Genomic DNA, 57,671 nt, shown 5'->3' with positions numbered 1-57,671 from the left:
ACTATAGGGCTGACCGTCCTTGCGCAACGGCGCGCCGCGCTGGTGGTGATCAAAGGCTCCCTTTGCTGCGTCATAAGCGCCGCCGACGTCGTAGACGATGCGATCTGCGCCGGGTGCGATCCATTCGGGCGCCCTGCTGCGGATCAGGCGTGCCTGTGGGAAAAGCCGCGTCAGCACAACGCTCGACAGCAGTTCGTCGGCATGGAAGCCACCGGAATGGGTGACGAGGAAGTCCGGTATCATGTCAGGATGCGCCTTGTTGTTTGCGGAAGGTCCGCCTGAGAGTGGCACCTGATACCCTTTGCCGGAGGTCATCTCAACCCGCTATTCGCCATGGAGGCTAAAAGCAATGACATGCTGGATGTGGTGATGTGTGGGAAGGGTGGTTTGCGAAAGCGCCAAAGAATTTGCCGGGTCGTGCGCCCTGCTCGCCATCTTCGACGCCAACGCGGCGATTTCATTTAACACAAAGGGAGCGGAATCGCGCGGTGACTTCTATATTCAGGGGCGTTTCTGGACGATGGAGGCTCTTCTGGACAATACACTGGGGCACGTAACGGCCATGAGGCGTCATGCCCAGCCCTTCAGCGCCCGCCCGGAATAATAGCTGGGCGTGATGGCGCGGTAGATCGGTATGCTGGCGGCGCCCAGGTGAGGCAAGTCGCTCATGATCGATTTGCGTATCTCCGGCGGCTCGACGAAAAAATCCTCGCCGAGTATATCCAGAGAGCCGATACGCCGCACGATATGTTCGACAATCCAGTCCGGCAGCGATCCACCGAAAATGATGGCTGCCGGATCCATCGTGCGGGCGACTGTCAAAGAAAGCAGGCGAAGCTGATCCGTTGCCCGTTCAAGCCAGGACGCCACGGCGGGATGGTCGGCATAACTCTCGTCAATATCCTTCAGACGTCGAATGGCGACGCCCTGAGCAGCCAGAGTGTCGCACAAGTCCTGTCCCGAGGGGCGGGGATGGGATTTTGGAAACAGTCCGCCGAACTCGCCGGCATTGCCATTGGTGCCGCGATAGAGATGGCGCTGCACCACCAGCGCACCACCGATGCCATATGTCAGCCAGATCATCGCGAAGTTTCGGATATTGCGGCCTGCACCATAATAGAGTTCGGAAAGAATGACGGTATTGCCGTCATTTTCGTGAAAGACCGGGAAATCGAAATAGGGCTGAAAGTCCTTGTCGACGTCGATATCGCGCCAGCTTTCGAACTGCTTGATGCGGAAGACATGGCCGCGATCCCGCTTGAAATGGCCGGGAAAGCTGATGCCGCAGCCTAGCACATCTTTTTTTCTTATCTTCGCTTTTTCAAGCACTTGCCGGGCGGCCGCCTCGGCCATCTCCATAATGTGCTCGAAACTGTGCCCCTCCAGTTCCGATCTGATTTCCTGTCTTATCGTGCCATTGAGATCGGCCACGCAGACACGCAGATCGTCAGGATTGAAGTAGACCCCCAGCGTGAAAAGCCCGTTCGGGTTGATTTCGATGGCTGTGGACGGTTTCCCCCGTTTGCCGTCATTGCGGGCTTCCTCCGCTTCGATGATGAGGCCGGATTCCAGCAGATTGGCCGTCAGGCGGGTAAGGGTCGGTGCGGAAACATCCATTTCGCGCGCCAGTTCGATGCGCGACATGCTTCCCTTGCCGCGCAGAATCTCGAGCAGACGCCGCTCATTGTAGCCGAGATCGATCAAACAAGTCTCCCGCGAGAAATTATGCCTGATGATTAGCGAAAATTACGCGATTGTATACCGCGTTTCACCGCAAAAACTGGCATTGAAATTGGGCGGCTGTAAGTCAAAAACAGGAAATAATGTGGTTTTTCAATGGGATATTTTATTGTCATAATCGAAATAAATTTCGGCTTGACTAATTAATTTACGTAAAGAAAATAAATAGCAGACAACGGGTAGCGGCAGGCAAAACCAAAAAAAATCATGTCGCAGGGCCGGTCTGTCAGGGAACAAAAAAACGGAGCCCCCTCATGCGTCAATCATGCACTATTTTCGCGCGCCTTTTTGCCGGCGCGACTTTCCTTGCCAGCGCGGCTTTCGCTCATGCCGAAGGCAGCGTCGTGGTCTATTCCGCTGCCCCGCAGCAGCTCATGGACGAATTGCTGCCCATGTTCGAAAAGAAAACCGGCACCAAGGTCGAGCTTGTCAAAGCCGGATCGGGCGAGCTGATGAACCGCATCAAGGCAGAGAGCGGCAAGCCGGCGGGCGACGTGATCTGGAGCGTCGACGGGACGGTTATCGATTTCTCCGCCGACCTTTTCGAGCCATACAAGCCGGTTGAGGCTGCATCGATCAACCCGGCCTTCTCACCGAGCACGAATTGGGTGCCTTTCACGGCTGTCGTCACGGCCTTTATCGTCAATAAGGAGGCCCTGAAAGGTGCTCCCGTTCCGACGTCCTGGGCCGATCTGGCAAAGCCGGAATATAAGGGCCTGATTTCTTCGGCCCGCGCCGATCAGTCCGGCTCGGCTTATATTCAGATGGCAACGGTATTGCAGGATTTCGACAGTGAGGAAAAAGGCTGGGAAATTTATACCGGCATCCTCACCAACTCTGTTCTTTCCACCTCTTCAGGCGCGGTGCCGCGTTTCGTCAACGATGGCGAACAGGCCGTTGGCATTACGCTGGAAGATGCCGCGCTGCGCTACAAGCTCGGCAACGCGCCGGTCGAGATCGTTTATCCGAAAGAGGGTACGGCAATCGCGCCTGACGGCATGGCGCTCGTCAAGGGAGCGCCGAATGCTGACAATGGCAAGGCTTTCATCGATTTCATCGTCTCCAAGGAAGCGCAGGAAATCGTGGTGAAGGCGGGTCGTCGCTCGGTTCGAACCGATGTTCCCGCCAATCCGGCGCTTGTTCCGCTGGCCGATGTTCCCGATGCGAAATACGATTTCAAATGGGCTGCAGACAATCGCGCGCGTCTGATGGAAAAGTGGAACGAGACATTGCTCGACGTTCAGTAAGATAATTGCCGGGGACGGCGCAGCGGCGACCGTCCCCCTTTACTTCATTCACAATTCGCTTTTCGTTTGTCCAGCGTGGTCACGGGCCGTGCAGGATCTGTCATGGAGCAGCACATGGCCGCCGTGGAAATTACCAGCATCAAGAAAAGTTACCGGGATGTCGTCGCTCTCTCCGACATCAATATCTCCATCCCCTCGGGATCGTTCTTTACGCTTCTCGGTCCGAGCGGATGCGGCAAGACGACCCTCCTGCGCACGATTGCGGGGTTTCACCAGCAGGATAGCGGCAGTATCAGCATCGAAAGACAGGCGATCGAACATGTGCCCGCACACAAGCGCGATGTCGGCATGGTTTTTCAGGATTATGCGGTCTTCCCGCATATTTCCGTCTTCGACAACATCGCCTTCGGTTTGAAGCAGCGCAAGGCGTCTTCCCCCGAGATTCGCGAACGGGTCGGCAAGATTCTCGACATCGTGCAGCTCGCTCCCTACGCCAAGCGCATGCCGCATGAATTATCCGGCGGTCAGCAGCAGCGTGTCGGCCTTGCGCGTGCGCTCGTCATCAATCCCAAAGTGCTGCTGATGGACGAGCCGCTATCCAACCTCGATGCGAAACTGCGTGTGGATCTGCGGCGCGAGCTGCGCGAAATCCAGCAAGCCATGAACATTACCACGGTTTATGTGACCCATGATCAGGAGGAGGCGCTTGCCATGTCCGATCTCGTCTGTGTGATGTATGGCGGCGTCATCCAGCAGGCCGCAGCGCCCTGGGAGGTTTACAACAACCCCGCCAATCGTTTCGTCGCCTCCTTTGTGGGGGCAAACAATTTCCTGACGCTGGATCGTGCGGGTGGGCGGACCTCCATTTCCGGGCACGGCGTAGGGTTGCCGCAGGCCGACGCCATTGCGCCGCAACGAACGGTCGTTGCCGCCATCCGTCCCGAAGCCATTACCGTCGGTTCGCCTGCGACAGATGGTGAAGGCCGCATCGAACTGCCTGTCACCATAAGGCAGGTCAGCTTCACCGGCCGCGAGATGAATGTCGCCGCGGTGCTGTCGTCGGGAGAGGAAATCGAGGCGATCACCAAGCCGTCGCCTGACATCATCGCCCTTCAGCCCGGCCAGAAAACGGTTTTCTCCTGGTCTGCCGGTGATACCAAGCTCTTCGGTGAAGGCGTTACCGGGGAGCGCCTGTCATGACGGATATGACCGCGACTTCAATGCCCGGAGGTTTTCGTTTGCGGCTGCCGGGTTTCTGGACAAGCGTGACGGTGCTTGCCGTTATCCTTTTGGCTGTCTTCCTGGTCCTGCCGATCTTTAGCGTATTCTTCATCAGTTTCTTCGACGCCAAGACGGGTGCTTTCGGTTTCGGCAACTATGTGCAGGTGCTGACGCGGCGTTTTTATACCGTGGCATTGTGGAATACGTTGGTCATCGGCGTGCTCGGCATGTTGGGGGCCTGCCTGCTCGGTATTCCGCTTGCCTTCTGCACCTCGCGTTACCGCATTAAGGGCCGTACATTCATTGCCACCTTCGCGGTGCTGGTTCTATGTGCACCGCCCTTCATCGGCGCCTATGCCTGGATCATGCTGTTCGGCGCCAACGGCGCAGTCACCAATCTCCTGTCTTTCGCCGGTATTTCCTTGCCGACCATTTACGGGATACCCGGCATCGTGATGGTCTTCAGCCTGAAGTTTTTTCCCTATATTTTCCTGATGACGGAAAATGCGCTGAACACCATCAACAAATCTTATGAGGATGCGGCGGAAAACCTCGGTTGCACGGCGTTCCAACGGTTCCGCAAGATCACCTTGCCGCTGGTCTTTCCGGCAGTCAGCACCGGCGCGATCATCTGCTTCGTCTTGTCCATCGCAGACTTCGGAACGCCGGCAATCCTCGGCAAGGGCATCAGGACGCTCTCGACCATAGCCTATGCGCAATATACCTCCGAAATGGCGGGCACGCCGACCATGGCAGTCACGATTTCCATGGTGATGATCGCTATTTCCATGGCCGCACTTCTGTTGCAGCGGCACATTCTCGCCAAACGCCGTTACGCCAGTTCTCTGACGAACCGGCCGGTTAAACAGCCCATGCGCCCGTTGAAATCGTTCATCGTGCATGGCTTCTGCTATCTGGTCGTCTTTGTCGCCATGCTACCGTCCCTTACGGTCATCTACACATCGTTCCTTGCGACGAACGGCCCTGTCTTCACAGGCGGTTTCGGGTTGGACAGCTATGCCCGCATTCTTCGCGATTCACCGCAGGCGATTGCCAACAGCTTCACCTTTGCGATTGCAGCCGTGGTGTTGATCGCCATCGTTTCCGGCCTGCTCTCATTCATCGTGGTCAGGCGGGACAATGCAGTATCGGGTTCGCTCGATCTTCTGCTGATGGTACCCTATCTGATACCTGGCGTCGTCATGGCAATCGGCTACGTCACGACGTTCCGTTATCCGCCTTTCGACATCACTGGCACGGCGCTCATCATCATCCTGTTGGTGTTTATCCGCCGCCTGCCTTACGGCGTCCGCTCCACGACCTCGATCCTGCGGCAGATCAAACCCTCCATCGAGGAGGCTGCGGTCAATCTCGGCGCTTCTCCGGCAAAGACGTTCATATCGGTGACGGTGCCGCTGATGTTGCCAGGTCTCATCATCGGTTCCTTGATGAGCTTCATCACTGCCATCAACGAATTGTCCTCGACGCTGATCCTCTACACGGCGCGGACGATTACGATGCCCGTGCTGATCTATATTCAGGTGATTGACGGCGAGTTCGGCACGGCCGCGGCTCTTTCCACCTTGCTTCTCGTCAGCACCGGACTTTGCGTCTTCGTCGTCTTCCGGCTTTCGGAGGACAAGGAAGCCTCTTTCGTCTGAAGCCATCAAACATCATTCAAAACTGCAGCAGCGGCGACCATGTGTCGCCGCCAGCCTCCCTCTGCAAGGACACCGGAAAGATGAATATCGCGAGCTTTTCGCAATCGAAATACAAGAACGCCGCAAAGCCGGGGGACGATGTGGCGCTTCTCATTCCCGGACGGGTTCTGGCCGTTTTCGACGGCGCGACCGACCCGACCGGAGCAAATTACGGCGGGCTGACTTCCGGCCGCATTGCGGCTCTCGCCGCCGCCAATGCCGTGGCTGAGATGAGCCTTGACGGCAGGCTGGAAACGCTTGCCGCGCCCGCGCTTTTTCAGAATATCAGCGATATCCTGAAAAAGGAGGCGCAGCGCATCAATGCCGGCCATCCGCCATCGACCACCCTGGCGATCGTGGCGGATATGGGCGACAGCTTCCGCCTGCTGCTTGCCGGCGATTCCGGCGTAAGGATCAACGGCACCCGTCTGTTTCAGCACACGAAGCTGATCGATACGGTAAGTACTTCGGCGCGTATATTCGTATTCAAACAGCTTCTCGCCGTCATCGGTGACGGTGATGCGGCCGAAGCAAGAACGCGCGCGACGATCTTCTCCGGCCTGCGTTCGGCGGTCGCAAACGGTATCATGACGGCGCGGGATGCGGAAAATGCCGTCACTGCCGCAGCCGGGATGAGCGGTCTTGAGAACGACGTTGAAACGGTCGAGGAATTCCTGATGGGCGGCATCCGTGTCCAGCCGCAATTCGCAAACCGGCATGGGCATGTGCTGGGTTACGCCTCGGTGAATGGCGGAACGGTCATGCAGGAGGGGACGGTTGACCTCCGCATTGCCAAAGACGGGCTCTCGAGCGTTGAAATATTCTCCGACGGCTATTTGTCCTTGCCGGCGGGGACGGATGTGGCGGCCTGGGAAGCGGAATTCGCGCGTGTCGAGGCGGCGGATTTTCACAAGCTGGGCGAGTATCCGTCCGTCAAAGGTTCGACAACGGCGGAGTTCAGTGATGACAGGACCGTCATTTGCCTCAACCTGGCTCAAGGGTAGTCCAGTTGTGCCGACGGCGGGCATCTGATGTCTCCAATTTAAACAACAGGCGACAAAGGCGCCAGAATTTGATAAATTACAAAACAGCCGGTTGCGGTTTTACGCCTCGATAGAAGTCACCGAGCGTTCCTGTACCGCCAGCCGGATCATGGCGCAGGAGGAGAAGTGCTATGACGGCATTCCATGTCATGTCCGGTGCGAGTGGTGAATTTGCCCGCCCGGAAGTCCGCAAGATTGGCATCCCGGATATCGTGGATGCGTTGAAGCTGGGACTTGAGGACTTTAAAGAAAAGCCGTCCCACTATGTTTTTCTCTGTCTTATGTATCCGATCGCCGGTGTTTTTCTGGTAATGTGGAGTTCCGGCGCCAATTTGCTGCCGGTTATTTATCCGCTGATGTCGGGTTTTGCACTGATTGGTCCGATCGCGGCCATCGGGCTTTATGAAATCAGTCGGCGGCGCGAAAAGGGGCTGGATAGCTCCTGGCGGCATGCACTGGAGGTTCGTCACTCTCCGGCCCTGCCGTCTATCATCGCGGTCGCCGTCATGCTGTTGGTGCTTTTCGTCGTCTGGCTGATTGTTGCGCAGAGCATCTACACTGCGACTTTCGATGCGACCGGTCCGGTTTCGCTCTCTACCTTTCTGTCGGACGTATTGACGACCTCGCAAGGTCTCTCCCTCATCATCTGGGGCAATCTCGCGGGTTTCGTTTTCGCGGTCGTCGTGCTGGCGACAACGGTGGTGGCGTTCCCGCTGCTGCTCGACCGGGATGTCGGCGCAGTCGCGGCGGTGGATGCGAGCATCCGCGCCACGCTTGCCAACCCGGTTCCCGTGGCGCTTTGGGGATTGATCGTCGCGGCCTTGCTCGTTGTCGGCACGATCCCGGTTTTTATCGGCCTCGCGGTCGTCATGCCCATCCTCGGCCACTCGACCTGGCACCTCTATCGGAAACTGATCGTGTCCGATTATCCGAGCCGTACGCCTTGAATTGATAGAGGAAATATATCCGTAGATCATCCTTCCTGCCGTTGCGGCCCCGCTGAGGGGAGCCGCGGCGGTTGGAATGGCCACGCAGAGTGCGGGGACGCCATGTGGTATCGTTTTCTTCCGATCCGTCTGCTTTTCGCGATTGCCTTCCCGATTGATGCAGGCGCACAGGAAGGAGCCGCTACCATAATTGCTCGCCCGACTCATTTATGAGATAATGCTAATATATTTTGCGATGGGTTTTGGAAGCAGTCGTGGCCGGGTCACGGGAGGAGACGATGGCTGTCGTTGTGGTTCTCGTTCTGCTGGTAGTGGGATCGATCGTGTTCCACCTGCTGAGCCCGTGGTGGTGGACGCCGATAGCGTCGAACTGGAGCTATATCGACAATACGATCATCATCACTTTCTGGATCACCGGCTTCGTTTTCTCCGCCATCGTGCTGTTCGTCGCCTATTGCGTGTTCCGCTTCAGGCACCGCGCCGGAAACCGGGCGGCATATGAGCCTGAAAACAAGCGCCTGGAATGGTGGCTGGCGGGCGGGACCGGGGTTGGGGTGGCGGCGATGCTTTTGCCGGGCCTCTTCGTATGGAACCAGTTCGTAACCGTCCCTGACGGTGCGAGCGAGGTGGAGGTCGTCGGTCAGCAATGGCAATGGAGTTTCCGGCTGCCGGGAGCGGACGGACGGCTCGGGCGGGCGGATACGCGCGCTATTGGACCCAACAATCCGCTCGGCCTGAACAGGAACGACCCCGCCGGAATGGACGATGTCATCGTTGAAGGCGGCGAGTTGCATCTGCCCGCCGGCAGGCCGGTGAAAATGCTGCTGCGCGCGGTCGATGTCGTGCATGATTTTTACGTGCCGGAGTTCCGGGCAAAGATGGACATGATCCCCGGTTCGGTCACCTATTACTGGTTCACGCCGACCCGGACGGGGACATTCGAGGTTCTCTGCGCGGAACTGTGCGGTGTGGGCCATCCGCAGATGCGCGGCACCGTCGTCGTTGATACCGACACCGATTATCAAGCCTGGCTGCAGCAGCAGCCGACTTTCTCGAAATTGCTGGCCTCGGCGGAAACGTCGGCGGCCAGATGAGCGTCGTGCATATTGAGAGGGGAAGACCGCATCGGGGGAACAGGGAGGATGGAACATGGTCGAGATTGGATCCGGCGCCGGGCAGGTCATTCAGCCCGCTGAAGTCGAGGACGTCGAGCTTTATCACCCGAAAAGCTGGTGGACGAAATATGTTTTCAGCCAGGACGCCAAGATCATCGCCATTCAATATTTCCTGACAGCCATCGCAATCGGCATGCTGGCGCTGGTGCTTTCCTGGCTGATGCGCCTGCAGCTCGGTTTTCCCGGCTATTTCTCCTTCATCGACGCGGAACATTATTATCAGTTCATCACCATGCATGGCATGATCATGGTGATTTACCTGCTCACCGCGCTGTTTCTTGGCGGTTTCGGCAACTATCTGATCCCGCTGATGCTCGGCGCGCGCGACATGGTGTTTCCCTATGCCAATATGCTGAGCTACTGGCTCTACCTCTCCGCCGTCCTTGTGCTGGTGGCCGGTTTCTTCGCACCCGGCGGGCCGACGGGCGCCGGCTGGACGCTCTATCCGCCGCAGGCGCTTCTTTCTGGAACGCCGGGCGGGCGCGACTGGGGCATCATCCTGATGCTGTCATCGCTGATCCTGTTCATCATCGGCTTTACTTTGGGCGGGCTGAATTACGTCGTCACCGTGTTGCAGGGACGCACGCGGGGCATGACGCTGATGCGCATGCCATTGACGATATGGGGCATATTCACGGCGACCGCCATGGCGCTGCTCGCTTTCCCGGCGCTCTTCGTCGCCGCCGTCATGATGCTGTTCGACCGGCTGCTCGGCACGAGCTTCTTCATGCCGGCCATCGTGGAGATGGGCGAACAATTGAAGCAGGAGGGCGGCAGTCCCATCCTGTTCCAGCACCTGTTCTGGTTCTTCGGCCATCCGGAAGTCTATATCGTCGCACTTCCCGCCTTCGGCATCGTCTCGGATCTGATCAGCACCCATGCGCGCAAGAATATCTTCGGCTACCGCATGATGGTTTGGGCGATCGTCATCATCGCGGCGCTGAGCTTCGTCGTCTGGGCGCATCACATGTATGTCAGCGGCATGAACCCGAATTTCGGGTTCTTTTTTGCAACCACGACGCTGATCATCGCGGTGCCGACGGCGATCAAGGTCTATAATTGGGTGCTGACGCTCTGGCGCGGCGATATTCATCTCACCCTGCCGATGCTATTTGCGCTCGCCTTCATCGTCACCTTCATCAATGGCGGATTGACCGGCCTATTCCTTGGCAATGTCGTCGTCGATGTGCCGCTTTCGGATACGATGTTCGTGGTCGCCCATTTCCATATGGTGATGGGGGTCGCGCCGATCATGGTGATCTTCGGTGCGATTCACCACTGGTATCCGAAAGTCACGGGCCGGATGCTGAACGAGGCGATGGGGCACGTCCATTTCTGGATCACCTTCCTTGGTGCCTATGCCATCTTCTTCCCGATGCATTATCTCGGGCTGATGGGCGTGCCGCGCCGCTATTACGAGCTGGGCGAAACCGCCTTCATTCCAGATTCGGCGCACACGTTGAACATATTCATCACCGTGGCCGCGCTCATCGTCGGTGCGGCGCAATTGCTGTTCCTGTTCAATCTCGAGTGGAGCCTGCGGTGGGGCAAAAAGGCCGTCGGCAATCCGTGGCGGGCCACGACACTGGAATGGCAGACGCCGCAGACGCCGCCGGTTCATGGCAACTGGGGCAAGGAACTGCCGGTCGTTTATCGCTGGCCGTATGATTACAGCGTGCCCGGCGCGGCTGAGGACTTCCTGCCGCAAAACCAGCCGGCTTCGGCGGGGTCGTCCGAGAGGGCCTTGTCATGAGCGCCATCCTTGTCTTCATGGCCGGTATCGCCGGCATCATCGGCTGGTGGATGGCGCGGCAGCGGCTGGCCTCGAAGCCCTGGCTGGAAGTTGGTCTGGCAGGCGATGCGCCGGAGATGCAGGGATCGTCGGTGACAATTGCGAAACTCGGACTTGGGATATTTCTGGCGGTGGTCGGTGCATTGTTCACCTTGCTCATCAGCGCCTATCTCGGCCGCATGGGCGGCGCCGACTGGTGGGGCATTCCGCTCCCCGGACTGTTATGGGTGAACACCGCGGCGCTCGCCGCCAGCAGTCTGGCGCTGCAATGGGCGAAAACCGAAACCCGTCCGGATCATCGTGACAGGCTGAATGCGGCTCTTGTGACAGCCTTTGCGACGGCTGTTTTCTTTGTGGCCGGTCAATTCCTGGCGTGGAGGCAACTTATCTCCGCAGGCTATATTCTGGCGGATAACCCATCGAACAGCTTCTTCTACATGATTACCGGCCTGCATGGCCTGCATATATTGGGCGGGCTCCTCGTACTTGGGCGCACCGCAATCCGTGCCCGGAGAGAGCCCTTGTCGGCAAGAATGCGCCTGAGTGTGGAGCTGTGCGCGATCTACTGGCATTTCATGCTGGTCGTCTGGCTCATCCTTTTTGCGCTTTTCGCCGGCTGGGCGAATAGTTTTGCCGATCTCTGCCGTCAATTGGTCACCTGAGGAGTGTCGATCATGGCCGCATCCATGGAGGAAAGACCGATAAGTGATCCGCATCTGCGGCCGGCTGGACTGCGCGGCGTCGCCGCCGATCTGTCATCGGACCAGCGGGCGTTCAAGAACGTCTCCTGGGGCAAGGCAATGATGTGGATATTCATTCTGAGCGATATCTTCATTTTCGGCTGTTTCCTGCTGGCCTATATGGCGGCGCGCATGTCGGCCACCGCGGCCTGGCCCAATCCCAGCGAGGTTTTCGCGCTCACGATTGCCGGCAGGCACATTCCGCTGATCCTGATTGCCATCATGACCTTTGTTCTTATCAGCAGCAGCGGCACGATGGCCATGGCCGTCAACTTCGCATATCGCCGCGACCGTCGCAAAACCGCCGCGCTGATGGTGGCGACGGCAGCGCTTGGCGCCACATTCGTGGGAATGCAGGCATTCGAATGGAGCAAGCTGATCGCAGAGGGCGTTCGTCCCTGGGGCAACCCGTGGGGTGCAGCGCAGTTCGGTTCGGTTTTCTTCATGATCACGGGCTTTCACGGCACCCATGTTTCCATCGGCGTCCTGTTTCTTCTCATCGTCGCGCGCAAGGTGTGGCGGGGAGATTTCGATGAGGAAAGGCGGGGGTTCTTCACCAGCCGCAAGGGGCAATACGAGATCGTCGAGATAACGGGGCTTTATTGGCACTTCGTGGATCTGGTGTGGGTCTTTATCTTCGCATTCTTTTATCTGTGGTGAGTGAGGATGGCATCATGGCGCAGCAACAGTCACAACAGGGACAGCAGCATCCGATAAGACTTTACATGGTGGTCTGGGGGCTGCTTTTCGTTCTCAGCGCCTTCTCCTATATGATCGATTATCTCGGTATCCAGAGCTATCCGAGATGGTCTCTCATCATCCTGTTCATGATCCTGAAGGCGGGGTTGATCATGGCGATTTTCATGCACATGGCCTGGGAACGGCTGGTCCTGATCTACGCAATCCTGTTACCGCCGGTTCTCGTGCTCGTCTTTGCAGCCTTGATGGCCTCGGAATCCAGCTATACGGCTCTTACCCGGCTGACCTTCATGGGGGCGGGTTCCTAGAACCGACGCAAGATTTTCAGGATTGTGGAAGCAGCACGCCGACGGCGAATTCCTCGTCGGTCGCGACGTGGCCGACCTGAGTCTTGCGGTATTCGCTGGGGGTGAAACCGCGCTCGGCTCTGAGCGTGCGGGAAAGGTGCGGCGCATCGCAAAAACCGGTGGCGAGCGCAATCTGGGTGATGCTGTCACGCGTCGTGCGCAGGAGCGACAAAGCGCGATCAAGCCGCAGTTCGAGATAGACCTTTGAAGGCGTTGCGCCCAGGTCGGTGAGGAAACGCCGTTCGAGGCTGCGGCGGCCAAGGCCGAGATCACTCGCCAGTTCCTGCACGGTTCTCGGAACCTCGATATTCTGCTGCATCCGCAGGATCGCTTTTTTGATGAGGGGATCGTTGGCCTTGCGCGCGCTCTGCTGGCCGGGTTGAGGTTTTTCGCCGCTCAGCGCACTGTCGATCATCATGATGTTGAGGCTCTTGATGGCGGCGGACTGGCCGACATGGCGCTCGACAAGGAACGCCGCCAGATGCGCTGCTCCATGGCCGCCGGAACAGGTCAGCCGGTCGCGGTCGATGACGAAGATCTGGTCGGAAATCATCTGGACGGTATCGAAACGGTCGAGAAAGTCCTGGCGGTGGAACCAGCTCACGCAGCAGCGATAGCCATCGAGCAGGCCGGCCTCATGCAGGATGAAAACGCCGGTGCAGAGCCCGACGATGGGAACGCCGGCCGCTGCCCGCTCTTTCAGGAAGCGCAGCGCTTCATGCGGCAGGGCGCTGTGATCGCTGATCAAACCGCCGACAACGACGATATAGTCGTAATGCGCAGCGTCCATCAGCCGCGTGTCCGGCTGCACCTTCACGCCGCAGCTCGACTGCACGCTACTCAAACTTGCCGAGAGCACCGACCATTCGCACAGGATAGGCCGTGAACGGTCCGCCTCATCGGCCGCAAGGCGCAGCACATCGACGAAATTCGCGAAGGCCGACAGCGTGAAGCGGTCGGCAAGCAGGAAGGCGACGCTGAGGCGTTTTCTGGCGCGGTGTGAGGTCATGACGCAAATATTCATGCAAACAGACGCGATTGTCCAGCCGGGGCGCGGCAAATGCTCCTAGCTTTTGCGACACGAGATTTTCCAACCATCGGGTCCCGCTCATGACGCGTTTTAATGCCTTCAATCTTTTGCGGAATGCTCTGACCGGCCACAAGAACTGGGACGAGCAATGGCCCGACAGTCAGCCGAAAGCCGAATATGACGTGGTCATCGTCGGTGCCGGCGGCCATGGTCTGGGCGCTGCCTATTATCTGGCCAGCCAGCACGGCATCACCAATGTCGCCGTCATCGACAAGGGCTGGCTCGGCGGCGGCAATACCGGCCGCAACACCACGATCATCCGCTCGAACTATCTCTATGACGAGAGCGCCCGTCTTTACGATCACGCCGTCGATCTGTGGGAGAACCTGAGCCAGGAATTGAACTACAACGTCATGTATTCAAGGCGCGGCGTGTTGATGCTGGCGCATAATGTGCACGATGTGCAGAGCTTCAAGCGCCACATCCATTCCAACCGTTTGAACGGCGTCGACAATCGCTGGCTCAGCCCGGAAGAGTGCAAGGATTATTGCCCGCCGCTCAGCATTGCGCCGAATGCGCGTTACCCCGTCATGGGCGGCGCGCTTCAGGAACGGGCCGGCACGGCGCGACACGATGCGGTCGCCTGGGGTTATGCGCGCGGCGCCGCAGCCCGTGGTGTCGATATCATCCAGAACTGTCCGGTCACCGCCATTCGCCGTAACGCCGATGGCTCCGTTGCGGGCGTCGAGACGGCGAGGGGCTTCATCAAGGCGAAGAAAGTTGCGGTCTCGGCCGCCGGTCACACCTCGGTCGTCATGGACACGGCCGGCGTGCGTCTGCCGCTTGAAAGCTATCCATTGCAGGCGCTGGTGTCGGAGCCGATCAAGCCGATTTTCCCCTGCGTGGTCATGTCGAACGCCGTCCACGCCTATATCAGCCAGTCCGACAAGGGCGAGCTGGTCATCGGCTCGGGCACGGACCAGTATACCTCCTATTCGCAGCGCGGCGGCCTGCCGCTGATCGAACATACGATCGCGGCCATCGTCGAAATCTTCCCGATCTTCAACCGCATGCGGATGCTGCGCAAATGGGGCGGCATTGTCGATGTGACGCCGGATCGCTCGGCCATTCTCGGCAAGACGCCGGTCGACGGGCTCTACGTCAATTGCGGCTGGGGCACCGGTGGCTTCAAAGCAACACCGGGCGCCGCCCACACCTTCGCCTGGACTATCGCCAAAAACGAACCGCACCCGATCAACGCGCCTTTCACGCTGGAACGCTTCCGCTCCGGCCGCCTGATCGACGAGGCCGCCGCCGCCGCCGTGGCGCATTAATTTCCACGCATTTTCCGGAAATGCTCCGAGGATTTGAACCATGCTTTTGATCCGCTGCCCCTATTGCAACGAAACGCTGCCCGAAGCCGAATTCACCTATGCCGGCCAGGCCCATGTCGTCCGCGCCGCCGATCCTTCGTCGCAGACCGATGAACAATGGGAAGATTTCCTGTTCATCCGCGAAAACGTGAAGGGTCCGCATTTCGAGCGCTGGCGGCACATGCACGGCTGCGGCCGCTTCTTCAACGCCGTGCGTGACACGGTGAGCGACCGTTTCCTGACGACCTATCGAGCGGGTGAGCCGCGTCCTGAACTTTCTTCCCTGACCCGCTTGACCACAAGTTCCGAGGTGTCGAAATGAACTCCTATCGCGTTTCCGGCCGTGGCCGTGTGGATGCCGCCCGCTCGGTCAGCTTTACTTTCGACGGCAAGGCCTATCGCGGCGTGAAGGGCGATACGGTCGCCTCGGCACTTCTGGCCAATGGCGTGCACCTGATGGGCCGCTCGTTCAAATACCACCGCCCGCGCGGCCCGGTGGCGGCGGGTTCCGAGGAGCCCAATGCGCTGATCGGCACTCGCCGCAGCGCCGGACGTTTCGAGCCGAATACCCGCGCCACGGTGCAGGAGATCTGGAACGGGCTCGAAACCACCTCGCAGAACAAATTTCCGAGCCTGAAATTCGATATCGGCGCCGTCAACGACATGGCCTATATGCTGTTTTCGGCGGGCTTCTACTACAAGACCTTCATGTGGCCGAAGAGCTTCTGGAACAAGGTCTATGAGCCTTTCATCCGCGCGGCCGCCGGTCTTGGCGTTTCGCCGACGGAAGAAGATCCCGATACCTACGCCTCGCGCAACCTGCATTGCGACGTGCTGATCGTCGGCGCCGGTCCTGCCGGTCTTGCAGCGGCGCGCGCGGCGGCGGTCGATGGTCTCAAGGTGGTGCTGGTCGATGAAAATGCCGAAGCCGGCGGCACGCTTTTGTCCGAACCCCAGGCGAAGATCGACGGCAAGCCAGCGTGGACCTGGCTTGCGGATGAATTGACGGCCCTGAAGGATCGGGGCGTCAAGGTCATGACGCGCACGACGGCGATTGCCTATTACCACCAGAACATGATCGGCCTTTGCGAAAAGCTGACCGATCATCTGGAAACCGTGCCGAAGGATACGCCGCGCGAGCGCCTGTGGCGCGTTCGGGCGCGTCAGGTGGTGCTGGCGCAGGGCGCGCTGGAAAAGCCGCTGGTTTTCCACGGCAACGACCGGCCGGGCGTGATGCTGGCGGGTGCTGCCCAGACCTATCTCAACCGCTATGGCGTCAAGGTCGGCAACCGGCCGGTGGTCGTGACGAGCCATGACAGCGCCTGGTATGCGGCTTTCGATCTACACGGCGCCGGCGCGCGCGTCCAGGCGATTGTCGATACCCGCGCCAAGGTGCGCGAGGAGCTGGTGAACGAGGCGCGTGCGCTCGGCATTCCCGTCAAGCTGTCGCATACGGTCACGGCGACGTCGGGGCGGCTGCGCGTCAAGTCGGTCCGCGTCAATGCGGTTAGTGGCGCGTCGGTCAGTGCGGGGCAGGAGATTGCCTGCGACGCGGTGCTGATGTCGGGCGGCTGGACGCCGTCGTTGCATCTCTTCTCCCACACGCAGGGTAAGCTTGCCTGGGACGATGAGCGCACGACCTTCCTGCCCGCCTTCACCAACGAGGATTGTGTGATTGCCGGTGCCGGTCGCGGGCTGTGGGGCATCGAGGCCGCGCTGAAGGACGGCGAAGAAAGGGGCCGCGACGTCGTCGCAGCGCTTGGCAAGACCACTAACGTTTCCAGCCATGCGGTGGATCATGATCGTACCGGCAGCGGCGTTTCCCACACCGAACTGCCGAGCGACCGCGACGCCGGCAAGGCCAAGGCTTTCGTTGATTACCAGAACGACGTGACCGCCAAGGATCTGAGGCTCGCCGTGCGCGAGGGCATGCGCTCCATCGAGCATGTCAAGCGCTACACCACCAATGGCATGGCCACCGATCAGGGCAAGATGTCCAACATCAACGGCCTGAACATCGCGGCGGAAGCGCTTGGCAAGCGCCAGCCGCAGGTGGGGCTGACCACCTTCCGTCCGCCATACACGCCGACAACCTTCGGGGCCTTTGCGGGTTATCACCGCGGCGCGCATTTCGAAGTGACGCGCAAGACGCAGATCGACGGGTGGGCTGAGGAGCATGGCGCGGTCTATGAGCCGGTCGGGCAATGGCGTCGCGCCTGGTATTTCCCGAAGCCGGGAGAAGACATGGATGCGGCCGTCGGCCGCGAATGTCGGGCAGTGCGCCAGAGTGTGGGCATTTTCGACGCCTCGACGCTCGGCAAGATCGAGGTGGTCGGTCCCGATGCGGTCGAGTTCATGAACCGCATGTATACCAATCCCTGGACGAAGCTTGCCGCCGGCCGCTGCCGTTATGGCCTGCTGCTCGGCGATGACGGCTTCATTCGTGATGACGGCGTCATCGGCCGCATGACCGAAGACCGTTTCCACGTCACCACCACGACAGGCGGTGCCGCCCGCGTGCTGAACATGATGGAGGATTACCTCCAGACGGAATGGCCCGATCTCAATGTCTGGCTGACCTCGACCACCGAACAATGGTCCACAATTGCGCTCAACGGTCCGAATGCGGCCAAGCTGCTTGCGCCGCTGGTGGAAGGCGTCGAGCTGACGGAGGGGGCCTTCCCGCATATGTCCTGCGTGGAATGCACGGTGGCCGGCATGCCGGCGCGGCTGTTCCGCGTCAGCTTCACCGGCGAGATCGGCTTTGAGGTCAACGTGCCGGCACCTCTCGGCCGCAAGCTCTGGGAAATCCTGTGGGAAGCCGGCCGTCAATATGACATCACGCCTTACGGCACCGAGACCATGCATGTGCTGCGTGCTGAAAAGGGTTACATCATCGTCGGCCAGGACACCGACGGTACGGTGACGCCCTATGACGCCGCGATGGGATGGGCGGTCGGCAAATCAAAGCCCGATTTCGTCGGCAAGCGCGGCCTTGCCCGCCCTGATCTCGTCGCCAAGGACCGCCGCCACCTCGTCGGCCTTCTCACCGAAGACCGCTCCAAGCTGGAAGAGGGCGCGCAGATCGTTTTCGATGCGAAACAGCCTATCCCGATGAAGATGGTGGGGCATGTGACCTCTTCCTATCATTCGGACGCGGCCGGCCAGCCGATCGCGCTGGCCCTGGTGGAAGGCGGCCATGAGCGGATGGGTGAGACCGTCTATATTCCGATGCTGGAGCGCACCATTGCCGCAAAAATCACCGGGATGGTCTTCGTCGATCCCGAAAATACCCGCCTGAAGATTTGACCTGGAGATGACAATGAATATGCGCGTTTCCTCCCCTGTTCCCGGCACGCTGGCCGAGAGCAAAGCTGCCCGGGTCAGCGTTCTGGCCGCGCAGGCGCGGCTGTCGCTGCGCGCGCGCGGCGATCTCGCCCCGCTCAACGCCGCCCTTGGCCTGACCTTGCCCGACCGGATCGGCCTCCGCGCCGCTTCGGGCGAGATTGAGGTTCTGCGCCTCGGCCCCGACGAATGGACCGTGCTTGCACCTGTCAGCGCGGTTGACGGGCTGATTGCCGCCTGCGCAGGCGTTTACGCCAGCCATCCGCATAGTCTCGTCGATATTTCCGGACGGGAAGTGACGCTGCTGATCGAAGGTGCGCAGGCCGCCGAGTTGCTGACGCTGGGCTGCGCCCGCGACATCGACACCATTGCGGTGGGCGAGGGACGCCGGACGATTTTTGACGGCGTCAGCGTGGTGCTCTGGCGCGATGCGGAAAACCGTTTCCGTATGGATATCTGGAACAGTTTCGTATCGCATCTTGGCCATCTGCTTGAAACCGGCTGCAAGGAACTTGCGGCGGACATCGCCTGATCTGGAGGAGAAAAAATGCTCAACCGACTGTCACATAATACCGTTTCGGACACGGTGATCGCCGACGCCATCGCCGAGGAACTCGATCGCCAGAAGACGCAGATCGAGCTGATCGCTTCGGAAAACATCGTCTCCGCCGATGTTCTGGCGGCGCAAGGCTCGGTGCTGACCAACAAATATGCCGAGGGTTACCCCGGCAAGCGTTATTACGGCGGCTGCGAATTCGTCGACAAGGTCGAACAGGTCGCCATCGACCGGTTGAAGCAACTCTTCGGCGCGGAATTCGCCAATGTGCAGCCGCATTCCGGCGCGCAGGCCAATCAGGCGGTGTTCCTGGCGTTGCTGCAGCCGGGCGACCGGATCATGGGCATGTCGCTCGCCCATGGCGGTCATCTGACCCACGGTTCGCCGGTGACGATGTCTGGCAAGTGGTTCGATGTCGTTTCTTATGAGGTCGATGCCGAGACGCACCTGATCGACATGGAGAAGGTGCGCGCGCGAGCGTTGGAAACGAGGCCGAAGCTGATCGTGGCGGGCGCATCTGCCTATCCACGCCAGATCGATTTTGCCGGCTTCCGTAAAATAGCCGACGAAGTCGGCGCCTACCTTATGGTCGATATGGCCCATTATGCCGGTCTGATCGCTGGCGGCAAATATCCGAACCCCGTGCCGCACGCCCATGTCGTCACCTCCACCACCCACAAGACGTTGCGCGGCCCACGCGGCGGCGTGATCCTCACCAACGATGCCGATCTCGCCAAGAAGCTGAATTCGGCGGTCTTCCCCGGCAATCAGGGTGGCCCGCTGATGCATGTCATCGCCGCCAAGGCCGTGGCTTTCGGCGAGGCACTGCGCCCGGAATTTTCCGATTACGCCCGTCAGGTCATCGCCAACGCACAGGCGCTGGCGAAGGTACTGACCGATGGTGGGCTGGGGATCGTCTCTGGCGGAACCGACAGCCATATGGTGCTGGTCGATCTGCGCCCGAAGGGCGTTACCGGAAAGGTTGCCGAAATCGCGCTGGAGCGGGCGGGTCTCACCTGCAACAAGAACGCCATTCCCAACGATCCGGAGAAGCCCTTCGTCACCTCCGGTATCCGGCTCGGCAGCTCCGCCGGCACCACACGCGGCTTTGGTATCGCCGAATTCGAACAGATCGGTGCGCTGATCCTGCGTGTCATCGATGCCCTGTCCAAAAATGCCGAGGGTGACGCCGCAATCGAGGCCGAGGTGCGGGCAGAGGTTGCTGCACTTTGCGAGGCCTTTCCGATCTACGGTTCGTAAGCCGCCTCGCCGGGCTTCGGCAAGTCTCAATCGCCGTCCTGACCATGGCCGGCGGTTCATCGGCAATCGGCGGGAAAGCGTAGGCGATCCGTCCGTGCGGCAAAGACCCAGGGAGCAGAATTTGACAACCTATATCATGACAGTCGCGTGCCCGGCGCGCCGTGGCATCGTCGCCGCCGTATCCGGTTACCTCGCCCGGTCCGGCTGCAACATCAATGACAGTTCGCAATTCACCGACCAGGAGACGGACCGCTTCTTCATGCGGTTGAGTTCGTTTCCGAACAGGGATCGGGACGCGATGGGCTGCTCGACGGCTTCGGTCCCATCGCGGCCGATTTCGATATGGATTATGACATTCACGACCTCTCGCGAAAGACGAAAGTCGTGATCATGGTCTCGCGTTTCGGCCATTGCCTCAACGATCTGCTCTATCGCTCCCGCATCGGTGCGCTGCCGGTCGAGATCGTCGCGGTGATTTCCAATCATCTGGATTACCAGAAGCAGGTGGTGAACGAGGATATTCCCTTTCACCACATTCGTGTCACGCCGGAAACGAAGCCCGAGGCGGAAGCCGCGATCTTGCAGGTGGTGCGGGATACCGGAGCGGAGCTTGTGGTGCTGGCGCGTTACATGCAGGTCCTGTCGGACCGGCTGTGTCAGGAAATGTCCGGCCGTATCATCAATATCCACCATTCCTTCCTGCCGTCTTTCAAGGGTGCCAACCCTTACAAGCAGGCCTATGAGCGTGGCGTGAGGCTGATCGGCGCGACCGCCCACTACGTCACTGCCGATCTTGATGAAGGGCCGATCATCGAGCAGGATACGATCCGCGTGACCCATGCCCAGAGCGCGATGGATTATGTCAGCCTTGGCCGGGATGTGGAAAGCCAGGTTCTTGCGCGGGCCATCCACGCCCATATTCATCACCGGGTCTTTCTGAACGGAAACCGAACTGTCGTTTTTCCCGCGTCCCCCGGAGAACATGTGTCCGAGCGCATGGGCTGAGCGCAGAGCCCCAGCCCATGCAATTCAGGTCTATCCCGAGCGGCTTTTCGCCCGGGATGACCTAGATCCTCTGTTCTTACTCCGCAGGTTGCTGCATTGCGGCCGCAGGGCCGGATCGTTCGCGATTTCCGGAAAGGGCGCGCTGGCCGAGCCCAATGATGACGACGGTCGAAAGGCTGGCGGCGACGGACACCCAGAAACCGTTATCCGGGCCGAAATTATCGATCACCCAGCCGGAGACGAAGGCGCCGAGCGCCATGCCGATACCGATGCCGGTCATCACCCAGGTTACACCTTCCGTCAGCATCGATTCCGGCACGCGGCGCTCGATCAGGCCGAATGAGGTGATGAAGATCGGCGAGATTGCAACGCCGCTGAGGAAAACGGCAAAAGCGAGAAGCGCAACGGAGGTGTTGGCGACAAGCAGCGGCAGGGCGGTGAGCGCAAGCACGCTGACGGCAATCAGCAATTGTCGTTGCAGGGGCATTTTGGGATTGAGCGCGCCAAGGATGAGGCCGACCACGAAGGAGCCGATTGCGTAAACGCCGATGACGAGGCTGGCGGCTTCCGGTTGACCAAGCGCCTTGGTGATTGCGACGGCGCTCACCTCGGCCGTGGCGAAAGTCGAGCCGACGAAGATCAGGGCAAGCGTGATGATCTGGACCGGCCGCAGGAAGATAGCCGAACGCTGCCGGCGGCCGCTTTCAACCGGCCGCACCTTGGGCTCGGTCGAGCGTTGCAGAAGGAAAGCAAAGGTGCCAAACGCCAGGAAGGTGGTGCTGATCATCATGCCCGCTTCCGGAAAGAGCGAAACCGCAAGTCCAACGGAAAGCGAGGCGCCGGAGATGTAGACGAGTTCATCTGCGGCGGATTCAAAGGCGAAGGCGGTGTTCAGTTCAGGCCGGTCGCGGAAGATTTCCGTCCAGCGGGCGCGCATCATGGCGGGAATGCTTGGCATGGCGGCGGCGAGGAAGGCGGAAAGGAACAGCGTCCAGGCAGGCCATTTCTGATTTGTCGCAATAATCAGTACCGCAAAGGCGATGACCGAGACGATGGTGGCGGGGATGAGGACCTTGCTCTGCCCTTTGCGGTCCACCAGCCGGGAAATTTGCGGGGAGAGGGCGGCATTGGTCAATGCGAAGGTTGCCGAGACGGAGCCGGCCAGCCAATATTCGCCATGGGTCTGGGAAAGCATGGCGACGATGCCGATCGGGGCCATGGCAATGGGGAGGCGGGCGAAGAAGCCGGCGGCGGAAAAGCCTTTTGCGCCTGGAGCCCGGAAAATTTCTCTGTATGGATTAGACATCGGGATGCACCTTGTTCGAAGGGTGTCCACCACATATATACGTGGCGTATGTTAATGAGATAATTGCATACGGCGCGTATGTCAACTAATATACGCGACGTATGAGAAAAATGGAGAAGAAATGCGCAAACCTCGCAGTGAAATGATTGCCGAGACGCGGGCGAAGCTTCTGGCTACGGGCCGCAAGGCCTTTGGCAGCATCGGTTATGCTGAAGCGTCTATGGACGACTTCACCGCCGAAGCCGGTCTCACCCGTGGCGCGCTCTACCATCATTTCGGCGATAAAAAAGGCCTGCTTTCGGCCGTTGTGGCCGAAATCGATGCGGAAATGACCGCAAGGCTTTGTGATATTTCTTCGAGGGCCGATTCCCGGTGGGAGGGTTTTGTCGAGGAGAATCTCGGTTATGTGCGCATGGCTCTCGAACCGGAAATCCAGCGGATCATGTTTCGCGACGGACCGGCGGTGCTGGGTGATCCATCGCGCTGGCCAAATGCCAATGGCTGTATTTCCGCTGTCGCCCGAAGTCTGGAGGCGCTCCGGGAGGAAGGCACCATCGGTGACATTGATCCGGAGGCATGCGCCCGCTTCATCAATGCAGCAAGCAGCAGCGCCGCCCAATGGATCGCCAATTCCGACGATCCCGAAGCCACCTCGAAGCGGGCGGTTGAGAGTTTCCGGGCCTTTCTGGAAGGACTACGGATCAGGAAAGGTTGATCGATCCGGGCTATCGTTTGGTCTCGCGGGTGTCGATTGCTCCAGCGAATCGGAGGCTTGTTGAACGCGTCCGACGGCCTGTTCCGGCGGCGGATGATGAGAAACTCGAGACATCTCGATACAGTTTTTCCGACGCAAAGAAAAACCGTCCGATCCAGCCGATTTCTGTTTACTTTTGCCGAAATTGCACGCCATCACGCTTGCTGAATTCGCTGCCAGGCGTATCGCAAAACCACGGAGGATGAGATGAAGGCACTGGTGCTGGAAGAAAAGGGCAAGCTCTCGCTCAGGGATTTTGATATTCCCGGTGGAGCGGGTTCAGGTGAGCTCGGACCGAAGGATGTGCGCATCCGCACCCATACGGTTGGCATCTGCGGCTCGGACGTCCATTATTATACCCATGGCAAGATCGGTCATTTCGTCGTCAACGAGCCCATGGTCCTCGGCCACGAGGCTTCCGGGACGGTGATCGAAACCGGTTCCGATGTCACCCATCTGAAGGCGGGTGATCGCGTCTGCATGGAGCCCGGCATTCCCGATCCCACATCACGCGCCTCCAAGCTCGGCATCTACAATGTCGATCCGGCTGTCCGCTTCTGGGCGACGCCGCCGATCCATGGTTGCCTGACGCCGGAAGTCGTTCACCCCGCAGCCTTCACCTACAAGCTGCCGGACAATGTGTCCTTCGCCGAAGGCGCGATGGTCGAACCTTTCGCAATCGGCATGCAGGCGGCACTGCGGGCGCGCATTCAGCCCGGTGATATCGCCGTTGTCACGGGCGCCGGCCCGATCGGCATGATGGTTGCCCTGGCAGCATTGGCCGGCGGTTGTTCCAAGGTCATCGTTGCCGATCTCGCTCAGCCGAAGCTCGATATCATCGCCGCCTATGACGGCATCGAGACCGTCAACATCCGCGAGCGCAACCTTGCCGAAGCGGTTTCGGCCGCCACGGATGGCTGGGGTTGTGATATCGTCTTCGAATGCTCGGGTGCTGCACCCGCCGTGCTTGGCATGGCGAAGCTGGCGCGGCCGGGCGGTGCCATCGTGCTTGTTGGCATGCCCGTCGATCCGGTTCCGGTCGATATTGTCGGCCTGCAGGCCAAGGAACTGCGGGTCGAAACGGTCTTCCGTTACGCCAATGTTTATGACCGGGCCGTTGCGCTCATCGCCTCCGGCAAGGTTGACCTGAAGCCGTTGATTTCCGCGACCATTCCCTTCGAAGACAGTATCGCCGGTTTCGACCGCGCGGTCGAAGCACGGGAAACGGATGTGAAATTGCAGATCGTCATGCCGCAATAACGACTGAAGCCTGCCGCTGATGATTGAGCGGCAGGGACGTTGCGGAAAAGTATGAGTGTGGCCTGCCGGCATCCGGCAGGCCACACGTCAAAATTTCACCTGAAATCGTCTTCGGCTGCGCATTGTCTGGGCGCATCACGCCAAATTGAGCGGAAAAATCGCCACGCCCGCCGCGTTTATAATCAGCCCTTTCAGACGACTCTTCAATTCTCGACAAAAAAGAGTCAAAAAAGTATCGGCAATTTCTTCGGCGTGATGTGGATGCAGAGATGCCGCACGCCATATGCTCTCATCAACGCCTTGGACGAGCCATAAAGAGGAATGGCCCGCTCCGTGAATACGGCGGACGTAAGGATGGGAGGAACTATGATGCAGCCCGATCTGGAACTGGTGCACATCCGCAAGGGCGAATCTTTCGCTGCCTGGCGGCATGGCTATCCGTTCCGTACCGTGCGCTGGCACTATCATCCCGAATACGAAATTCATCTGGTCGTCGCGACGTCAGGCACCTTTTACATTGGTGACTTCGTCGGCCGCTTCGGCCCCGGTCAGCTCATCATGACCGGCCCCAATCTCCCCCAGAACTGGATCAGCGAGATCGAGCCGGACGAAATCGTGCCGACACGCTCTCTCGTGATCCAGTTTCCGGAGAGCTTTATCGAAGATGCCTGCGCCTCCATGTCGGAAATGGAGGTCGTGCGCGGCCTCCTTGATCGCAGCCGTCGCGGTATCCTGTTTGACGACGAGACGAGCGACCGCGTTCGTCCGCTCATCCTTAGGCTTATCGAGGCGCAGGGCCTGACCCGTCTGGCGCTCTTCTGGGAAATTCTCGATCTCCTGGTCAATGCGCCGTCTTCAGAAGTGCTGGCGAGCCTGAGTTACGAGCTCGATCTGACCGGTATAGGCGATAGCGGCATCAACCGTGCACTCTCGCATCTGCGCGAACATCTGACGGAACAGGTTGAGGAAATCGATCTCGCCGATATGGTGGGCCAGAGCCCAAGCGCCTTTTCCCGCGCCTTCAAGCGCCATACGGGAACGACGCTGGTGCGCTATCGCAATCAGTTGCGCATCGATCTTGCCTGCCAGATGCTGCTGGCGGATCAGGACGTGAAAGTGGCGGAGGTCTGCTACGATGTGGGCTTTTCCAACCTTTCCAATTTCAACCGGCATTTCCTGAAATTGAAGGGAATGTCGCCGTCGAGGTTCCGAACCATTTTTGCGGCCCAGAAGGCAGCTGTGATGGCGGAGTAAACCAGCGACACATCGCCGATTTCTAAGAATTCGGGCAGAGGTCTGTCCGGAAACGGGCACCTGTTGCCCCAACTTTCCAAACGGGAGGAAGAGTGAGATGAAAATGAAATCCAAGTTTCTGATGGCGACAGCCGCAATTGCAATGATGGCCGCTCCGGCGCTGGCGCAGGAAAAGCTGAAGATCGGCATGACCTTCCAGGAACTGAACAATCCCTATTTCGTATCGATGCAGGAAGCCTTGAAGGAAGCTGCCGCCAGTATCGGCGCTGACGTCGTGGTCACCGACGCCGGCCACGATGTGGCAAAGCAGATTTCCGACGTTGAAGACATGCTTCAGCAGAAGATCGATATCCTGCTCCTGAACCCCACCGACAGCGCCGGCATCGAAGCTGCCGTACACGCTGCCAAGGCTGCCGGCGTGATCGTTGTTGCTGTCGACGCCAACGCCAACGGCCCGGTCGATACCTTCGTCGGTTCCAAGAACCGTGATGCTGGCTATCAGTCGTGCAAATATCTCGGTACGTCGTTGAACGGCAAGGGTGAGGTTGCCATCCTCGACGGTATCCCGGTCGTTCCGATCCTGCAGCGCGTCGAAGGCTGCAAGGCTGCTCTCGCGGAATTCCCCGAGATCAAGCTCGTCGACACGCAGAACGGCCGTCAGGACCGCTCCGTTGCTCTCGGCGTCGTCGAAAACATGATCCAGTCGCGCCCGAACCTCGCCGGCATCTTCTCGGTGAATGACGGCGGTGCCATGGGAGCGTTGGCTGCTATCCAGGGTTCCGGCAAGGACATCAAGCTGACCTCGGTCGACGGTGCCCCGGAAGCGGTGAAGGCAATTGCAGACGGTGGTCCTTTCATCGAAACCACCGCGCAGTTCCCGCGTGACCAGGTCCGTGTCGGCCTTGCCATGGCGCTCGCCCAGAAGTGGGGTGCTCGCGTTGTGCCGAAGGAAGTACCGATCGACGTCATGGTCGTCGACAGCAAGAACGCCGGCGAGTTCAGCTGGTAAGAACGCCTCCCACGTCCCGTCCCCGCTTCATGCGGGGGCGGGGCAGTCCCGACCATTGAGGAGGGTGAAATGCTGGAACTGAATGGAATAAGAAAAAGCTTTGGCAAGATCGAAGTCCTGCGTGGCGTCGACCTTGAGGCGCGCGCCGGCGAGGTGCATGCGCTTCTGGGCGAAAACGGCGCAGGCAAGTCGACGCTGATGAAAATCCTGTGCGGCATTCTGCAGCCCTCGGAAGGGACGATCCGCATTGATGGCAAGGATCGCCGCTTCGCCAATTATGATGAGGCGATTGCCGCCGGTGTCGGCATCGTTTTTCAGGAATTCAGCCTGATCCCCTATCTCAACGCCGTGGAAAACATGTTTCTTGCCCGCGAAATCCGCGGGCCGCTGCGCCTTTTGAACAAGGGCGCGATGCGCAAGCGCGCCGCGGAGATCATGAGCCGGCTGGCGGTTGATGTACCGCTTGACGTGCCGGTGCATCGCCTCTCCGTTGCCCAGCAACAATTTGTCGAGATCGCCAAGGCACTGTCGCTCGATGCCCGCATTCTCGTGCTCGACGAGCCGACCGCCACACTGACGCCTTCCGAGACGGAGCATCTATTCACGGTCATGCGCGAGCTGCGGCGTCAGGGTGTGGCGATCATCTTCATTTCGCACCACCTCGAGGAAATATTCGAGATCTGCGACCGCATTACCGTTCTGCGCGACGGCGAATTGATCGGTTCCTGCCTGACCTCGGAAGTCGACAATGACCGCCTGGTGGAGATGATGGTCGGTCGGCGCATCGAAGCCAGCTTTCCGCCCAAGCCGCAACTTGATCCCGCCGCCGCAAAGGTGATCGAAGTCGAAGAGCTGCAATTGAAGAAGGGCGGTCCTGTCTCGCGCTTTGCTCTGCGCAAGGGTGAGATCCTCGGCTTTGCCGGGCTCGTTGGCTCGGGCCGCACGGAAACCGTTCTCGCCATGCTCGGGGCACATTCCGCCTCGCGCCGCAAGATCAAGGTCGACGGTGTGGACACGCGCTTTTCCGGCCCTGATGAGGCGCTGATGCGCGGCATCGGCCTGCTGCCAGAAAGCCGCAAGGAAGAGGGGCTGATTACCAGCTTCTCCATCCTCCAGAATATTTCGCTGAACAACTATCGCAAGTACCGCAAGGCTCACTGGTTCCTCGATCTCAAAAAGGAACTGGAGCATACGACAAAAGCGATGGCGCAGGTGCAGGTCAAGGCGCAGGGGCCGTACGCCCGCGTCGACACGCTGTCCGGCGGCAACCAGCAGAAGATCGTGATTGCCCGCTGGCTGAACCATGACATGCGCGTCTTGATCTTCGACGAGCCGACACGCGGCATCGATGTCGGCGCAAAGGCAGAAATCTATTCGCTGATGCGCGAATTTGCCGCCAGGGGCCATTCGATCATCATGATCTCCTCGGAGCTGCCGGAAGTGATCGGCATGTCCGACCGGGTCTGCGTCTTCCGTTCCGGCGGCATCGTCGCCACCGTCGAAGGCGCAGACATCAATTCAGAAACAATAATGACAAACGCCACCACCGGGAGAGTTGAACATGTCGCTTGATGCAAACACCGGCACCGCCGCGAAAACGGGCGGCTTCAGTCTTGGCGCCATGCTGCGTTCGCCGCTCGCCCTGCCGCTGGCAGGCCTGATTGTCGTCTCCATCCTCATGGGGCTCGCGAGCGACAATTTCTTCAGCGTTAACAACATCATGAACGTGCTGCGGCAGGTTTCCGTCGTCGGCATTCTCGCCGTCGGCATGACCTTCGTCATCCTCACCGGCGGCATCGACCTTTCGGTCGGCGCGGTCATGGCGCTTGTCGGAACACTGTCCGCTGGCCTGATGGTGAACACCGGCCTCTCGCCCGCAATTGCGCTGCCTGCCGGCCTGTTTATCGGTCTCGGCATCGGCGTCTTCAACGGGGCGCTCGTCGCCTGGGGCAGAATGCCCGCCATCATCGTCACGCTCGCCACCATGGGCATGGCCCGCGGTCTCGGCCTCATCTATTCCGGCGGTTACCCTGTCAGCGGCATTCCGAGCTGGATTTCCTGGTTCGGCGTCGGCCGTATCGGCGTCGTTCCGGTGCCCGTCATCATCATGGTGGTGATTTATGCGGTGGCATGGGTGCTGTTACAGCGCACGGCGTTCGGTCGCCACGTTTACGCGCTCGGTGGTAACGAACTGGCGGCCCGCCTCTCGGGCGTTAAGACCCAGCGCGTCAAGCTTGCCGTCTATGGCATCTCCGGTGTGACGGCCGCTTTTGCCGCCCTCATCCTCACCGGCCGCCTGATGAGCGGTCAGCCCAATGCCGGTGTCGGCTTCGAACTGGACGCCATCGCGGCCGTCGTTCTCGGCGGCACGGCGATTGCCGGCGGCAGGGGCCTCATCCTCGGCACGCTCATCGGCGCGGTGCTGCTCGGCATTCTCAATAACGGCCTCAACCTGATGGGCATCAACCCCTATCTGCAGGATGTCATCAAGGGCGGCATCATTCTGCTGGCCATCTATATCGGGCGCGAATGGCGCTGAGCCGGCCCGGAAATATCTTCATAAACGCAGGAGAATTAAATGTCTGAATCGCTGCAAGGCAAGATCGCGGTCATCACCGGCGCCGCATCCGGCATCGGGCTTGCCACCACCGAAGCGCTGTTGGAACAGGGCGCAACCGTGGTCATGGTCGACTGGAACGAGAAAGCCTTGGATGATCTGGCCGCCAAGCTCGGCGAGCGCGCCATCCCGCAGGTGACGAACCTGCTGGACGCCGACAGCTGCAACGCGATGATCCCTGAGATCCTCAAGAACGTCGATCATATCGATATTCTCTATTGCAACGCCGGCACCTATATCGGCGGCGATCTCACCGAAACGACGCCCGAAGCCATCGACAAGATGCTGAATCTCAACGTCAACGCGGTCATGAAGAATGTTCATGCCGTCGTGCCGCATATGTCGGAGCGCAAGACTGGCGATATCGTCGTCACCTGCTCGATTGCCGGTCATTTCCCGACCTACTGGGAGCCGGTCTATTCTGGCTCGAAATGGGCAATCACCAGCTTCGTGCAGGGCATGCGCCGCCAGATGATCCCGCACGGCGTGCGCGTCGCGCAGGTCTCTCCCGGCCCGGTCGTTTCCGCACTTCTCGCGGACTGGCCGGAGGAAAATCTTCGCAAGGCCAAGGAATCCGGCAGCCTTATCGATGCGAGCGAAGTGGCTGATGCCGTCGTTTATATGCTGACGCGCAAACGTACCGTCACCATCCGCGATATGCTGGTCTTGCCGACCAACTTCGACCGCGTTTAATAATCTCTGAAGCGGCGGAAGAACCGGAACGGTTCCGCCGCTTTAACCTGTTCAAGCACCGGATGATCCGCTCCGAGGAGTATCGCAAATGGCTTCCTATCTTGTTGGCGTCGATGTCGGGACCGGCTCGGCGCGGGCCGGTGTCTTTGATGTCGCGGGCAAGCTTCTCGCCACCGCCAAACGCCCGATCGGCATGCATCGCGAGGATGGCGGCATTGCCGAACAATCGAGTGACGAAGTATGGCAGGCCGTTTGCGACAGCGTCCGGGAAAGTGTTTCCCGCGCCGGTATCGATCCGGCCGAGGTCGCCGGCATCGGTTTCGATGCCACCTGCTCGCTGGTGGTGCGTGGACCGGAAGATGAGACCCCGCCGGTGGGCGCACCCGATCATCCCGAGCGCGATATCATCGTCTGGATGGATCACCGCGCCGTCGAACAGGCGGAGCGTATCAATGCCGGCGAACATGCTGTGCTGAAATATGTCGGCGGCCGTATTTCCCCGGAAATGCAGACGCCGAAACTGCTGTGGCTCAGCGAAAACAGGCCCGACATCTATGCCCGGGCCGAGCATTTTTTCGACCTCACGGACTTTCTGACATGGAAGGCGTCGGGCGCGCTTGATCGCTCCGCCTGCACGGTAACTTGCAAGTGGACCTATCTCGCCCACGAAAACCGCTGGGATGCGGAATATTTCACCAAGATCGGCCTTGGCGATCTGGCGGAGCAGGGCTTTCGCCGCGTCGGTGAAAGCGTCGTCCATCCCGGCACGGCGCTGGGTAACGGTTTGACGGAAGACGCTGCAAAAGCCATGGGTCTGGTTGCGGGCACAGCCGTTGCGGCAGGTCTGATCGACGCCCATGCCGGCGGCGTCGGCACGGTGGCTGCGGGCGGCGATGCGTCGCGATGCCTCGGTTATGTTTTCGGCACTTCGTCCTGCACGATGACGACCACCACCGAACCCGCCTTCGTGCCCGGCGTCTGGGGACCCTATTATTCGGCCATGGTTCCTGGCGCCTGGCTCAATGAAGGCGGCCAGTCCGCTGCCGGCGCAGCCATCGATTATCTCGTGCAACTGCACCCGGCCTATGCAGAGGCGAAGGCGCTTGCCGACAAGGAAGGCAAAGCCTTGCCGGTATGGCTCGCTGACCGGGCGCTCAATCTTGCCGCATCCGCTTCCGCTGCTGCAAAGATCACCGAGGATTTTCACGTGGTGCCGGAATTTCTCGGCAACCGCGCGCCGTTTGCCGATCCCCATGCCCGCGCCGTCATCGCCGGTTACGGCATGGAGACGGGCGTGGATTCCCTTGTGGCGCTTTATGTGGCGGGTCTTCTCGGCCTCGGTTACGGGCTTCGCCAGATCATCGAAACGCAGGCCCGCAGCGGCGCGCCGGTGGAAACCATCAGCGTCAGCGGCGGGGCAGGCGCTCATCCGCTTGCCCGGCAGTTGCTGGCCGATGCGACGGGGCTTCCCGTTGAACTGACCGAATGCGAAGAGCCGGTGCTTCTCGGCTCGGCCATGCTGGGCGCCGTTGCCGCCGGAACCTATCCCGACCTCATTGCCGCCATGCCGGCGATGTCGCGGATTGTAAGCTGCGCAACGCCCGATCCTGATTTTCAAAAGGTTCATCAGGTGCGTTACGACTCGTTCCTGGCGCTCCAGAGCGCTGCCCGCGCCATTCGCGCCTCCAGTCATTCCTGAGCGGCTCCAAGAACTCACATCATCCGGCCGTCATGGCCGCAAGAAATAAAGAGGATTCCATGCAGTTTTCCGGAAAATCCGTCATCATCACCGGCGCAGGAAAAGGCATCGGCCGTGCCTGCGCGCAACTGATGGCCGCCCGCGGTGCGGACGTGGTGGCGATCANAAAGGCATCGGCCGTGCCTGCGCGCAACTGATGGCCGCCCGCGGTGCGGACGTGGTGGCGATCAGCCGCACGCAGTCCGATCTCGACAGCCTGAAAAGCGAAATCGGCGGACGTGCGATCCGCGTTGATCTTGCCGATGTCGCCGCCACCCGCGCTGCGATGGCGGAGGCTGGCCCCTGCGATTTCCTCATCAACAGCGCCGGCATCAACGTGCTGGAAAGCGTGCTCAACATGAGCGATGCGGGTTATGAAGCCGTGCTGGGCATTAACTTGCGTGCGGCCCTCGTCACCTGCCAGGAATTTGCCCGCGCCCGCATCGCAAATGGCGGCGGCGGCGCCATCGTCAACATCACCTCAATCGCCGGTCATCGCGGTTTTCAGGATCACCTGTGTTATGCGGCCTCCAAGGCAGGTCTAGAGGGCGCAACGCGCGTTCTCGCCAAGGAGCTCGGCCCCCACGGTATTCGCGTCAACGCCGTCGCCCCAACAATTACGCTGACTGAACTCGCAGCGGAAGCCTGGAACGACCCCGCAAAGAGCCAGCCGATGATGGTTCGTCATCCGCTCAACCGCTTTGCGGAAGCAGAAGAGGTGGCGCAGAGCATCGCGCTGTTGCTTTCCGATGACAGCAAGATGATTTCCGGCGCCGTATTGCCTGTTGACGGCGGTTTCCTCGCTGTTTGATGTGCGCGGGAAGTCTGACGCGCAAACGCCTGCCCGACAATAAAAGAACGCCCGACAAACCGCCGGGCGCTCCTCTTAATGAATGACAATGCTATTAATGACGATGTTCTGGCATGTCCTTCAGCTGGTCCTTGGTCCATGACGTGACCGCGTGGACATCGCCGTCCTCATCCCGCATGAAATCAAGATCGCTAAGCGGTACTGCGACGGGCTTTGCGCCGATACCAAGAAAGCCGCCGACATCGATGATGGCGGTGCTGCCTGCCCCGACGCCGTGAACATGATCGACCTTGCCGACCTTGTGATCGTCTGCACCATAAACGGTGGCACCTTCAAGAACGGACGGCGTCAATTCGGTTTCAACCAGGCGGACGTGATTGGTGTGATCCATTGTTCTTGCTCCTGTCGTGGTTTGCAGAAAACAAACTCCTCCAACGCAAAACCGTTCCATCGAATGGCGCTGGCCGGCGTCAGTCGGTGAGGTCTGGTGATTTCTCATCGGTACATTGTTGGGGTTTGCGGCAGGCGGTTTCGAAAAGGTTGCGGAATGGTCACACCTTTTCTCTGGAAGACAAGTTTTCGCTAAATTGCAACCGCTAAAGTTGTTGCGATGACGTGGCTGGATGTTATCTCTGCGTCAGGTTGAATCATCAAGGGGATGAGGGATGAAAAAGTTGGGGGCGGTTTTGCTGGTGGCTCTTTTGAGCGCATGTGCAAAGCCATCTGACGGACCGACCGCAGGCAATATCCGATCTGCGACTTTTCCTCGAACCAACGAAAAAATCCCAGTCATCGAGCTCGCGAATGCGCCGGCGGCTACGGTTTCCGCCGGAAGCCTGCAGAATGCTTCCGGCCCCGGCCTCACAGCGCTTCGCAACACCGGCTACAACGCCCAGAGATTGCGTCGCGGCGACGTGATCGACATCACCGTGCTGGATACCGGCGAAGACGGGCTTTTCTCCCCGACGCAAAGCAAGACGCTCAATCTCGGACGCTTTACGGTGGACCAGAGCGGATCGGTGAATATCCCCTTCGTAGGCAAACAGAGGGTGGTGGATTCGACACCCGAGGGGCTGCAATCGCAGGTCGTCGCCGGGCTCAAGGGATCAGCCGTGAACCCGCAGGCCGTCGTCACTGTCGTCGACAAGCCGACGAGCGCCGTCATGCTGAGCGGTGCGGTGAAAAACCCCGGCAAAATAATGCTTACCGCCCGTCAGGAGCGGGTGCTCGATGCGCTCAATCAGGCTGGCGGCCCGACCGTCGCTCCGGGCGCTGCCACGGTTACCGTCGTTCGCGGCTCGCACAGGGCGAGCGCGCCGCTTGACCGCGTCATGCGGGAAGACCGCCAGAATATCCGCCTGTCGCCGGACGATCAGATCATGATCGATGGCGATGCGGCGAGCTACACCGCGCTCGGCGCTTTCAAGAGCGCCGGCGAATTCCAGTTCGAAGCCGGAAAACTCACGCTGGCGCAGGCTGTCGGCCGCGCCGGCGGGTTGCTTGATGACCGTGCGGACGCGCGCAATGTCTATGTCTTCCGCAACGAGATCATTCAGGTGCCGTCGGCAGCTGCATCGGGCGCGAAAGGCCCGGTTGCGACGGCCACGACCGTGCGGCCGGTGATTTATCACGTCAATATGCGCGATGCTTCCAGCATTGCCCTCATGCAGCTCTTCCAGATGCAGAAGGGCGATGTGCTCTATGCCAGCAACGCGCCGCTGGTGGATTCGGCCAAGCTCCTGACCGTGTTCCAGAAGAGCGTGCCGACGGCCGCAGCACCGCTTCCCGGCGGCGGCAACTGACCAATTAAGCGCTACAAAAGCTGTAGCGCTTCCATCGCCGATTGCGGACGCGACGCGGGTTCGCCTTGACAACAGGCGTCCGCAAAATCCGTCAGCCTTTGCGTTGTTCGCACCTCGCCCGTCGCGATAAGCCGCCGGGCAAGCCGCCCCACGGAGAATATATCCTGATCCGGCTTTGCGGTTGCGTCCCGCATCCGTTCCGGTGCTGCAAATTCGTGCGAGGCGGCAAAGCGCATGCCCCGGTCCGCGTGTTTTTGGCCGATTTCCAAAGCAATGCCGAAATCGCCAAGCCTGCCCCTTTCGAAATCGCCATCCTCCAGCAGAATATTGGCTGGCGTGACATCGCAGTGGACGTACCCCCGTGCATGCATGGCGCTCAGCCCTTCCAGGAGCCGGCGAAGGATTGCGATCGCCTGCGGCGCGGTAACCGGCGGCTGCGATGCAAGCGATGCCAATGATTGCGGAAACCATGGCTGCAACAGGCCCGGCCGGCCATCGGCCAGTCTCAGCAGCGCCGATGTTTCCACCAGAAACGGATGGCGCAATGTCAGGCCGAGCTGCGCCTCCTCGCGTAATCTTTGCAGCAGCGCCGCGTCGTTTCTCAACGCCGGCGGCGTGGTTTTCAGGGCATGAAGGGAGCCGAGATCACGGTGCCGCACCTGCAGCAGCAGCGTGTTTTCGCTTTCGTAGGCAATCCGTTCAAGGGCAAAACTGTCGGCGATCCAGCTGGGTTTCGCATCGGAAAAATACGAGATTTTCCGGTCCAGCGCATTTCTGACCTGATCGATCAGGTCTTTCTGTTCTTCGGCAGGCCTTTCCCGCATGCCGTCATGGCGAATGCTTTGCCATAGATCGGAAAAGCGCTCGGAAACCTGCGGATAGGCAGGCCCGTCGCCCGTTTGTTTACCCTTACTCAAGCCGGTTTCCAATCACGATGGCGCTGACATTCTCGCGTGCGTCCTCGATCAACGCTTCCTGGATCAGGGCGCTGGCGCAATCCTTGATCGCAGTGTCGCCGACAATCTCGGCAATGGCTCGCTCCTTCAGGATTTGTACCAGCGGATAGCTGCACAGGAGCAGCCTGTCCTGCGCCCCCCAGTCTTCCCCGACGATATCCGGGCGGAACTGCTGGGAAAGGCCGACACATTGCGCGAGCTGCCTTTTCATGCCGACAACGACGTGATCGCGCGAAAGCTGATGCATGGTTCCGTTTTTCAGGAGATAGGCGCGCGCATCGCCGGACCACAGGACGCTCAGTCTGCGGCCGATAATGGAGGCAATGATGACGCTCGCCATCGGCCTGCCGTCGGCGCCCAGGGCTTGTCGGGAAAGAAGCAGGCTGTTGACGGTGCCGAGCTTTCCCCTGATCTGCTGCGCCATCACCCCGGGGCTTTCGGCATCGGGTGTCTCGGCAAGAGTATTTGTGGCCAGACGTGCTGCTTCCACGGCGCTGTGCGTATCGCCCTGTCCATCCGCTATGGCGAAGAGGGCAGGGGTCTGGGAAACGAAGAGCGAATCCGCGTTCAGGGAAAGCCGTGTTCCCGGGTGCGTGGCATAGCTGTAGATCACCGATGACGGCTGTTCGGTTGGCGGTGCGGGCGCGGACGTCATCACGGGCGGAGTTTTTTGTTTCGCACTTTCCTGCGCCTGTACGGATGTCGAGCCGTCCTCCTCGCTCTTTCCTTCCATGTCGCTGAAGAGGCGCAGGAAATCGGAAGCTTTCGGTTTGCCGTCGAATTTGAGACCGCGGGCACGGCGGCTGACGGGATCGATGCGCCACCAGAGGCTCGTCGGTACGCGGCCACGCACCATGTCCGCCGCATCATCATCGTCTTCCCGTGGTTTCGGCAGGCGCAATTTCTTGACGGAGGTATTAAACCGGGACATGTCGAAATCGCCCGTCATGGATGTTTCGGCCAGCGCCTCGGCGGCCATGAACCAGGTATCGTCTAGATAGAGCGTTCTCGGATGTTTTCGGAAGCTATTGAGCTGCGCGATGATGGCAAGCGGATATTTGCGCCCCACCCGGTCTGCACTGGGCACCAGCACGCCGGCATAGGCGCAGTTTCCCCATATGCCGTTTTCGATGATAAAGCGTATGGGCGGCGATGACGCAAATATTTCGGGCCATCGGCTCGAGAAAGTGTCCGCGCAGGCGTGCAGGCCGGATCGCATCCAGTCGTCAAATGTCCCGATCAGCTCCCGTTCAAGCCCATCGGAGATGAAGTCGCCATGGCTGGGGACCTTGCCGAAGAAGCCGATACGGTCGCTTTCCGCCGCGGTTTCGGCGGGCCTCGATGCCTGATTGGCCATCAGTCGTTATTGACCGCGTTGCTTTTCATCGTTGTTTTCATCATAGATCCCCTCCTTAAAAAAACGGTGCGCTGCCCCGCCGCTAAAATTGCGCGGGGCAGGCAAAGCCGGCGATGGCGTCCAGCCTGAACGGGTTGAGAACTGAGCCGAACTGAATATCGAATTCGGCAGCCTGCCCGCCATTTGCAAATCGCACCCGCAGCAGATCGCCCGACTGGTTTTCGATGTCGGCGCCGTCGAACAGCCGGAATGGCGACCAGTCGCCGTTTTCGGTTTTCGCCTGCTGCCAGCCGCCCGGCTGGAAAGCGATGCGCGACAGGCTCGCCGTGTTTTCGCGCGAGGGCCAGGTGATCGATTTCGCCTGAATGGGGCCGTGATAATAAACCACCCGCTCGCCTTCGATTTCCAGCATCACCGCGCTGGAGGCATTGGTGAGCGAAACGGGTTTGACATTGATAGACACCGCCGGCGTCTCGCTGCCGTTCGGGAAAAAGGCGCGCGAAATCTTGTCGGCATTTTCGAACTGGGCAACGGCGCTGCTTGGAATGCCTGCGGCGCCGAAGGTGCCTTTCCAGCTCCAGGGGTTGGTCGTCTTGTCGACAAAGGCTTCCATTCGCTGTTTGAAGAAGGACTGGAAAACACCGGTCGGCCCAAAGAGACGGGTGAAATCCGCGATGGCGACATCGCGGGAAGATGACCTGTCGAAAGGATAACGTCCGGTCACGATGGAAGAGCAAAGGGATGCCGCATCGGCCGCCCAGAGTTCGGCAATGCGGCTGCGGGCGGATTTGACCGCAAGCGAGCCGACATCAGCCGCCACACCCGCCACCCACACATCGAGGGGCGCCGGCAATTCACGGGCCTGCTGCAACAGATCCTGATTGGCCTTGGTGAGTTGACTATCCACGTCGAACACCTTGGCGACTTCATCGGAGGTGGTTGCCGAACGGGCAAGCTGCTCGTTCAACATCTTGAAATGCGCGAGCAACTGTTCCGATGGCGAACCTCCGGTCTTGCCGCCATTGGCCTGCTCGCCCGTTGTGGCAGCGCCCTTCGCCGCCAGCATGTCCCGCAGTCTCGCATAGGGATCGGCTGCGTTCACCGTGGCGGCCAGAACGGCCGATGTTGCGTCGTCTTCAGCGGCGGAGGCGAGGGCGGCGGGGTCTGCTCCGGGGCGCAGATCGGTCGCCTCCGCGATCGATCTGGCAGCCTCCATCACGATATTGCGTTCATTGGCAAGCGCGCGGGTTGTTTCCACCGCGTCGCCAAGGGTCTGGGACGGCTTGACCCGAAGGTCGGCTAGCGTATCGGCCCATTTTTTCTCGAAACGGTCGAAATAGATTTGCAGCGCGGCCTGCGCCACCTGCTCGACGGTTGCGCCACGGAGTGCATCATCGGAACCGCGCACCCATCCTTCGGAAAGTGCTATGCGCGCCGCATGGGCGATCTGCGGAATGACGACGCTGCGATATCCCTCCGCCGTGAAAAGACCTTCGATGCCTTCCGCCATCGGCGCTTTGCTGCGCCGCTCGAAGGCGCGCTCTCCCAGCGGGCCGAAGGCCGTGGCGGGTGTCCATTCCATCAATTCCCGCGCCTGCGGAAGACCGGCGAGAATATCATAGGCGCGCGTGCCGACAGCCTGGTTGCGAATGGTTTCACGGGCAGTTGCGATGAGCCGTGCGTCGAGCTCAATCGGGGCGAGTACGCCGTCCGCCAGCGCTTTTGCATGCTGGTCGAGCGCTTCTCTCGCCGCCGCCCTTCCATCGCCGGGATAGAGGGAGGCAAACATCTGGTGCGTCTGCACGGTCAGGAAATCAGGGTCCAGCGCACCCATGCCGCCCAGCATTCCGTAGAGCTTCAGCGAATTGAAGGTGCGCGTGACATCCTTTTCATCCTTGAGCTGTTTCTGCAGCTGCACGATCATGCGCGGCAGGAGCAGGGCATTGAGCGCGCGCTGATAGGCGTCACGCTGCCGTCCCACGATCTTGCCTTCCTGATCGAGCCCGAAACTGACGTTCCACACTCTCTCGCGGGCAAAGCCGGAATTGACATCGCGCAGATTGTCGAGCGCGGGAAGGATGCGGAGAAAATCGGCGTCTGAAACATCGCGCACGGGAATGCCCTGAACAAGCTGTTCATAAGCGCCAAGTTTGCGATCCGCTTCGGCAAGCGCCTGTGTATTGGCGAAATAGGTGAAAATCCAGCCGGTGAAGACGATGGCGACTGCTGCGGCCGAAACACCATAGGCGATGCGTCGCACCAGCAATTGCCGTCCGGAAAGGCGCTTGTCGCGCATCACCAGCGCGGCTTCGGGGAAGATGACATCCTTGAAAAGCCGCGACAGGAAGTAGCTTCGGCGGGTTCGGGGCGCTGCGGGAGACCTTTCCGTTTCCGGCTGCGTTCCCGAAGCGAGATAAACGCCACGCAAAAGCGGCGCTTCGATCAGCGGGGACCGTGCGCAAAGTTCGGTCAGAGCCTCATGGAGCCGGTCTTTCAGCCGCGCGAGTTCGGCGGGGAAGCGGAAGATGCGGCCGCGCGTCTCGGCATTCTGCTCCTGCTGCAGGCGCTCGATCAGCATCGCATCGACCCGCTGTTGCAGCAGTTCGAACTCTTCCGTCAGGCGTTGCGGCAGATCCTCGGCGGTATAGCTCTCATCCAGCTTGAAGGTCGTGCCCCATACCTGCTGGCGGTCGGTCTTGTTGAAACCGTCGAAGAATTCGACGAAACCATGCAGCAGATCGGCCTTGGTCAGCACGATATAGACCGGAACGCGGGCGTGCAGATATTCATCCAGTTCCGAAAGCCGCTGGCGGATGGAGCGCAGTTCCTGCCGCTGTTCTTCGGGATCGCGGGTGAGAAGATCGGGGATGGACAATGTCACCAGCGCGCCGTTGATCGGCTGCGAGCGGCGATAGCGTCTCAGAAGGCCGAGGAATCCTTCCCAGCCGGCTTTGGATGAGCCATCGAGATCATCCTGTGTGGTGTAACGGCCGGCGGTATCGATCAATATCGCCTCGTCGGCGAACCACCAGTTGCAGTTACGCGTGCCGCCAATGCCCTTCACTGCGTTTTCGCCGAGCGCATCGCCAAGCGGAAATTGCAGGCCGGAATTGGTGAGCGCCGTCGTCTTGCCGGAGCCGGGTGCGCCAAAGATCACGTACCAGGGAAGGTCGTAAATATAACCGAAACGCTTTTTCGTGACCCGCCGCAGCAGCGCCAGCGCTTCCTTGAGACGCATCTGGATCTCGCCGACCTCGGCCTGGCGGTTGGCCAGGGCTTCGCGCTCGATACTGTCGACAAGGTCCTTGTCCTGCTTGCGCCCGCGATAAATGGTGATGGAGATATAAAGCAGCCAGATGGCGAGAACAATGCCGATGGCGATGAGCCGGGCCTGCGTCGTTCCCAAGGGCTTGAAATCACCCAGCGCGACCAGATAGCCGTAAAACCAGATGACGATGCAGAGCGCGACCACCCATAACAGCGACAGGAAACGGCGGCCGATGAGAGCGGCATAGCTCTCGACATAGGATCGGATCGTATAAAAATAGCTCAATGGATTCATGGCTGTGCCTCTTGCGACTGCTGTCCCGAACTGTTCTGGATGGTCGGCGAGAGAATGCCGGCGTCGCTCAGTTTTTCATCGGGATTGGTCAGGACCATGATTTCCGTTCTGCGGTTGATCTGGCGGCCTTCCTCCGTTTTGTTGTCGGCGATCGGGTCGCTGTCGGCACGGCCTTCCGTCAGGATCGCCTCCGGGCCGGTGAATTGTGAAAGAATGTCCCCGACGGCCTTGGCGCGGGCTTCGGAAAGGTGCCAGTTGGACGGAAATTCCACCGTCTTGATCGGCACCGTATCGGTATAGCCGATGACAACGGCGCGGAATTTCTCAGCCGCAAGCGCGCCGCCGATACGCTGGATGAGATCGCGGAACTGCGGGCTGACATCGGCGCTGCCGGTGGAAAACAGGCCCGAATTGTTGATGCGAATGCGCAGCCGCCCGTTTACATCCGCCAGCGTGACAAGCTTCTTTTCGACTTCCGGCTGAAGGAAGGCCATCAGCTTTTCAAGCCGGGAGGGTTGCCGTGGTTCCAACGGCTTCGGCGGTTCCACGACCTTGGGCGTTTCGACGAGCGCCGGCGGCTGGGGCGGGCTTGCGATCAGCACGCTCGGCGTCTCGTTCGGTGGGAGATGGGCGAGCCTCTCGAATGTGACATCTGATGCGTTGTTGAGCGACAGCGTGAAGAAGAGATAACCAAGCGCAAAGGCAAGCGCCATCAGGGACAGCAGGGTCCACAGCGCGGCCATCGTGCGCAATGGCGTATGACGGGCTTCCACGCCTTTCCAGTGCGGCGAAAGCTCCCGTTCGAAGGTGCCGTATTGGCCAATCAGCGTCTTGTAGAGGCTGTCGCGGATGCGCGAAAGCTCCAGCGCCCCCTTTGGCGAAACGCGGGTGCGCCCTTCGAAAGCCAGCGACAGGCAGAGATAGATCAGCAGCAGCAGATCCTTGCTGGCGCCGGGCGACTGGTGGAAATGGTCGAGAATGTCGAAAACCCGGTCGCCGCCGGTGACATCGTTGTGGAAGGTGGAGACAAGGCCGGAGCGCGCCCAACCTGCCCGCACGCCCCAGGGTTTGCTCAGAACGACATCATCCACCGTGGCGCAGACGACATAGTGCGCCGCTCTTGCCCGCTCGGGGCTGATGCGGGCGGAAGCGAGATCGCGCTCGTAGCGGGTGATCGCCTCAATGCAGGCGCGGCGAAGCTGATCGGGATCCGGCTCCGCATCGCTGAAGCGCAGCAGATGCGCGAGGTTGAGGAGGGGAGCGGCCGATTGCACGAGCGTCGGCACATCGCCGCCGCCGAAATGGAAACCGGAGAGCAGCTGATCGACCGGCATGGCGGCCGCGTGTGCCTTCGGTTGCCCGGCCGGCGCGTCAGTCTCGACAATGTCTTCGAGGATCGCCGCCATGTTGCGGGCGTTCTGGTTGCGTCGGCGGCTTTCCTCGGTGATTTCGACCACCGTTGGCAAATCCTGCCAGGAGGAGGGGTTTTCCTTGCTCATTCGCGTAACGCCCACATTTCCATCTCAAGTCCGGGGAACTCGCCTGCCAGATGCAGGGCAATCGCGCCGGAGGTCTCAAGCTGCTTCCAGAGGGGCGATTGCGTGTCGATCTCGAAATAGACGGTGCCGGACCGATAGGGCAATTGCCGCGGCAGGACCGGCAGGGAGCGCACTGGAATGCCGGGCAGAGCCACATTGACCAGTTCAGAAATCCGCTCCACCGGCCCGACCTTGATCTGTGCCGGCAGACGGCGGCGAATGTCTTCGGCGGCCATATCCGCGCGCACTGCGAGCACGAAGCCGGCATCGCGCAGCAGCGTGCGATCGTGGATGGTGCCGACGCGGACGCCGTGGCGGCGCTCCACCAGTTCGATCGCCACGGCTGCCTGTTCCAGGACCGCTGACAGCGATGTGCGCAGATCGTCGAAAACCGCCCCGAAGGTGGCTTTCAAGTCCTCGTGCCGATAGGGCGGGAAATCCGTCGCCCGCTTTCTGTCCGTGGTGAAGGTTGCAAGCTCGCCGGCAAGCTGGATGCAGTCTTCGTAAAAACGGATGGGGTGAAAGCGCGTGGCGTTGGCGCAGCGATGCGCCAGCAGCGGATCGGCCCGATTGAGGATTTGCAGCAGGAAATAATCGCCCACTTCCGCCGTTCCCCTTATCGTCGGATCGCCGATGCGTTCGGCAATTGCCTGGGCGCGGTGGCGCACGATCCCCAGAAGCTCCGTCAGCAATTCGTTGAGGCGGGGTGCCGCCGCGCAGCTCAGGCTCGGAGGAATGAAATCCGGGTCCAGAATGACCGCGCGATCAGAACGGACCTCGATGACCCTTGCAAGACCGATGAGATCGTAACCGGAGAGATCGTCGCCGGTTTTGAGGAATTTCAGGCTAAGACGGCCGACATCGATGGGCGCCACGAAATCCGTCTCGATATTGGTGTCGGAGACCTCATAGCTGGAGGCGGTGAAGCGCACATTGTTCGCATCGTTGCGGCCGCTGGCGGACATATCCGCCTTGCCCGGCTGCCGGGCCGGCAGGGCGAGATAGATAACGGCGTTCTTGACGCTTTCGTCGAGATCGAGCGGCGGCGGCAGGTCGGCATCTTCAGGCGCTTCGAAGGGCGTTCCATCGGGAAGAACGCCGCGCAGGTTCGACAGGGCGAATTGACCTATCGACAACGCGCTGCGGTCAATGCCGATTTCGGCGATGCCCCACGGATAAGGCGAGAGGTTGCGTGTGGCGTTGCGCACCAAGCGTTCGGTCCAGCGGTCGGATTGCTGAAAATGCTGAACGCGAAGAAACATGCCCTCGCTCCAGGCAACACGGTTCTCATGTCTCATCGTGGTTGTTTACCCCCTTTGCATGGGCCTTTATCGCGTCAGGTTCCTGCGTGGGCGCGGCCTCACCGCGCGCTGCCCGCTGCAGGAACTGCCTGACCGGCAATGGACGGCCGTTTTCCTCAAATTGCTTTTTGTAAGTGGACCAGTAGTCGGTCTTCATGATCAGCCCCTGCCAGTCGCGGCGCTCGATTTTGGCACGAAGATCGTTGCCGGCATCGACAGAGGCTTCGAGAAGCCTCGGCTCGAGTTTTTGCGTGCAGCCATGGATCAGCGTTTCAAGCGAGGCGGCGAGCCGCCGCTGCTGGCGGATGAGCTTTTCCATCCGTTCGCTCAGGGAGGCTGACGAACCGTGGCCGGCGCTCTCGCCTTCAACGTCGAGAATGGCCAGACAGTCGGCGCTTTCCTGCTCCAGCACGGTCAGAAGATCGCCGATCTCCTGCGCAGTCGAAGCGCCCGCAGCCGATGCGCCCTCTGGTGTCAGGTCTTCACCCGTTTCCGGGAAAACGCTGTCGAAATCCTCGTTACCTGAGGCCGAAACCGGACGAGAGATCATCACCGGCGTGTTCAGGGCGTCGGTATGTTCGTGCTCGCTGCTTGCAACCGGCTCCTCGTCCCAGTTATCCGGCAGAACGGTGCCTGTTCCACGCGCCGCGGGCGGCTCGCTCCAGCCGATCTCGACATTTCGCGAAATGGATTTCGCCTTCCGCTTCGCGCCCTCGCGCCATGTTTCGGACCAGTCGTCGGCGGAGGCGGTGTTGCCCAACACGCCGCCGGCCGAGCGGCCATTCGGGGCGATGTCGGCAAGTATCGCCGAAATGGTCAGCGGCTCGTCACTCATGCGCAGGGAAGCATCGGGATCGGAAAAATCCAGCTCGGCATCGCCGCTGATGGCGACCTGAAAAACCTGCCCGCCAATGTTGATTTGCGAACCGTCGCGGAGACGCGCGCTTTCGCCTTCCAGCAGCAGGCGGCCATCGACCAGCGTGCCGTTCGCGCTCTGGTCCAGTATCGTGAAACCTTCGCCATCGCGGCTGAGCGTGCAGTGCATCTTGGAAACGCGCCGCTCATTGTCGTCGATCTGCCAGTCGCAATCGCGAGACCGGCCGATGACGCGGCGGCCGCGCTCGAAGCTCCACTGACTGGCTCTTGCGGCTCCGATATTTCGTGTGTCCTTGAGTGCAAGCTTCATGTTCATGCCCTCACGCGGAAATCGCCGAGCCTTCCCGCTCGGTCACCACAGCATCGGCGCTGTCTTTTTCTGCGGGCGCCACGCGAGCCCAGCTATTCCAGCCGAGGCGGGCGGGGGCATCGGACTGGCCGAGGCGGCAAAAGGGAATGTCCTCCTTTTTCAGGATCACCTGCACATCGAAATGCAAGGCGCTTCCGACGAACAGGCGTGTCAGCGAAAATATCTCCGTAAGCCGCTTCGATCCGGGCGTCAGGGCCAGATAATCCGCATAGGCGACGGGACCGATCACGATCCGGAAGCCGCCGCTCATATCTTCGACAGCGCTTCCTGCCGTCGTGTTCTGTCCGAGCCTCAGCCCGGATGCCTGCCCGAGCTGACTTTGTTCGTGAAGCGGCAAAGCCACCCATCGCCGACGAAACTGCTCGACATTCACCGGAAGTCCCGTGAACTCGCAAAGCATGGAGGTCAGGGCCGAAACATTGCGGTTGCGGCCGGCCAGAAGGCCGCTGAAACGCAGGAGCGCATCTTCGCTCACGCCTGCCTTTTCCACCAGACCGGCTGTTCGGAACCCGGTGAGTGCAAGCAGGGTTTTGCGAAAACCGTTCTCCCGCTGCTCGGCCGACCAGCGCAATCCCCTTGCGAGGCGGTATTTTTCGGTCGCGGATACAAACAGTTCGCTGAACCTTGCCGCGAACAGATTGAAGAAGCTTGCCAGCGCGCCGGAGCGATTGCGCTCTTCCCGCTGCAGCAATTCGCCATAGACCGGCGGCAGCGAACCGAGCGGCCCGACAATGGGCGCGAAGGCGGATTTCAGTTCGGCCTGGCCGCGTTTGCGGTTGAAACCGCTGATCGCCAGCGGGGTCGGCTGTGTTCCGCCATGAGCGCCGACGACAATCCCATCATCCGCCGAAACCAGCTGGGCGACGCGAAACGCGGTGGCGGGCTCGAAACGGCCGGGATCGTCGCTGAGAAGCGCGGCCTGCCGGTCTTTCATGGTTGGCGTCTGCTGTTCCATCCCGGTCTCCTAGAGCAGCGGCCGGTCGGCCGCGCGGGCCGGCCAGCGGGCAATCGGTTTGGAGTGGCCGCGCATCGTCGCGGTCAGCCGCGTGAAACTGTTGATCGAGGTGTAGAGCCCGAAGAAATGATTGAGGACATTGGCGAACACAAATGCGGCAGGCCGCGCGATCAGCGCGGGGTCGAACTCCACGGTGATATCCGTTCCCGGCACCATGGCCGAGCCGATCCGGGCATGGGAATTCTGCGCCTCGACATTGCTGATCGCCTCCACGAGCTGCCGGGTCTCCGGGCTGTCCCTGAAGGAATAGAGCGACAGAATGTCCTTCAGTGCCGCGCCGCCGCTGTCGGTGAGGGAGAGATGGTTGAGGAGGAGATGCGAGATCAGCCGCCATTCACGCGCCGAGCGCTCGTTGACGCGGATCGCCGCGGTCGGCGGCATTAGCGCATGGATGGATTTTATAGCCTCGTTACCGGTAGAAAGCTGCAGGAAGGGGTGGCCTCCGCCAAAGGGAAGCTGGCTTGGCAGCTCGCGATTGATGCACAGCGTATCGATGCTCGCCACCATGTCGAGCGGTCCAAGCGGTCCGCGCTTCTGATCGACGAAGGCGATGTCCGTATCGGAAGAACCATCGTCGTCGAAACGGCGCTGTATCTGCCAGAAAACGTTTGCACCGTTGTTGCGCTGGGTGCGGCCGAAAAACGGGGAGGTCTTTTCCGTCTGTCCGGAACGGCTTGTCAGTTGAACGTTTTCGACGGCATAGATTTCGCGGGTCCGCTGCCGCCGTGCATCTGGCAGCAGCCGGTATTCCGTGCGCGTGCCATCGAGGCTGAGCGGTTCGCAGCTTTGTTTGAACAGGTTGATGACCGGCGAGGCGTTCAGCACGAAATCCCGGACCGATACCATGCGTTCAAGCTGTGTGTCCGCTGCATCCAGATAAATGTAAAGTTCGCAGTCGCCGCCGCTCCATTTGTCCAGCCCGTCGATGTCGAGAAAGAGAAATTTCTGTGGCAGCGCGAAGAACTCGGTGAGAAGCCGGTATCCGTCAAAACTGTTGGCCGGATAGGGCAACATGGCCTGATCGCGGGTATAGCCCGATGGCGTGAGATTGCCGGCGGGCAGGAAAATGGCTTCCTTGTCCTCGGCGTGCCGCGCAAGCGCCATGCCCACGCAATGATTGGTCAAAAGCTCGTAAAGCGCCGTGGCCTGCTGCCATGCGGCGGACAGAAAAACCTGAAGCTTCGTCAGGCCCATTTCCGGGAAAGTGCCGCCGCGCGGCGCCGTGCTGCGCAGCGAAAGCCGCAGGCAGCTGGCGGCGCCGGTAAACGAGGCCGAAAAAGGCGCGTCGATCGGCTGGCCGGACAGCGTTGCGGCTGCGATTTGCAGCGGCGCGATTTCCACTGCCTGCGTGGTGCGAAAACGGCAGCTTTCACCACCTACCGGCTCGGCAAGGATTTCGCTGTGTCGGGGAAGTGTCTGCACGGTTGCGAGCGCCGTGCTTGAGGTGAATTGAACCACGCTCATGGACGGGATCGGCGCAAGATAATGCGGGTAGAGCGTTTCCAAGAGGCTGTCCGACAGTTCCGGAAACTCGTCGTCCAGCTTCTGGCGCACACGGGCGGCGGAATAGGCGAAGCTCTGGATCAGCCGTTCGACATGGGGATCGTCGGCGACATCGCCCGTCATGCGCAGCCTGCCGGCAATCTTCGGAAACGCCGCCGCGAAACGCGATGCGCGTTTTCGCAGCGCGAAGAGTTCGTCATTGTATTTTTCGAGAAAGCCGTCAGCCATTCGTCGCCTCCACCAGAAAAAGCTGCGTTGACGGATCGATCCGGGATTCGAAGCTGATCGGCGGCATGCCTTCCTGAAGGCGGAAACTTGCCTGTATGCGCATGCGAAGCGCCCGGTCGCCATCCGTGCGGTTTTTCAGGATCGTCACATGCACATCGGCAAGACGGGTTTCGAACAGGGAAATCCGTCGCTCGATGCTGCGTGCGAGCCGCGCCTTGGAGGCATCCGTCACCAGATTGGCCGAAAGAATGCCGTCCACGCCATAGCTCACCAGCGCATCGGTAAGCTCTTTCAGCGCTGCCGGGGGGCCGGCGGGGTTGCGGCGGGTATTGAGCAATGCCTCGAGATCGCGGCGGATCACCTCGCGCATCTCGCGTGCCTGATCCTTCAGGCTGACGAGCATATCCGTTTCCGCATCCGGCGCGTCATCGAGAAGCCGGTCCAGAACGGAGCGTGACAGCGTTCTCTGCCGCGCGCGATATTGCTCGAGTGGATCAACCACGGGCGATCTGCCTTTCATCGTCGGAGGCGGCGGAAAGGGAACCGATCTCGTGGAACGGCACCACATCGTCGCCAATGAGCAGGCAGCGCTGGCCTTGCCCGGTTGCCAGAGGCCGGTCATCCTCGCTCCATCGGGTTTCCCGGCCGAGGAGGAGGCCGACATCGTCCTTCGCACCGTAATAGATCGCCGGGAGCAGCACGGATGCGACCGCGCCGTCGCGCAATGTCAGCTCAGCCCCGCGGAAAGCGAGGTCGCGCGGGCGGCTCATCGGGTCGATGATGAGGCTTTCTATCCGATCGTAATCGATCCACAGGTAGCGACCGCCATTGGTCAGCACTTCCAGCGCATGCGGAATCCGGTCGTCCAGATCGCGAATATCGCCGGCGCTCTTGCCGTTGCGGCTGATTGGTACGTTGCCGCGTTTTTCATCGAGTTCAGCCAGTGCGGTTCTGGCGGCATCCGCATCGCCGCTGCGTGCAGCGATATTCGCCCGGATGGCCAGTTGGTCGAGTTCGGACGGACCGCCGGGAAAATCTGGCACCGCGCCGGTTTCGAACCACGCATTGCGCGCGGCCATGGCGCGCAGCTGGTGGCGAAAGAGGGAGAACCCGACGCTGTCCTGCGGCGAAAATGTTGCGGCGAGATTGCACTGTGCATCGGCCTTTTCATAGTCGCCGGCAAGGACCAGCAGGTCGATGTAGAAATGACGGCCATCCTTGTCGGTCGGCTTTGATTTCACATGGTCCCGCGCGAGCCCAATTGCGTCTTGCAGCCGGTTGTCGTCCAGGAGGTGGGAAATATCGTCGCGCAGTGTCATGCGGATATCCTTTGCGGCTCGGCTGAAGACCGGGATGCGGCGGCGGGCGGCATCACGGTTTCGGCAATGAGGTGGAAGCTCGTGGAGACGTCATCGAGCTGGAAATGCGGCTGAAGGCGCACGGTGCAGGAGAATGTTCCCGGCTTGCCGGGAACCTCGAAAACTTTGATCCCGGCGGAGCGCAGCGGGTAGCGCGTGCGCAGCGCCGCTTCCGCATCGTCATTGCCAAGCGTGTATGAGGAAAGCCAGCCTTCCAGCTTGCGCTCTATCGTCGAGGCATCGCTCAGCTGGCCGATATCGTCGCGCATGATGACCTTGAGGTAATGCGAGAACCGGGAGGCGCACAGCACATATTGGAGCATGGCCGCGAGGCGGGCGTTCTGTCTTGCGGCTTCGCTGGAATAATGGCCGGGGGCATGCAGGGACTGGTTGGCGTTGAAGATCGCCATGCCGGAGAGATAGGTGGTGGAGACGGGCACGATGCCGAGATCGGAAAATTGCTGCTCCTGCCCGGTCGTCAGCTGCACTTCGACGGGCGGCTGTGCGGAAAGGCCGTTGCTTTCGATGCCGAGATCGAGCGGTGGCAATTGCCGGGAAGAGAGCATGCCGCCATCCACGGCATCCTGCGTCACACCGCGCAGATCCGCAAACCAGCCGGAATCGACGAAATTGCGCACGACCACCGTTGCAAAGGCGAAAGCGGCGTTGCCCCAAAGCAGGGTCTCGCCGCTTTCCGCCACATGCTCGCGGAATGGAAATCCGTCATCGCGCCCCCGCGCGTAGGGCCTGTATGGCGAGCGCATCAAAACGCGCGGCGCAACAAGGCCGACAAAGCGGGAATCGTCGCGTGCGCGAAGCGCATGCCAGCGAAGCCGCGATTTGTCCTGCTTCAGCGAGGAAAAGTCGTGAACTCGGCTGAGTTCGGAAAAATCCTGCAGGCCGACGGCGGAAGGTGCTGCCGCTGCGACGAAGGGGCAGAAGGCGGCCGCAGCCACCATGCCGATCTGTGACAGCGTGGTGATGGAATCGGCGCCCTGAAGATCATCGGGGGAAAAGGCGTAGTCGCCGATCAACAGGCCGACCGGCTCGCCGCCCGGCATGCCGAATTCGCGATTATAGACGACTTCGAAAAGATGGCTCTGGTCGAAGTCGGTGGCCCTTTCCGTGTTGCGGGCAAGATCGCGCCAGCTGGCGTTCAGCAGCTTCACCTTAACGTCGGCGCCGCGGCCAGCCTCACGAACGACCATGGCAAGCCCGCGCCATCTCGCTTCCATCGCCTGAAAATCAGGGTGATGGAGAATGGCGTTAACCTGACCGGTCAGCGCATCGTCGATGAGGGCGATGAGCTGATCGGCAAAAATGCGGGCGTCCGGAAAGGACTGATGCGCCATGAGCGGGCTCCGGGTGACGAACGGGGCCGGGGTGGCGGACCACCCCGGTCCAGGTTCAGTTCTTGGACGGAATACGCGCGACCATGCGCAGCGAGGTCGTCAGTTCTTCCATCTGCAACCAGGGCCGCATCCATGCGACCGCATTGTAGGCGCCGGGTTTGCCCGGCACTTCCTGCACGGTCACCTTGGCGTCGCGCAGCGGATATTTCGCCCGGCTTTCTTCACCCGCTTCGTCATTGGCGTTGACGTAGTTGGCGATCCAGCGGTTGAGCCAGACTTCGCAATCGGACGCTTCCATGAAGGAGCCGATCTTGTCGCGGCCCATCACTTTGAGATAATGCGCGAAGCGCGACGTGGCCATGATGTAGGGCAGGCGGGCCGAAACGGCGGCGTTGGCCGTTGCTTCCGGCTTGTCGTAAAGCTTGGGCTTGTGCGCGGTCTGGGCACCGAAGAACACTGCATAGTCTGTGTTCTTGTAGTGGCAGAGCGGCAGGAAGCCGAGCTTGCCCAGTTCGGCGTCGCGACGGTCGGTAATGCCCACTTCCGTCGGGCATTTCAGATCAAGATCGCCGTCATCGCTGGAGAAGACGTGCATGGGCAGATTTTCCACCCGGCCGCCATTTTCCGCACCGCGGATCGCCGTGCACCATCCGCTCTTTGCAAAAGCGTCGGTCAGCTTGGTGCCCATGACGTAGGCGGCGTTCATCCAGCAATATTCGTCATGCTGAAGGTCGCCATTCACCGCACCCTTGGTCTCGTCATAGGCGAAATCGTCGATAGGGTTGGTCTTCGGGCCATAGGGCATGCGCGCCAGCACACGCGGAAGAGCGAGCGTTACGAAGCGGGAATCGTCGCTTTCGCGGAAGCTGCGCCACTTGGCGTATTCCACCGTATCGAAAATCTTCTCCAGATCGCGCGGGCGTGCAAGATCGCGATAATCCTCGAAGCCGAACATGTGCGGGCTGGCCGCCGAGATGAACGGCGCAAAAGCGGCCGCCGCAATCGACGAGACACCCTGCAGCAACTGCACGTCGTCGAAGGAATTGTCGAATTCGTAGTCACCGATGATGGCGCCGAGCGGCTCGCCGCCGGGGGTGCCGAATTCGTCTTCATAGATCGCCTTGAAAAGGCGGGACTGGTCGAATTCAACGGCCTTTTCCAAATCGCGCGCCAGTTCCCGCTTGCCGGCGTTCATGACGCGGATCTTCAGGTTGACGCTCGTCTCGGAATTCTTGACGAGATAGTTGAGCCCGCGCCAGGTGCCTTCCAGCTTGGCGAATTCCGGCGCCTGCATGATCGCGGCGAGCTGTTCGGAAATGGTCCGGTCCAGCTCGGCAATCGCATGGTTGAGGGTGACGGTGAGGTTGCGGTCATATTTGACCGTTCCCTTCAGCGCCTGGTCTGTCAGCGTGCGCAGGAGGTTCTGCGCGCGGTCCGGTTCGGTCTGGCGGGTTGCGGCAACCACCTTGGACAGCAGTCCCTGATCTTCGGCGGTCGTTGCCTGGGCTTCGCTTTTCAGCAGGCTTTCAGCGCTCATGTTTCAGTCCTTCCACATGCGGCTTTTAAATGCCGCTTGAACAGTTGAAGCCCCGGAGCGGGGCCGTTCGGGGAGGTTTTCCTCCGCACAGGCGATTATTCGCTCGCGCCGTTCTTTTCCTTGAGTTCGGAAACCAGCGTTGCGAGGTCGGTCTTGTTCTGCAGAATATCTTCCAGCAGCCGTTCCAGATCTTCCGAGCGGTCGGCCTTGGACAACAGGTCGCGCAGTTCGTTGCGGGCGTCCAGAAGCGCCTTGAGGGCGGGAACTTGCTGCACGACGGCGCCGGGTTCGAAATCGTCCATGCTTTCGAACTTCAGGTTGACCTGCATGTCCGTGCCGTCTTTTTGCAGCGTGTTGGCAACGGCAATGTTGAGGCCAGGCGTCATGCGGCGCATCACCTCGTCGAAATTGTCGCGGTCGATCTGAACAAATTTGCGCTCGCCGAACGGCTTCAGCGGCTGTGTTGGATTGCCCGAGAAATCGCCGAGAACGCCGACAACGAAGGGCAGTTCCTTGACCACCATCGCGCCTTCGGTTTCGACTTCGTATTTGATGTGGACGCGGGGCTTGCGAACCCGTTCCAGCTTTTCGTGTACACTTGCCATTTCAACCTCCTTGATGCCCCTTGGCATGGCTGACTGTTACGGGACGGCGTCTCCGTCCCTTGCCTCGTTATTTTCCGTTGTTGTCTCCGCCGGGCTTGATCCCGGCGGCCGTCAGAACGGCATTGCGGGCCTGTGCCTCGGGCAGAAGCTCCGCCAGCAGTTCGGAAAAATCCATGCGCCCCCTGCGAACCAGCGTTTCGATGGAAAGAGAAATCGGCGAATGCGGTTCGGTCCGGCGAAAGTAACGCGCAACCGAAAGAAGAGTTTCAAACGCTTCATCGCGGGAAGATATGCCTTCCGGAGAAGTTGCGGATGTCCGCATGGCGGGCTGGCCGCTTTCATCCGCACTGGTAGCCGCAGCCGTAGCCCGTTCGAGCGGTGCCGTTTCCTCGTCGCGCCCACCCAGCGTGCGAAGCGCCGCAGCCGCTTCGATAAGCGTGTTGCGTATATTGGAGCTCGGCGGGGCGGCCTGGCCGCAACGTTCGGAAAGAACGGCCGTGATGGCATCAAAAGAGGAGAGGCAGGCATTTACCTCGGCCAGATGGGAAGACATGGCGGCAACGCCTGCTTCTGATGCGAGCCGATACAGTTCTTCGCGCCGTTTGCTCTCGTTCGGTCGCTGCGCCAGCTGGAAATCCCAGAGGCTGTGCTCTCCAAATTTCCTACCGGGGATCAGCGGCGCAAGCCGAAGCGGCTGCACAAGCGTCCCCTCGGCGCCGATGCCGTTCAATCCCGCAAAAGGTGCAAATTTTTCCTCATCATTATCATCGCTGATGGAGCGCAATGAGTCCCAATGGTTGTAGAAAAGATCGCCACAAAGCTCATAGATTTCTCGCAGTCCAGGAAAGCCGCGCAGCCGCAGGCTTGCTTCGGCAAGCCACGCCAATATTTCTATGTCCTTGCTTTCGGAATATATAATCTGCAATCCAAGATTGCTGACACTGTCCCAGCTACTGGAGATCTTTAAGTTATCCTGTGGGGACGTGGCACGCTCTTCTGTGCGTGCCTGATTTCTTTCATCCTTAATTCTGTAGTATATTTCACGCGTTCTTGAATCGATCCGGATATTTTCTCCGCAATCGCCAAAAAATTCTGTATCTCTTTTAACATGCGGCGCGTTCAAGAGCAGTTTATCCCCAGAAAATAGTAATTGATTTTTTGTAGTTACTTCCCTTACGTAAGGCTATTCCTCAGACAGACTTATTCAAAATGTGTCTAAATTGTGGCGCCTACCACCTAATCTAACCCGATAAAAAATAAACTTCGGGGTGGACAACCCGGTTTCATCATCATAGTTATTCCACGTCACGTTGTGGAATGAACCCGGGCAGGAGGCTCATTGCATGTCGCATATCGATCTCAATCGCCTCGTTGAAGCGCTTGAGCCTGACCTGCGCGTCTCGCTTGAAGCTGCGGCTTCTGTTGCGGTGCGTATGGGGCACAGGTACGTGGATATCCCGCATTGGCTGCTAGCGGTTGTAGATGCCGGCATCTATGCGAAAACATTCGAAGAATTAAAAATTCCACTTCCGGTATTGCAGACGGAAATCGGCCGCAGCCTGGAAGAGGCTGTTATCGGCGATGGAGAGGCATTGTCGCTCTCCCAGAACATTCTGACGGTGGGCCGTGAGGCATGGGTTCTCGCGTCGCTGGAGGCCGGGCGCGACCGCGTGACGCTTTGCGATCTGCTTCTGGCGATGGACGAGGAAACCTCACTCCGCTCTTTTGTCCGCTCGGCATTTCCGTCGCTGAAGGCGATGGATCGCGCGGCTCTCGAACGCCTTCGCAGTTCGGTTGAAGACAGCAGCGGAAGAGAGGTTCCTTCCGCGACGGCGGGCGCCGCGCCGGCCGCCGGCCAGAACGATTTTCTGCGTCTTTACACCCAGGACATGACCGCCGACGCCCGGAACGGCAAGGTCGATCCGGTGATCGGGCGCGATGATGAATTGCGCCAACTCGTTGATATTCTTACGCGCCGTCGTCAGAACAATCCCATTCTGGTGGGTGAAGCCGGGGTTGGCAAAACGGCGGTCGCCGAAGCGCTGGCGCTCGAAATCGCTTCCGGAAATGTGCCGGAAAAATTGCGCAACGTTCGCCTGCTGAACCTCGATATTTCGCTGCTGCAGGCCGGTGCCGGCGTGAAGGGTGAGTTCGAGCGCCGTCTTCATGGCGTGATCGATGCGGTAAAACGCTCGGCCGAGCCGGTCATCCTGTTCATCGACGAGGCGCACGGGCTTGTCGGCGCCGGTGGTGCGGCCGGACAGGGCGATGCGGCCAATATTCTCAAGCCTGCTCTCGCGCGCGGCGAAGTCCGCACCGTCGCGGCTACGACCTGGAGCGAATACAAGAAATATTTCGAAAAGGATGCGGCGCTGACGCGTCGTTTCCAGCCCGTGCATGTGCGCGAGCCGGATGAAACGACCGCGATCCGCATGTTGCGCGGTGTCGCCGATAGCTTCATCAGCCATCATAACGTTATCGTTCGTGACGAGGCGATTGTGGCGGCAGTGCAATTATCGGCGCGTTACATGCCGGCGCGGCAATTGCCGGACAAGGCCGTCAGCCTTCTCGATACGGCGGCGGCGGCCGTTTCGTTGGCGCGGCAGACCCTGCCGGAACGGCTGCGCGCCATGGAAAGCGAGCGGCGTCTTCTGACCGATGAGTTCAACTGGCTCCTGCGTGAACCGCAGGATGACGAGATGCAGGGCCGTATCCAGTCGATACGCGACGAAGTCGAGAAGCTTGAGAGCGGGATCGACGATCTGCGTGGCCGTTACGATGCGGAAATGGCTGAACTCAGCGAAGAGCAGCCCGTTGAAACCGGCGCGTCGAATGTGTCGCGCCTGCGGCCTGCGGCTGAGACCAAACCGGCAAATGCCGAAAGACTAGTGCCGACGATGGTCGATCGTGAAGCGATTGCATCCGTCGTATCGCGCTGGACCGGAATTCCGCTCGGTAAACTTCTGGCCGACCAGATCGAAAGCGCGCGCACATTGGATGCGCGCATGCGCCAGCGAGTCGTGGGGCAGGATGCTGCAATCGGCCGCATCGCCGATGCCATGCGCACCGCCCGTGCCGGATTGTCCGATCCACGCCGCCCGCCTGCCGTGTTCTTCCTCGTCGGCATGTCCGGAACGGGCAAGACCGAGACGGCGCTGTCGCTCGCCGATCTGCTCTATGGCGGCAACAGCCATCTGACGACGATCAACATGTCGGAGTTCAAGGAGGAGCACAAGGTTTCGCTGCTTCTCGGTTCGCCGCCCGGTTATGTCGGTTTCGGCGAAGGCGGCGTGTTGACGGAAGCGGTTCGCCGCCGGCCGTTCGGCGTTCTCCTTCTCGATGAGATCGATAAGGCTCATCCCGGCGTCCAGGATATTTTCTATCAGGTGTTCGACAAGGGCGTGCTGCGCGACGGCGAAGGTCGCGACGTCGATTTCAAGAACACCACGATCTTCATGACGGCCAATACCGGTTCGGAACTGCTGGCCGCGCTTTCCGCCGATCCGGATACGATGCCGGAAGGCGAGGCGCTGGAAGCGCTGCTGATGCCGGAGCTGACCAGACAGTTCAAGCCCGCATTCCTCGGGCGCACGATCATCCTGCCTTTCATGCCGCTCGGTGCGGAAGAACTCGCAAGGATTGTGGATATGCAGATCGGCAAGATCAGGGAACGCGTGCTCGCAATATACGGCGCCGACCTGACCCTTTCCGATGCCGCGCGCGACGCGTTGGTGGCGCGTGCCGGTGCAAGTGAAATCGGCGCACGCGCCATCGAAATCATGATCGGCAGGGATCTCCTGCCGCCTCTTTCCAGCTTTTTCCTCGAGAAGGTCATCGCGGGAGAGCGTGTCGGGACGATCATTGTCGATTTTGGTGAAAACGGGTTCGGCATTCGTGCCGAAGAGGCTGGGGAAGCAGATGAATTCGCCGTAACCGAAGAGGTTGGGGTGGATAAAGTTGCCGCGTCGGATGGGGCTACCCGACGCATGCGGCATTAAACGAAGGGTAACTCGGCCTCGGAGCAAGAGGTCATTTCAGCTACAGGAGCTTACAGCATGCCAATTTATCTGCAGATTGACGGTATCCAGGGCGACGCCACGCATGAGGAGCACCGCAAGTGGATGGATATTGAAGCCATTCACTGGAACGTGGCCCGCAACATGAACACCTCTGCTGGTTCTGCTGCAAACCGCGAAGCATCCGAGCCGACGATCTCGGAAGTCATTCTGACCAAGGTTAGCGATTCTTCTTCCACCAAGCTTTTCCAGGAAGCCTGCGCCGGCCGCACTGGCAAGCTCGCAACCATCCATCTGGTGACCACGGGCAATCCCGGCAACACCTATATCGAGTATCTGCTGACGAACACACTCATCGCCAGCTACTCGGTGGATTCCAGCGGTGACCGTCCGGTGGAAACGATCAAGCTCAACTTCACCAAGATGGAAGTGAAGTACACGCCGTTCGACGACAACAACTCGCCGCAGTCTCCGATGATCGCCTCTTACGATCTGGCGACGACGAAGGCCGCCTGATGACAAAGGTCCGGTGCCTTAGCGGGCACCGGACCATATATCCGGGCTTGCGGACCAACAGCTCGTAACGCTGACGGTGCCGCATTTTTCGTTATGTCGTCCAGAGGGAGGCGTGTTGAATGCCTAATTTTTCCGTTTCTACAGACAGTTTCACCGTCCGTCCCGTTCGGCAGGACGAAGTCCTGGCACCTCAGAAGATGGGTCGAGGACCCGATCTTTCGTATATGAGCCTTCCCGACGGCCCGAGGCAATTCAATCAGCGCGCAGCTGTTGGTGGAGCGGCGGCAGCCGTGTTCAGCCAGGCTGCCGCCGCTCTCAACGAGGGCGCAATTTCCGTCTGGTTGCGGAAGTGGCTGCGAGCAAATGAAACCAAGATTGGCCAGGCTTTGCTGCAGCACCGGCACAGTGCGTTCGCCTTGCAGGTGAATTATGCCGTCGCTAATTCGTTCGGCAATCAGATGTTCTTATCGAGAGACATATATCTTCTCGGAACCGCACCCACGGCGAAAGAGATCGGGACCGTTCTTACCCCGGATGTGATGTTTGGCCCAAAGATGGATGTGACGACCAACTATGCAACGAAACTCCAATACGCTTATCTGGTTGGGGAGCGACGCTGACGGAAGTTCGAGCATGGAGACCCTTGGCTCTCTTTCTGGCACGAACGAATTCAGGTGATGAGTGACGGCGCCGAGCGCCCTCGCTTCACGATCAGCAATAGTTGAAGGCGATAGCCCATGCATGCCGCTTCTCATTCTGTACATTGCGGAGATAGACAATGAGCGACCAGCCCTCGCCGTCTGATTTCATTCAGGCGAGCCGCGTTCTGAAGGTCACGTCCCCGTTGGGCGAGGACCAGCTTCTTCCGGAGCGTCTGACGGTCGAGGAAGGCGTGTCGCAACTCTTCGACATCCGTCTGACGGTGCGGGCCAAGAAAGAAGCGGTCAAGCCTGAGGAACTGATCGGACGGCTGGTCGATGTTTCAGTCGAGGTGCAACAGGGCTCTGGCGAAGAGGGCAGCGGCGTGCGCCGCCCCTTCAACGGCCTGGTTACCGAGTTGCATGAGGGTCCGCCTATCACTCGGGGCCTTCGCTCCTATGCCATGACCATCCGCCCG

The 57,671-nt window shown here is 60.2% G+C and carries 47 protein-coding genes and 2 pseudogenes (1 of these 49 running past the window's edge); 30 read left to right on the top strand and 19 right to left on the bottom strand.

Annotation, left to right across the window (positions count from 1 at the left end; all coding sequences use genetic code 11):
- On the bottom strand, positions 1-243 hold the 5' end (the start) of the coding sequence (locus tag BS627_RS10455) for an MYG1 family protein (protein WP_077983201.1). Its footprint begins 684 nt before the window's first position; only the first 243 of its 927 coding nucleotides appear in the window; its start codon is at positions 241-243; its stop codon lies beyond the left edge, outside the window.
- Positions 244-570: 327 nt separating this feature from the next.
- Entirely contained in the window at positions 571-1,704 is a 1,134-nt protein-coding gene (locus BS627_RS10450) for an ROK family transcriptional regulator (RefSeq protein WP_077983155.1), read from the bottom strand.
- A gap of 290 nt (positions 1,705-1,994) precedes the next feature.
- Here BS627_RS10450 and BS627_RS10445 point away from each other — a divergent pair, with 290 nt between their 5' ends.
- The 10 genes from BS627_RS10445 (at position 1,995) to BS627_RS10400 (ending at position 12,612) form a co-directional block, all read left to right on the top strand.
- Positions 1,995-2,987 (top strand): ABC transporter substrate-binding protein, encoded by a 993-nt coding sequence (locus tag BS627_RS10445; protein WP_077983154.1) that lies wholly within the window; start codon positions 1,995-1,997, stop codon positions 2,985-2,987.
- 102 nt (positions 2,988-3,089) lie between these two features.
- Positions 3,090-4,187, top strand: coding sequence for an ABC transporter ATP-binding protein (locus BS627_RS10440; RefSeq protein WP_244635005.1), 1,098 nt, complete (start codon positions 3,090-3,092; stop codon positions 4,185-4,187).
- Positions 4,184-5,869: an ABC transporter permease gene (locus BS627_RS10435; RefSeq protein WP_077983153.1), complete on the top strand. Its 1,686-nt coding sequence runs from the start codon at positions 4,184-4,186 to the stop codon at positions 5,867-5,869. The genes BS627_RS10440 and BS627_RS10435 overlap by 4 nt, the downstream gene beginning before the upstream one ends.
- 80 nt (positions 5,870-5,949) lie before the next feature.
- Positions 5,950-6,912 (top strand): hypothetical protein, encoded by a 963-nt coding sequence (locus tag BS627_RS10430; RefSeq protein WP_077983199.1) that lies wholly within the window; start codon positions 5,950-5,952, stop codon positions 6,910-6,912.
- A 170-nt stretch (positions 6,913-7,082) separates the two neighbouring features.
- Positions 7,083-7,898 carry a DUF2189 domain-containing protein gene (locus tag BS627_RS10425; RefSeq protein WP_077983152.1) on the top strand — a complete coding sequence of 272 codons (816 nt, stop codon included), beginning with the start codon at positions 7,083-7,085 and terminating at the stop codon, positions 7,896-7,898.
- A gap of 278 nt (positions 7,899-8,176) precedes the next feature.
- Positions 8,177-8,992, top strand: coding sequence for a cytochrome c oxidase subunit II (locus BS627_RS10420; RefSeq protein WP_077983151.1), 816 nt, complete (start codon positions 8,177-8,179; stop codon positions 8,990-8,992).
- Positions 8,993-9,047: 55 nt separating this feature from the next.
- On the top strand, positions 9,048-10,826 hold the full coding sequence (locus BS627_RS10415) for a cytochrome c oxidase subunit I (RefSeq protein ID WP_077983150.1): 1,779 nt from the start codon (positions 9,048-9,050) through the stop codon (positions 10,824-10,826).
- Positions 10,823-11,527 (top strand): cytochrome c oxidase subunit 3, encoded by a 705-nt coding sequence (locus BS627_RS10410; RefSeq protein ID WP_077983149.1) that lies wholly within the window; start codon positions 10,823-10,825, stop codon positions 11,525-11,527. The genes BS627_RS10415 and BS627_RS10410 overlap by 4 nt, the downstream gene beginning before the upstream one ends.
- Before the next feature lie 12 nt (positions 11,528-11,539).
- Positions 11,540-12,265: a heme-copper oxidase subunit III family protein gene (locus BS627_RS10405; RefSeq protein WP_077983197.1), complete on the top strand. Its 726-nt coding sequence runs from the start codon at positions 11,540-11,542 to the stop codon at positions 12,263-12,265.
- Positions 12,266-12,279: 14 nt separating this feature from the next.
- On the top strand, positions 12,280-12,612 hold the full coding sequence (locus tag BS627_RS10400; RefSeq protein ID WP_077983198.1) for a cytochrome C oxidase subunit IV family protein: 333 nt from the start codon (positions 12,280-12,282) through the stop codon (positions 12,610-12,612).
- Positions 12,613-12,628: 16 nt separating this feature from the next.
- Here BS627_RS10400 and BS627_RS10395 read toward each other — a convergent pair whose 3' ends face one another.
- Entirely contained in the window at positions 12,629-13,675 is a 1,047-nt protein-coding gene (locus BS627_RS10395) for a GlxA family transcriptional regulator (RefSeq protein WP_165691217.1), read from the bottom strand.
- Positions 13,676-13,761: 86 nt separating this feature from the next.
- Here BS627_RS10395 and BS627_RS10390 point away from each other — a divergent pair, with 86 nt between their 5' ends.
- The 6 genes and pseudogenes from BS627_RS10390 (at position 13,762) to purU (ending at position 21,220) form a co-directional block, all read left to right on the top strand.
- Positions 13,762-15,015, top strand: coding sequence for a sarcosine oxidase subunit beta family protein (locus BS627_RS10390; protein ID WP_077983148.1), 1,254 nt, complete (start codon positions 13,762-13,764; stop codon positions 15,013-15,015).
- Between the two features lie 40 nt (positions 15,016-15,055).
- On the top strand, positions 15,056-15,376 hold the full coding sequence (locus tag BS627_RS10385; RefSeq protein ID WP_077983147.1) for a sarcosine oxidase subunit delta: 321 nt from the start codon (positions 15,056-15,058) through the stop codon (positions 15,374-15,376).
- Positions 15,373-18,363, top strand: a complete 2,991-nt coding sequence (locus BS627_RS10380; RefSeq protein ID WP_077983146.1) for a sarcosine oxidase subunit alpha — start codon at positions 15,373-15,375, stop codon at positions 18,361-18,363. The genes BS627_RS10385 and BS627_RS10380 overlap by 4 nt, the downstream gene beginning before the upstream one ends.
- 13 nt (positions 18,364-18,376) lie before the next feature.
- The gene (locus BS627_RS10375; RefSeq protein WP_165691216.1) at positions 18,377-18,931 is read left to right on the top strand and encodes a sarcosine oxidase subunit gamma; all 555 of its coding nucleotides are present in this window, start codon (positions 18,377-18,379) and stop codon (positions 18,929-18,931) included.
- A gap of 15 nt (positions 18,932-18,946) precedes the next feature.
- Positions 18,947-20,215 (top strand): serine hydroxymethyltransferase, encoded by a 1,269-nt coding sequence (gene glyA, locus BS627_RS10370; protein WP_077983144.1) that lies wholly within the window; start codon positions 18,947-18,949, stop codon positions 20,213-20,215.
- A gap of 121 nt (positions 20,216-20,336) precedes the next feature.
- Positions 20,337-21,220, top strand: a pseudogene (gene purU, locus BS627_RS10365) (formyltetrahydrofolate deformylase).
- Between the two features lie 76 nt (positions 21,221-21,296).
- Here the strand turns inward: purU and BS627_RS10360 are convergent.
- The gene (locus BS627_RS10360; RefSeq protein WP_077983143.1) at positions 21,297-22,526 is read right to left on the bottom strand and encodes an MFS transporter; all 1,230 of its coding nucleotides are present in this window, start codon (positions 22,524-22,526) and stop codon (positions 21,297-21,299) included.
- Between the two features lie 121 nt (positions 22,527-22,647).
- Between BS627_RS10360 and BS627_RS10355 the strand changes: the two genes are divergently transcribed.
- The 9 genes and pseudogenes from BS627_RS10355 (at position 22,648) to BS627_RS10315 (ending at position 32,662) form a co-directional block, all read left to right on the top strand.
- A complete protein-coding gene (locus tag BS627_RS10355) occupies positions 22,648-23,241 on the top strand; it encodes a TetR/AcrR family transcriptional regulator (RefSeq protein ID WP_162520527.1) in 594 nt (197 codons plus the stop codon).
- A 246-nt stretch (positions 23,242-23,487) separates the two neighbouring features.
- Positions 23,488-24,540, top strand: a complete 1,053-nt coding sequence (locus BS627_RS10350; protein ID WP_077983141.1) for an NAD(P)-dependent alcohol dehydrogenase — start codon at positions 23,488-23,490, stop codon at positions 24,538-24,540.
- 369 nt (positions 24,541-24,909) lie between these two features.
- The gene (locus tag BS627_RS10345; RefSeq protein WP_077983140.1) at positions 24,910-25,794 is read left to right on the top strand and encodes an AraC family transcriptional regulator; all 885 of its coding nucleotides are present in this window, start codon (positions 24,910-24,912) and stop codon (positions 25,792-25,794) included.
- Between the two features lie 97 nt (positions 25,795-25,891).
- Positions 25,892-26,803: an ABC transporter substrate-binding protein gene (locus BS627_RS10340; RefSeq protein ID WP_077983139.1), complete on the top strand. Its 912-nt coding sequence runs from the start codon at positions 25,892-25,894 to the stop codon at positions 26,801-26,803.
- 69 nt (positions 26,804-26,872) lie between these two features.
- A complete protein-coding gene (locus BS627_RS10335; RefSeq protein WP_077983138.1) occupies positions 26,873-28,375 on the top strand; it encodes a sugar ABC transporter ATP-binding protein in 1,503 nt (500 codons plus the stop codon).
- Positions 28,365-29,342, top strand: a complete 978-nt coding sequence (locus tag BS627_RS10330) for an ABC transporter permease (protein ID WP_077983137.1) — start codon at positions 28,365-28,367, stop codon at positions 29,340-29,342. Before BS627_RS10335 ends, BS627_RS10330 begins: the two co-directional genes overlap by 11 nt.
- A gap of 39 nt (positions 29,343-29,381) precedes the next feature.
- Complete coding sequence (locus BS627_RS10325; protein ID WP_077983136.1) at positions 29,382-30,113, top strand: SDR family oxidoreductase; 732 nt, start codon at positions 29,382-29,384, stop codon at positions 30,111-30,113.
- An 88-nt stretch (positions 30,114-30,201) separates the two neighbouring features.
- Entirely contained in the window at positions 30,202-31,812 is a 1,611-nt protein-coding gene (locus BS627_RS10320; protein WP_077983135.1) for an FGGY-family carbohydrate kinase, read from the top strand.
- A 59-nt stretch (positions 31,813-31,871) separates the two neighbouring features.
- A pseudogene (locus BS627_RS10315) lies at positions 31,872-32,662 on the top strand (SDR family oxidoreductase).
- A 94-nt stretch (positions 32,663-32,756) separates the two neighbouring features.
- Here BS627_RS10315 and BS627_RS10310 read toward each other — a convergent pair.
- The gene (locus BS627_RS10310; RefSeq protein ID WP_003522015.1) at positions 32,757-33,053 is read right to left on the bottom strand and encodes a PRC-barrel domain-containing protein; all 297 of its coding nucleotides are present in this window, start codon (positions 33,051-33,053) and stop codon (positions 32,757-32,759) included.
- Positions 33,054-33,327: 274 nt separating this feature from the next.
- On the opposite strand from BS627_RS10310, the gene BS627_RS10305 reads away from it, so the two are divergent.
- Positions 33,328-34,464, top strand: coding sequence for a polysaccharide biosynthesis/export family protein (locus tag BS627_RS10305; protein ID WP_077983134.1), 1,137 nt, complete (start codon positions 33,328-33,330; stop codon positions 34,462-34,464).
- Between the two features lie 11 nt (positions 34,465-34,475).
- On the opposite strand, the gene BS627_RS10300 is transcribed toward BS627_RS10305, so the two are convergent.
- The 14 genes from BS627_RS10300 to tssA form a co-directional block, all read right to left on the bottom strand.
- Positions 34,476-35,381 carry a protein kinase domain-containing protein gene (locus BS627_RS10300; protein WP_077983133.1) on the bottom strand — a complete coding sequence of 302 codons (906 nt, stop codon included), beginning with the start codon at positions 35,379-35,381 and terminating at the stop codon, positions 34,476-34,478.
- On the bottom strand, positions 35,374-36,777 hold the full coding sequence (gene tagF / locus BS627_RS10295; protein ID WP_077983132.1) for a type VI secretion system-associated protein TagF: 1,404 nt from the start codon (positions 36,775-36,777) through the stop codon (positions 35,374-35,376). The genes BS627_RS10300 and tagF overlap by 8 nt, the downstream gene beginning before the upstream one ends.
- Positions 36,778-36,859: 82 nt before the next feature.
- Positions 36,860-40,339 (bottom strand): type VI secretion system membrane subunit TssM, encoded by a 3,480-nt coding sequence (gene tssM, locus BS627_RS10290; RefSeq protein ID WP_077983131.1) that lies wholly within the window; start codon positions 40,337-40,339, stop codon positions 36,860-36,862.
- On the bottom strand, positions 40,336-41,838 hold the full coding sequence (gene tssL, locus BS627_RS10285; RefSeq protein WP_077983130.1) for a type VI secretion system protein TssL, long form: 1,503 nt from the start codon (positions 41,836-41,838) through the stop codon (positions 40,336-40,338). Before tssL ends, tssM begins: the two co-directional genes overlap by 4 nt.
- The gene (tssK, locus tag BS627_RS10280) at positions 41,835-43,175 is read right to left on the bottom strand and encodes a type VI secretion system baseplate subunit TssK (protein ID WP_077983129.1); all 1,341 of its coding nucleotides are present in this window, start codon (positions 43,173-43,175) and stop codon (positions 41,835-41,837) included. The genes tssL and tssK overlap by 4 nt, the downstream gene beginning before the upstream one ends.
- Positions 43,165-44,370, bottom strand: a complete 1,206-nt coding sequence (locus BS627_RS10275) for a type VI secretion system-associated FHA domain protein (protein ID WP_165691215.1) — start codon at positions 44,368-44,370, stop codon at positions 43,165-43,167. The genes tssK and BS627_RS10275 overlap by 11 nt, the downstream gene beginning before the upstream one ends.
- Positions 44,371-44,374: 4 nt before the next feature.
- On the bottom strand, positions 44,375-45,379 hold the full coding sequence (tssG, locus tag BS627_RS10270) for a type VI secretion system baseplate subunit TssG (protein ID WP_077983128.1): 1,005 nt from the start codon (positions 45,377-45,379) through the stop codon (positions 44,375-44,377).
- 9 nt (positions 45,380-45,388) lie between these two features.
- Positions 45,389-47,170 carry a type VI secretion system baseplate subunit TssF gene (tssF, locus tag BS627_RS10265; protein WP_077983127.1) on the bottom strand — a complete coding sequence of 594 codons (1,782 nt, stop codon included), beginning with the start codon at positions 47,168-47,170 and terminating at the stop codon, positions 45,389-45,391.
- Entirely contained in the window at positions 47,163-47,672 is a 510-nt protein-coding gene (tssE, locus tag BS627_RS10260; RefSeq protein WP_077983194.1) for a type VI secretion system baseplate subunit TssE, read from the bottom strand. The genes tssF and tssE overlap by 8 nt, the downstream gene beginning before the upstream one ends.
- Complete coding sequence (locus BS627_RS10255) at positions 47,665-48,489, bottom strand: type VI secretion system accessory protein TagJ (RefSeq protein WP_077983126.1); 825 nt, start codon at positions 48,487-48,489, stop codon at positions 47,665-47,667. The genes tssE and BS627_RS10255 overlap by 8 nt, the downstream gene beginning before the upstream one ends.
- The gene (tssC, locus tag BS627_RS10250) at positions 48,486-49,880 is read right to left on the bottom strand and encodes a type VI secretion system contractile sheath large subunit (protein ID WP_077983125.1); all 1,395 of its coding nucleotides are present in this window, start codon (positions 49,878-49,880) and stop codon (positions 48,486-48,488) included. Before tssC (BS627_RS10250) ends, BS627_RS10255 begins: the two co-directional genes overlap by 4 nt.
- A 55-nt stretch (positions 49,881-49,935) precedes the next feature.
- Entirely contained in the window at positions 49,936-51,417 is a 1,482-nt protein-coding gene (tssC, locus tag BS627_RS10245; protein WP_077983124.1) for a type VI secretion system contractile sheath large subunit, read from the bottom strand.
- Positions 51,418-51,512: 95 nt separating this feature from the next.
- The gene (tssB, locus tag BS627_RS10240) at positions 51,513-52,022 is read right to left on the bottom strand and encodes a type VI secretion system contractile sheath small subunit (protein WP_077983123.1); all 510 of its coding nucleotides are present in this window, start codon (positions 52,020-52,022) and stop codon (positions 51,513-51,515) included.
- Positions 52,023-52,089: 67 nt separating this feature from the next.
- Positions 52,090-53,145: a type VI secretion system protein TssA gene (gene tssA, locus BS627_RS10235; RefSeq protein WP_077983122.1), complete on the bottom strand. Its 1,056-nt coding sequence runs from the start codon at positions 53,143-53,145 to the stop codon at positions 52,090-52,092.
- A gap of 220 nt (positions 53,146-53,365) precedes the next feature.
- Between tssA and tssH the strand changes: the two genes are divergently transcribed.
- The 4 genes from tssH to BS627_RS10215 form a co-directional block, all read left to right on the top strand.
- Positions 53,366-56,020 (top strand): type VI secretion system ATPase TssH, encoded by a 2,655-nt coding sequence (gene tssH / locus BS627_RS10230; RefSeq protein WP_077983121.1) that lies wholly within the window; start codon positions 53,366-53,368, stop codon positions 56,018-56,020.
- A gap of 57 nt (positions 56,021-56,077) precedes the next feature.
- Positions 56,078-56,554 (top strand): Hcp family type VI secretion system effector, encoded by a 477-nt coding sequence (locus tag BS627_RS10225; RefSeq protein ID WP_003504561.1) that lies wholly within the window; start codon positions 56,078-56,080, stop codon positions 56,552-56,554.
- 119 nt (positions 56,555-56,673) lie between these two features.
- The gene (locus BS627_RS10220) at positions 56,674-57,174 is read left to right on the top strand and encodes a hypothetical protein (RefSeq protein WP_077983120.1); all 501 of its coding nucleotides are present in this window, start codon (positions 56,674-56,676) and stop codon (positions 57,172-57,174) included.
- Between the two features lie 158 nt (positions 57,175-57,332).
- Positions 57,333-57,671: contractile injection system protein, VgrG/Pvc8 family (locus BS627_RS10215; RefSeq protein ID WP_276327076.1), on the top strand; the 339-nt coding region annotated here is incomplete at its 3' end.

The organism is Agrobacterium salinitolerans (assembly GCF_002008225.1).
Taxonomy (GTDB): domain Bacteria; phylum Pseudomonadota; class Alphaproteobacteria; order Rhizobiales; family Rhizobiaceae; genus Agrobacterium; species Agrobacterium salinitolerans.
Note: the sequence above shows the minus strand (reverse complement) of the source record. Positions and strands in the feature narration are given on the sequence as shown.

What these genes read in the sequence shown, in the direction of transcription:
- BS627_RS10360 (WP_077983143.1), bottom strand. Translation starts at nt 22,526, where the DNA reads ATGTCTAATCCATACAGAGAAATTTTCCGGGCTCCAGGCGCAAAAGGC.
- tssL (WP_077983130.1), bottom strand. Translation starts at nt 41,838, where the DNA reads ATGAGCAAGGAAAACCCCTCCTCCTGGCAGGATTTGCCAACGGTGGTC.
- BS627_RS10310 (WP_003522015.1), bottom strand. Translation starts at nt 33,053, where the DNA reads ATGGATCACACCAATCACGTCCGCCTGGTTGAAACCGAATTGACGCCG.
- BS627_RS10425 (WP_077983152.1), top strand. Translation starts at nt 7,083, where the DNA reads ATGACGGCATTCCATGTCATGTCCGGTGCGAGTGGTGAATTTGCCCGC.
- BS627_RS10345 (WP_077983140.1), top strand. Translation starts at nt 24,910, where the DNA reads ATGCAGCCCGATCTGGAACTGGTGCACATCCGCAAGGGCGAATCTTTC.
- BS627_RS10440 (WP_244635005.1), top strand. Translation starts at nt 3,090, where the DNA reads ATGGAGCAGCACATGGCCGCCGTGGAAATTACCAGCATCAAGAAAAGT.
- BS627_RS10325 (WP_077983136.1), top strand. Translation starts at nt 29,382, where the DNA reads ATGTCTGAATCGCTGCAAGGCAAGATCGCGGTCATCACCGGCGCCGCA.
- tssH (WP_077983121.1), top strand. Translation starts at nt 53,366, where the DNA reads ATGTCGCATATCGATCTCAATCGCCTCGTTGAAGCGCTTGAGCCTGAC.
- BS627_RS10220 (WP_077983120.1), top strand. Translation starts at nt 56,674, where the DNA reads ATGCCTAATTTTTCCGTTTCTACAGACAGTTTCACCGTCCGTCCCGTT.
- tssG (WP_077983128.1), bottom strand. Translation starts at nt 45,379, where the DNA reads ATGGAACAGCAGACGCCAACCATGAAAGACCGGCAGGCCGCGCTTCTC.
- BS627_RS10350 (WP_077983141.1), top strand. Translation starts at nt 23,488, where the DNA reads ATGAAGGCACTGGTGCTGGAAGAAAAGGGCAAGCTCTCGCTCAGGGAT.
- BS627_RS10395 (WP_165691217.1), bottom strand. Translation starts at nt 13,675, where the DNA reads ATGAATATTTGCGTCATGACCTCACACCGCGCCAGAAAACGCCTCAGC.
- tagF (WP_077983132.1), bottom strand. Translation starts at nt 36,777, where the DNA reads ATGGCCAATCAGGCATCGAGGCCCGCCGAAACCGCGGCGGAAAGCGAC.
- tssM (WP_077983131.1), bottom strand. Translation starts at nt 40,339, where the DNA reads ATGAATCCATTGAGCTATTTTTATACGATCCGATCCTATGTCGAGAGC.
- BS627_RS10430 (WP_077983199.1), top strand. Translation starts at nt 5,950, where the DNA reads ATGAATATCGCGAGCTTTTCGCAATCGAAATACAAGAACGCCGCAAAG.
- tssC (WP_077983124.1), bottom strand. Translation starts at nt 51,417, where the DNA reads ATGAGCGCTGAAAGCCTGCTGAAAAGCGAAGCCCAGGCAACGACCGCC.
- BS627_RS10320 (WP_077983135.1), top strand. Translation starts at nt 30,202, where the DNA reads ATGGCTTCCTATCTTGTTGGCGTCGATGTCGGGACCGGCTCGGCGCGG.
- BS627_RS10375 (WP_165691216.1), top strand. Translation starts at nt 18,377, where the DNA reads ATGAATATGCGCGTTTCCTCCCCTGTTCCCGGCACGCTGGCCGAGAGC.
- BS627_RS10400 (WP_077983198.1), top strand. Translation starts at nt 12,280, where the DNA reads ATGGCGCAGCAACAGTCACAACAGGGACAGCAGCATCCGATAAGACTT.
- BS627_RS10330 (WP_077983137.1), top strand. Translation starts at nt 28,365, where the DNA reads ATGTCGCTTGATGCAAACACCGGCACCGCCGCGAAAACGGGCGGCTTC.
- glyA (WP_077983144.1), top strand. Translation starts at nt 18,947, where the DNA reads ATGCTCAACCGACTGTCACATAATACCGTTTCGGACACGGTGATCGCC.
- tssF (WP_077983127.1), bottom strand. Translation starts at nt 47,170, where the DNA reads ATGGCTGACGGCTTTCTCGAAAAATACAATGACGAACTCTTCGCGCTG.
- BS627_RS10225 (WP_003504561.1), top strand. Translation starts at nt 56,078, where the DNA reads ATGCCAATTTATCTGCAGATTGACGGTATCCAGGGCGACGCCACGCAT.
- BS627_RS10415 (WP_077983150.1), top strand. Translation starts at nt 9,048, where the DNA reads ATGGTCGAGATTGGATCCGGCGCCGGGCAGGTCATTCAGCCCGCTGAA.
- BS627_RS10420 (WP_077983151.1), top strand. Translation starts at nt 8,177, where the DNA reads ATGGCTGTCGTTGTGGTTCTCGTTCTGCTGGTAGTGGGATCGATCGTG.
- BS627_RS10340 (WP_077983139.1), top strand. Translation starts at nt 25,892, where the DNA reads ATGAAAATGAAATCCAAGTTTCTGATGGCGACAGCCGCAATTGCAATG.
- BS627_RS10305 (WP_077983134.1), top strand. Translation starts at nt 33,328, where the DNA reads ATGAAAAAGTTGGGGGCGGTTTTGCTGGTGGCTCTTTTGAGCGCATGT.
- BS627_RS10355 (WP_162520527.1), top strand. Translation starts at nt 22,648, where the DNA reads ATGCGCAAACCTCGCAGTGAAATGATTGCCGAGACGCGGGCGAAGCTT.
- tssK (WP_077983129.1), bottom strand. Translation starts at nt 43,175, where the DNA reads ATGAGACATGAGAACCGTGTTGCCTGGAGCGAGGGCATGTTTCTTCGC.
- BS627_RS10390 (WP_077983148.1), top strand. Translation starts at nt 13,762, where the DNA reads ATGACGCGTTTTAATGCCTTCAATCTTTTGCGGAATGCTCTGACCGGC.
- tssB (WP_077983123.1), bottom strand. Translation starts at nt 52,022, where the DNA reads ATGGCAAGTGTACACGAAAAGCTGGAACGGGTTCGCAAGCCCCGCGTC.
- BS627_RS10435 (WP_077983153.1), top strand. Translation starts at nt 4,184, where the DNA reads ATGACGGATATGACCGCGACTTCAATGCCCGGAGGTTTTCGTTTGCGG.
- BS627_RS10445 (WP_077983154.1), top strand. Translation starts at nt 1,995, where the DNA reads ATGCGTCAATCATGCACTATTTTCGCGCGCCTTTTTGCCGGCGCGACT.
- BS627_RS10385 (WP_077983147.1), top strand. Translation starts at nt 15,056, where the DNA reads ATGCTTTTGATCCGCTGCCCCTATTGCAACGAAACGCTGCCCGAAGCC.
- BS627_RS10380 (WP_077983146.1), top strand. Translation starts at nt 15,373, where the DNA reads ATGAACTCCTATCGCGTTTCCGGCCGTGGCCGTGTGGATGCCGCCCGC.
- BS627_RS10255 (WP_077983126.1), bottom strand. Translation starts at nt 48,489, where the DNA reads ATGACACTGCGCGACGATATTTCCCACCTCCTGGACGACAACCGGCTG.
- tssC (WP_077983125.1), bottom strand. Translation starts at nt 49,880, where the DNA reads ATGGCGCATCAGTCCTTTCCGGACGCCCGCATTTTTGCCGATCAGCTC.
- BS627_RS10335 (WP_077983138.1), top strand. Translation starts at nt 26,873, where the DNA reads ATGCTGGAACTGAATGGAATAAGAAAAAGCTTTGGCAAGATCGAAGTC.
- BS627_RS10275 (WP_165691215.1), bottom strand. Translation starts at nt 44,370, where the DNA reads ATGAACATGAAGCTTGCACTCAAGGACACACGAAATATCGGAGCCGCA.
- BS627_RS10405 (WP_077983197.1), top strand. Translation starts at nt 11,540, where the DNA reads ATGGCCGCATCCATGGAGGAAAGACCGATAAGTGATCCGCATCTGCGG.
- BS627_RS10410 (WP_077983149.1), top strand. Translation starts at nt 10,823, where the DNA reads ATGAGCGCCATCCTTGTCTTCATGGCCGGTATCGCCGGCATCATCGGC.